Origin of the sequence: Bradyrhizobium sp. INPA03-11B (assembly GCF_040446015.1) — a bacterium.
GTDB classification, from domain to species: Bacteria; Pseudomonadota; Alphaproteobacteria; order Rhizobiales; family Xanthobacteraceae; genus Bradyrhizobium; species Bradyrhizobium macuxiense_A.
Map to the genome: position 1 here is coordinate 1 of NZ_JASGSR010000022.1, position 56,301 is coordinate 56,301.

At 64.5% G+C, this 56,301-nt stretch carries 52 protein-coding genes and 1 pseudogene (1 of these 53 only partly in view); 38 read left to right on the plus strand and 15 right to left on the minus strand.

The genetic code is table 11. The features are described from left to right. From QMZ05_RS11530 to QMZ05_RS11550, 5 genes and pseudogenes are all read right to left on the minus strand, one after another. A pseudogene (locus QMZ05_RS11530) lies at positions 1-616 on the minus strand (hypothetical protein); the annotation flags it as partial. Between the two features lie 170 nt (positions 617-786). Further along, complete coding sequence (locus tag QMZ05_RS11535; RefSeq protein ID WP_050425266.1) at positions 787-978, minus strand: hypothetical protein; 192 nt, start codon at positions 976-978, stop codon at positions 787-789. Between the two features lie 14 nt (positions 979-992). After that, the gene (locus QMZ05_RS11540) at positions 993-1,193 is read right to left on the minus strand and encodes a hypothetical protein (RefSeq protein WP_353700863.1); all 201 of its coding nucleotides are present in this window, start codon (positions 1,191-1,193) and stop codon (positions 993-995) included. An 87-nt stretch (positions 1,194-1,280) separates the two neighbouring features. Beyond that, positions 1,281-1,934: a haloacid dehalogenase-like hydrolase gene (locus tag QMZ05_RS11545; protein WP_353700864.1), complete on the minus strand. Its 654-nt coding sequence runs from the start codon at positions 1,932-1,934 to the stop codon at positions 1,281-1,283. Positions 1,935-2,122: 188 nt separating this feature from the next. Then, entirely contained in the window at positions 2,123-2,326 is a 204-nt protein-coding gene (locus QMZ05_RS11550) for a hypothetical protein (protein WP_021079164.1), read from the minus strand. A gap of 190 nt (positions 2,327-2,516) precedes the next feature. Here QMZ05_RS11550 and QMZ05_RS11555 point away from each other — a divergent pair, with 190 nt between their 5' ends. From QMZ05_RS11555 to QMZ05_RS11565, 3 genes are all read left to right on the plus strand, one after another. Continuing rightward, positions 2,517-3,539 (plus strand): TRAP transporter substrate-binding protein, encoded by a 1,023-nt coding sequence (locus QMZ05_RS11555; RefSeq protein WP_353700865.1) that lies wholly within the window; start codon positions 2,517-2,519, stop codon positions 3,537-3,539. A gap of 349 nt (positions 3,540-3,888) precedes the next feature. After that, positions 3,889-8,211, plus strand: a complete 4,323-nt coding sequence (locus tag QMZ05_RS11560) for an autotransporter domain-containing protein (RefSeq protein ID WP_353700866.1) — start codon at positions 3,889-3,891, stop codon at positions 8,209-8,211. Between the two features lie 134 nt (positions 8,212-8,345). After that, positions 8,346-9,164 carry an alpha/beta hydrolase gene (locus QMZ05_RS11565; RefSeq protein ID WP_353700867.1) on the plus strand — a complete coding sequence of 273 codons (819 nt, stop codon included), beginning with the start codon at positions 8,346-8,348 and terminating at the stop codon, positions 9,162-9,164. Here the strand turns inward: QMZ05_RS11565 and QMZ05_RS11570 are convergent. Together QMZ05_RS11570 and QMZ05_RS11575 are read right to left on the minus strand one after the other, a co-directional pair. Next, positions 9,161-10,444 (minus strand): MFS transporter, encoded by a 1,284-nt coding sequence (locus tag QMZ05_RS11570; RefSeq protein ID WP_353700868.1) that lies wholly within the window; start codon positions 10,442-10,444, stop codon positions 9,161-9,163. The genes QMZ05_RS11565 and QMZ05_RS11570 overlap by 4 nt on opposite strands. A 41-nt stretch (positions 10,445-10,485) precedes the next feature. Continuing rightward, positions 10,486-11,676, minus strand: coding sequence for an aromatic ring-hydroxylating dioxygenase subunit alpha (locus tag QMZ05_RS11575; RefSeq protein ID WP_353700869.1), 1,191 nt, complete (start codon positions 11,674-11,676; stop codon positions 10,486-10,488). Between the two features lie 132 nt (positions 11,677-11,808). Between QMZ05_RS11575 and QMZ05_RS11580 the strand changes: the two genes are divergently transcribed. From QMZ05_RS11580 to QMZ05_RS11675, 20 genes are all read left to right on the plus strand, one after another. After that, complete coding sequence (locus tag QMZ05_RS11580; protein ID WP_353700870.1) at positions 11,809-12,324, plus strand: MarR family transcriptional regulator; 516 nt, start codon at positions 11,809-11,811, stop codon at positions 12,322-12,324. A gap of 214 nt (positions 12,325-12,538) precedes the next feature. After that, a complete protein-coding gene (locus QMZ05_RS11585) occupies positions 12,539-12,904 on the plus strand; it encodes an NADH-quinone oxidoreductase subunit A (RefSeq protein WP_018271860.1) in 366 nt (121 codons plus the stop codon). Next, positions 12,901-13,485, plus strand: coding sequence for an NADH-quinone oxidoreductase subunit B (locus tag QMZ05_RS11590; protein WP_279706670.1), 585 nt, complete (start codon positions 12,901-12,903; stop codon positions 13,483-13,485). Before QMZ05_RS11585 ends, QMZ05_RS11590 begins: the two co-directional genes overlap by 4 nt. 10 nt (positions 13,486-13,495) lie before the next feature. Continuing rightward, positions 13,496-14,113: an NADH-quinone oxidoreductase subunit C gene (locus QMZ05_RS11595; RefSeq protein ID WP_279706306.1), complete on the plus strand. Its 618-nt coding sequence runs from the start codon at positions 13,496-13,498 to the stop codon at positions 14,111-14,113. Continuing rightward, the gene (locus QMZ05_RS11600; protein WP_353700871.1) at positions 14,110-15,306 is read left to right on the plus strand and encodes an NADH-quinone oxidoreductase subunit D; all 1,197 of its coding nucleotides are present in this window, start codon (positions 14,110-14,112) and stop codon (positions 15,304-15,306) included. The genes QMZ05_RS11595 and QMZ05_RS11600 overlap by 4 nt, the downstream gene beginning before the upstream one ends. A 43-nt stretch (positions 15,307-15,349) precedes the next feature. Then, positions 15,350-15,961, plus strand: a complete 612-nt coding sequence (gene nuoE / locus QMZ05_RS11605) for an NADH-quinone oxidoreductase subunit NuoE (RefSeq protein WP_016847752.1) — start codon at positions 15,350-15,352, stop codon at positions 15,959-15,961. Beyond that, the gene (locus QMZ05_RS11610; RefSeq protein ID WP_353700872.1) at positions 15,961-16,173 is read left to right on the plus strand and encodes a hypothetical protein; all 213 of its coding nucleotides are present in this window, start codon (positions 15,961-15,963) and stop codon (positions 16,171-16,173) included. Before nuoE ends, QMZ05_RS11610 begins: the two co-directional genes overlap by 1 nt. 19 nt (positions 16,174-16,192) lie before the next feature. Then, on the plus strand, positions 16,193-17,518 hold the full coding sequence (gene nuoF, locus QMZ05_RS11615) for an NADH-quinone oxidoreductase subunit NuoF (protein WP_353700873.1): 1,326 nt from the start codon (positions 16,193-16,195) through the stop codon (positions 17,516-17,518). Positions 17,519-17,527: 9 nt separating this feature from the next. After that, positions 17,528-19,603, plus strand: coding sequence for an NADH-quinone oxidoreductase subunit NuoG (gene nuoG, locus QMZ05_RS11620; protein ID WP_353700874.1), 2,076 nt, complete (start codon positions 17,528-17,530; stop codon positions 19,601-19,603). A 10-nt stretch (positions 19,604-19,613) separates the two neighbouring features. Then, a complete protein-coding gene (nuoH, locus tag QMZ05_RS11625; protein WP_050423875.1) occupies positions 19,614-20,684 on the plus strand; it encodes an NADH-quinone oxidoreductase subunit NuoH in 1,071 nt (356 codons plus the stop codon). Positions 20,685-20,691: 7 nt separating this feature from the next. Next, the gene (gene nuoI / locus QMZ05_RS11630) at positions 20,692-21,186 is read left to right on the plus strand and encodes an NADH-quinone oxidoreductase subunit NuoI (RefSeq protein ID WP_018271854.1); all 495 of its coding nucleotides are present in this window, start codon (positions 20,692-20,694) and stop codon (positions 21,184-21,186) included. Positions 21,187-21,195: 9 nt separating this feature from the next. Next, positions 21,196-21,834 carry an NADH-quinone oxidoreductase subunit J gene (locus tag QMZ05_RS11635; protein WP_050423874.1) on the plus strand — a complete coding sequence of 213 codons (639 nt, stop codon included), beginning with the start codon at positions 21,196-21,198 and terminating at the stop codon, positions 21,832-21,834. Further along, positions 21,831-22,139 carry an NADH-quinone oxidoreductase subunit NuoK gene (nuoK, locus tag QMZ05_RS11640; protein WP_016841823.1) on the plus strand — a complete coding sequence of 103 codons (309 nt, stop codon included), beginning with the start codon at positions 21,831-21,833 and terminating at the stop codon, positions 22,137-22,139. Before QMZ05_RS11635 ends, nuoK begins: the two co-directional genes overlap by 4 nt. A gap of 8 nt (positions 22,140-22,147) precedes the next feature. Further along, positions 22,148-24,220 carry an NADH-quinone oxidoreductase subunit L gene (nuoL, locus tag QMZ05_RS11645; RefSeq protein WP_074127751.1) on the plus strand — a complete coding sequence of 691 codons (2,073 nt, stop codon included), beginning with the start codon at positions 22,148-22,150 and terminating at the stop codon, positions 24,218-24,220. After that, positions 24,221-25,735: an NADH-quinone oxidoreductase subunit M gene (locus QMZ05_RS11650; protein ID WP_050423872.1), complete on the plus strand. Its 1,515-nt coding sequence runs from the start codon at positions 24,221-24,223 to the stop codon at positions 25,733-25,735. A gap of 11 nt (positions 25,736-25,746) precedes the next feature. Next, positions 25,747-27,183 (plus strand): NADH-quinone oxidoreductase subunit NuoN, encoded by a 1,437-nt coding sequence (gene nuoN / locus QMZ05_RS11655; protein ID WP_353700875.1) that lies wholly within the window; start codon positions 25,747-25,749, stop codon positions 27,181-27,183. Positions 27,184-27,243: 60 nt separating this feature from the next. Further along, positions 27,244-28,050: a biotin--[acetyl-CoA-carboxylase] ligase gene (locus QMZ05_RS11660; RefSeq protein ID WP_353700876.1), complete on the plus strand. Its 807-nt coding sequence runs from the start codon at positions 27,244-27,246 to the stop codon at positions 28,048-28,050. Further along, positions 28,050-29,720: a ribonuclease J gene (locus QMZ05_RS11665; protein ID WP_353700877.1), complete on the plus strand. Its 1,671-nt coding sequence runs from the start codon at positions 28,050-28,052 to the stop codon at positions 29,718-29,720. The genes QMZ05_RS11660 and QMZ05_RS11665 overlap by 1 nt, the downstream gene beginning before the upstream one ends. A 43-nt stretch (positions 29,721-29,763) precedes the next feature. Then, on the plus strand, positions 29,764-30,168 hold the full coding sequence (gene mce / locus QMZ05_RS11670) for a methylmalonyl-CoA epimerase (RefSeq protein WP_353700878.1): 405 nt from the start codon (positions 29,764-29,766) through the stop codon (positions 30,166-30,168). Positions 30,169-30,174: 6 nt separating this feature from the next. Beyond that, the gene (locus tag QMZ05_RS11675) at positions 30,175-30,459 is read left to right on the plus strand and encodes a DUF1467 family protein (RefSeq protein WP_353700879.1); all 285 of its coding nucleotides are present in this window, start codon (positions 30,175-30,177) and stop codon (positions 30,457-30,459) included. 55 nt (positions 30,460-30,514) lie between these two features. Here the strand turns inward: QMZ05_RS11675 and QMZ05_RS11680 are convergent, their stop codons facing one another. Both QMZ05_RS11680 and QMZ05_RS11685 read right to left on the minus strand, forming a co-directional pair. Beyond that, positions 30,515-31,798 carry a hypothetical protein gene (locus QMZ05_RS11680; RefSeq protein WP_353700880.1) on the minus strand — a complete coding sequence of 428 codons (1,284 nt, stop codon included), beginning with the start codon at positions 31,796-31,798 and terminating at the stop codon, positions 30,515-30,517. A 79-nt stretch (positions 31,799-31,877) separates the two neighbouring features. Beyond that, positions 31,878-32,117, minus strand: a complete 240-nt coding sequence (locus QMZ05_RS11685) for a PilZ domain-containing protein (protein WP_074127764.1) — start codon at positions 32,115-32,117, stop codon at positions 31,878-31,880. A 426-nt stretch (positions 32,118-32,543) separates the two neighbouring features. On the opposite strand from QMZ05_RS11685, the gene QMZ05_RS11690 reads away from it, so the two are divergent. The 3 genes from QMZ05_RS11690 to QMZ05_RS11700 all read left to right on the plus strand — a co-directional run bounded on the left by QMZ05_RS11690 (position 32,544) and on the right by QMZ05_RS11700 (position 34,344). Then, entirely contained in the window at positions 32,544-32,750 is a 207-nt protein-coding gene (locus QMZ05_RS11690; RefSeq protein ID WP_353700881.1) for a hypothetical protein, read from the plus strand. Positions 32,751-32,829: 79 nt separating this feature from the next. Further along, complete coding sequence (gene mtnK / locus QMZ05_RS11695; protein ID WP_353700882.1) at positions 32,830-34,137, plus strand: S-methyl-5-thioribose kinase; 1,308 nt, start codon at positions 32,830-32,832, stop codon at positions 34,135-34,137. A 72-nt stretch (positions 34,138-34,209) separates the two neighbouring features. Beyond that, positions 34,210-34,344 carry a hypothetical protein gene (locus QMZ05_RS11700; protein WP_279706289.1) on the plus strand — a complete coding sequence of 45 codons (135 nt, stop codon included), beginning with the start codon at positions 34,210-34,212 and terminating at the stop codon, positions 34,342-34,344. Positions 34,345-34,902: 558 nt separating this feature from the next. Here QMZ05_RS11700 and QMZ05_RS11705 read toward each other — a convergent pair. The 4 genes from QMZ05_RS11705 to QMZ05_RS11720 form a co-directional block, all read right to left on the minus strand. Beyond that, on the minus strand, positions 34,903-35,937 hold the full coding sequence (locus QMZ05_RS11705; RefSeq protein WP_074127762.1) for an ABC transporter permease: 1,035 nt from the start codon (positions 35,935-35,937) through the stop codon (positions 34,903-34,905). A gap of 12 nt (positions 35,938-35,949) precedes the next feature. Then, the gene (locus tag QMZ05_RS11710; protein ID WP_353700883.1) at positions 35,950-37,452 is read right to left on the minus strand and encodes a sugar ABC transporter ATP-binding protein; all 1,503 of its coding nucleotides are present in this window, start codon (positions 37,450-37,452) and stop codon (positions 35,950-35,952) included. A gap of 9 nt (positions 37,453-37,461) precedes the next feature. Continuing rightward, entirely contained in the window at positions 37,462-38,493 is a 1,032-nt protein-coding gene (locus QMZ05_RS11715) for a sugar ABC transporter substrate-binding protein (protein ID WP_353700884.1), read from the minus strand. Between the two features lie 88 nt (positions 38,494-38,581). Further along, positions 38,582-39,007 (minus strand): globin, encoded by a 426-nt coding sequence (locus tag QMZ05_RS11720; protein WP_353700885.1) that lies wholly within the window; start codon positions 39,005-39,007, stop codon positions 38,582-38,584. A 296-nt stretch (positions 39,008-39,303) separates the two neighbouring features. Between QMZ05_RS11720 and QMZ05_RS11725 the strand changes: the two genes are divergently transcribed. The 10 genes from QMZ05_RS11725 (at position 39,304) to QMZ05_RS11770 (ending at position 50,261) form a co-directional block, all read left to right on the plus strand. After that, positions 39,304-39,837 (plus strand): DUF2946 domain-containing protein, encoded by a 534-nt coding sequence (locus tag QMZ05_RS11725; protein WP_353700886.1) that lies wholly within the window; start codon positions 39,304-39,306, stop codon positions 39,835-39,837. Between the two features lie 123 nt (positions 39,838-39,960). Beyond that, on the plus strand, positions 39,961-42,321 hold the full coding sequence (locus QMZ05_RS11730) for a TonB-dependent receptor (protein WP_353700923.1): 2,361 nt from the start codon (positions 39,961-39,963) through the stop codon (positions 42,319-42,321). A gap of 11 nt (positions 42,322-42,332) precedes the next feature. Continuing rightward, positions 42,333-43,559 (plus strand): sialidase family protein, encoded by a 1,227-nt coding sequence (locus QMZ05_RS11735; RefSeq protein WP_353700887.1) that lies wholly within the window; start codon positions 42,333-42,335, stop codon positions 43,557-43,559. After that, positions 43,556-44,053 carry a TlpA disulfide reductase family protein gene (locus tag QMZ05_RS11740; RefSeq protein ID WP_353700888.1) on the plus strand — a complete coding sequence of 166 codons (498 nt, stop codon included), beginning with the start codon at positions 43,556-43,558 and terminating at the stop codon, positions 44,051-44,053. Before QMZ05_RS11735 ends, QMZ05_RS11740 begins: the two co-directional genes overlap by 4 nt. 34 nt (positions 44,054-44,087) lie before the next feature. After that, a complete protein-coding gene (locus QMZ05_RS11745) occupies positions 44,088-44,615 on the plus strand; it encodes a copper chaperone PCu(A)C (RefSeq protein WP_146985716.1) in 528 nt (175 codons plus the stop codon). A gap of 7 nt (positions 44,616-44,622) precedes the next feature. After that, positions 44,623-45,150, plus strand: a complete 528-nt coding sequence (locus tag QMZ05_RS11750) for a YcnI family protein (protein WP_353700889.1) — start codon at positions 44,623-44,625, stop codon at positions 45,148-45,150. A 4-nt stretch (positions 45,151-45,154) separates the two neighbouring features. After that, positions 45,155-46,717, plus strand: a complete 1,563-nt coding sequence (locus tag QMZ05_RS11755) for a CopD family protein (RefSeq protein WP_353700890.1) — start codon at positions 45,155-45,157, stop codon at positions 46,715-46,717. 164 nt (positions 46,718-46,881) lie between these two features. Next, positions 46,882-48,201 carry a proline--tRNA ligase gene (gene proS, locus QMZ05_RS11760; RefSeq protein WP_353700891.1) on the plus strand — a complete coding sequence of 440 codons (1,320 nt, stop codon included), beginning with the start codon at positions 46,882-46,884 and terminating at the stop codon, positions 48,199-48,201. 71 nt (positions 48,202-48,272) lie between these two features. Then, positions 48,273-49,553, plus strand: coding sequence for a lipoprotein-releasing ABC transporter permease subunit (locus QMZ05_RS11765; RefSeq protein WP_092114619.1), 1,281 nt, complete (start codon positions 48,273-48,275; stop codon positions 49,551-49,553). A gap of 9 nt (positions 49,554-49,562) precedes the next feature. Then, positions 49,563-50,261, plus strand: a complete 699-nt coding sequence (locus QMZ05_RS11770; RefSeq protein ID WP_050423854.1) for an ABC transporter ATP-binding protein — start codon at positions 49,563-49,565, stop codon at positions 50,259-50,261. Positions 50,262-50,369: 108 nt separating this feature from the next. Here the strand turns inward: QMZ05_RS11770 and QMZ05_RS11775 are convergent, their stop codons facing one another. Continuing rightward, complete coding sequence (locus QMZ05_RS11775) at positions 50,370-50,651, minus strand: DUF3551 domain-containing protein (RefSeq protein ID WP_353700892.1); 282 nt, start codon at positions 50,649-50,651, stop codon at positions 50,370-50,372. A 109-nt stretch (positions 50,652-50,760) separates the two neighbouring features. Next, positions 50,761-51,063, minus strand: coding sequence for a DUF3551 domain-containing protein (locus QMZ05_RS11780; protein WP_353700893.1), 303 nt, complete (start codon positions 51,061-51,063; stop codon positions 50,761-50,763). A gap of 294 nt (positions 51,064-51,357) precedes the next feature. Here QMZ05_RS11780 and QMZ05_RS11785 point away from each other — a divergent pair, with 294 nt between their 5' ends. Then, a complete protein-coding gene (locus tag QMZ05_RS11785) occupies positions 51,358-52,092 on the plus strand; it encodes an outer membrane beta-barrel protein (protein ID WP_353700894.1) in 735 nt (244 codons plus the stop codon). A 1,284-nt stretch (positions 52,093-53,376) separates the two neighbouring features. Then, positions 53,377-56,301: the 5' portion of a DNA polymerase III subunit alpha gene (gene dnaE, locus QMZ05_RS11790; RefSeq protein ID WP_353700895.1), read on the plus strand. The gene runs 600 nt beyond the window's last position; 2,925 of the gene's 3,525 nt are visible here — the first part of the coding sequence; the start codon lies at positions 53,377-53,379; the stop codon falls past the right edge of the window.

Here is a 56,301-nt window from a genome sequence, read left to right on the forward strand (position 1 = left end):
GCGCGAACAGCAATACGCAGGCGGCCTGCAACCATTGCCTCCGCGATGCGAAATGCGCAAACAGATAGGGCAGCACCGCTCCTATCATGATCCCGGTGAGATAATTCAACAGAGCCGGCCGCGCGATGGCGTTGCGGGCTGTGCCATAGGGATTGCCGAGGTTGACCCCGTAGCAGATGTCGGAGATCAGCACGGCGAAGGACGACGCCAGCAGCAGCAGCGCCACGCGTTTGATGGCCGCTTCCGACAGGTCGGGCCGCCAGACCGGCATGTCCTGGAACATCAGCGGGATCATCGCGGCGGCCAGCGCGGCGATCATGGCCCAGCGGGCGATCGCGTGCGGGTAGTCGAACGCGCTGAAGAAGCTGAGCCAGACGAAGCCGAACACGGCGGACAGCAGCGAGAAGCTCACCAGATAACCGAAGCTGAATCGTCCCGCGGCGAACGCCGGGATGAAGATGACCATGATCGCGGTGCCGAGGATGGCCTCGGCGGTGATGCCGGATCGCCAGACATGCATCGCCGGGAACGCGTGCCCGCAGGCGATCAGCGAGGCGGTGCTGACGGCGAAGAACCCGAGGATCGTGCCCCCGACAACCAGGTCATCGCGCGTCATTGCATCGGCCCGTTCGATTCGAGAGCTGTGCGACAGCTAGCCAGCCAGCCTCGGTCGAATCAAGTCAAGCAACGTTGAGCGACGTTGCAGTCTGTATTGTAATATTTCCGTTGTGCGATCGGTCACCGCGGCGCCGCATTGAACGCGCAATCGGCAACAGGCTGCCCTGATCAGGCAAAGAATGCGGCAACCGCGTTCAGGTCGGATTGTCCAGGCGTGTCGCCACGCAAATTCGCGTCGATGATGCGGCGGCAGGCGTCGACCGTGTGGGTATCGCCCAATTCGTTGGCGGCCTCGAGGATCGACCAGACCGTATCCAGGGGAATGTCGCTCTGCATGGTCGCGCTCGGATCTGACAGCATCGGCAGGGCCGGGGTTAGAATTCGAACAGGTCGCGGCCGCGCCGCGCCAGGGTGTGAAGGTCCGCCACCGTGCCGCGTACGGCGTTGCAGCGGCGGCATTCGATGATGGTGTCGCCGGAAGCGTGCGCCGGATCGGCCACCTTGATCGCCAGGCTGCCGCAATCGGTGCAGGTGATCTTGAAGCCGGTGGAAATTACTTGCTGCTGCAAATTCATGGTGGGCCCGCGCCTCTGTTGACGAGCACCTTACGGAACAGTTTTTAAGACTGGGGTCGCGGAGCGGATCGCAATCGAACGACCGTGTTAGGACGCGGTTAAGATTTCGCCGCGGCCGCGATCCGGCAGATGCAGCGTCGGCCTGCCGAGCGCGGATACCGCGGCACGCAGCGCCTCGCGCGCATTGACGGTGATGATTCCGGCGGCGTGGGCCCAGACCGCGAGGTCGGATGCGCTGTCGCCGGCATAGATGAAGCCCCCGGGAAAGCGCTTCAGCAGCAGGCCGGCCTTGTTGGGGCCCTTGAGATTGTGCGCGCCGTCGGAGGCGAGCACGTCGTCGAGCCAGGGCAGTCGCGATGCAAGTTGGTTCGCGAGCAGCGCGTCGGCCGCGGTCGCCAGCACGACGCGGCGGCCGGCGGCCTTCTCGCGCTCGGCCAGTGCGACGACGTCCTGCTGCAGTTCGATCCGGCTCCAGTCGATGCACTGGCGCCGTGCAAGCTGGTGCTTCAACGCCGCGCGTCCGCGCGTCAGCCAGGCGGCGCATGCAACGACGATCAGCGGATTGCGCCGCAGGATCGAGAAGAAGCTGAGATAGAGCAGGTCGCCCCTGATCAGGGTGCCGTCGAGGTCGAGCACCAATGGCAGCGAAGTCGGCAGCCCGAGCAGGGTGGACGTTCCACCGGTGCGGGGATTGTCCTGCGGTTCTGCAAATATGTCGCCTGCGATGCGAGGCTCAGTCATTCGCGACGCCCGGCCGGTTTGCGACCCTGCGCACGTCGATCGCGCGCCCCGGTCTCGGTGGTCCAGCAATCGCGGTAGCCGAACTGGGCGGCAAAGGCCACAGCGTCGTGACCGGAGCTCGAGACGATCACGCCCAACAAAATGGCCGCCCGAGGGCGGCCGTTTTGTCTGCCGAAGCCTGAAAAATCCTAGCGGACCGTCGAGGTGCCCGAGGAGGTGATCGCCACCGGCTTGCCGGCCTTGATGACCTGGTTGGTCTGGGCGGTCTGGGTGAAATCCGCATTGTTCCGCGCCGAAATGCCGAACGCCGCAACCCCGATGGCCGCAACGAGGGCAACCACCACGATCTTGAGGTGGGTCGCGCGATCAGCTGAATGGATCGAGTGGTTCATGGTCGCCTCCGGGCGTCTATGCGCCGTCTATGGCAGCTACTGGTAAGCCCGATCTGTTTCCGGATCGTTTCGTGAGTTCCTTGAAATGGTTTCGTGCCACGGGCCGATTGGTTTCACCGTGCCTTGCGTCACACAGGCGGAGAGCCGAAACTGACCCCAGGCGCGGGATGCGCTCGGGAGAAAAACAATAATGAAAACAACGAATGTGACCCGCCGTCGGGTGCTTGGTACCGGCACGGTGGCGGTGGCCGCCACGATGTTTGGTGAGCCGGTCCTTGCCGCGGCCGAGTTCGACTTCAAGCTCGGCGTCAACACTCCGGAAACCCATCCGCTAACAATCCGTCTGGCCGAGGCGGCCAAGCTGGTCGGCACGCAATCGTCCGGCCGGCTCAACATCACCGTGTTCGCCAACAGCCAGCTCGGCGGCGATCCGGAGATGCTGTCGCAGGTCCGGGCCGGCGGTATCGAGTTATTGGCTGCACCCAGTATGACGCTGTCGACGCTGGTGCCGCTGTCCGGTCTGCCCAGCATCGGCTTCGCCTTCCAGTCCTACGACCAGGTCTGGGCGGCGATGGACGGCGGCGTCGGCGACCTCGTCCGCGAGGCGATCACCAAGACCGGCGTCGTGCCGCTGAAGAAGGTCTGGGACAACGGCTTCCGCCAGATCACCTCGTCGTCGAGCCGGCAGCTCAACAGCGTCGACGATCTCAAGGGCTTCAAGATCCGCGTACCGGTGACGGCATTGCTGACCTCGCTGTTCTCGGGGCTCGGCGCGCTGCCGTCGAGCATCTCCTACAGCGAGCTCTATTCGGCATTGCAGACCCACATCGTCGAAGGGCAGGAGAATCCGCTGGCGCAGGTCTCGACTGGAAAGCTCTACGAGGTGCAGAAATACTGCGCGCTGTCGAACCATTGCTGGAGCGGCTACTGGATCCTCGGCAACCGCCGCGCGATGGCGGGCCTGCCGCCTGATCTGCTCGAGATCATCAATGCCGCATTCGACGCGGCGGCGGTGAAGGAGCGGTCAGACCTTGTCGAGATGGACCGCTCGTTGCAGGCCGAGCTGACCGAAAAGGGCATGACGTTCAACAAGCCCGATCCCGTGCAGTTCAGGGCCGCGCTGGTCAAAGCCGGCTTCTACACACAATGGCAGAAGACCTATGGCGCGGACGCCTGGGCGGCGCTGGAGAAATATACCGGCAAGCTGACGTAACGGCGCAATTCGCCAGCAGCAATGCAACGGCCGATCGCGCGAGCAATGCGATGTGCGATCGGCATAGTCCGCTTGGCAAAGCCTGCGAGAAAACGTTCGGACATCCCTTGTGGCGCAGAAGGCACACCGGCGCGCTTTCGGTTCCATTTTTGCTTTTTGTCATGCGGCAGGATGTCTCAGGGGATACAACCTCACGCTGAGATTTTCAGTGGCCGCGCCGGCGCGCGGCCCGAGTTGGAATGCCATGCGCGTGCATGTTGTGGAACGCTTCCGTTTTCCCCGTCTACAACGGGTCGCGGTAACCCTTGCTCTGCTCGTCGGGTGCGGGACCGCCGCACACGCCCAAACGGTGCTGAATGCCAGCGATGGTGCGAGCCTCGTCACGGCGTTGACGACGATCGATAACAATCCGGGCACCAGCTTCACGCTCAACATCACGCAGAACATCACGCTGACCAGCGGGACGACGCTGCCCATCATCAATTCGAGCAGCACCGTCACGATCAACGGCGGCAACTTCACGCTCGACGGCGGCGGCGTGCAGCGCGGGCTGTTCGTCTACTCGGGCACCGTTGCGGTCAACAATCTGACGATTCAGAACGCCGTAGCCAAGGGCGGCAATGGCGGTAGCGGGCTCGATGGCGGCGGCGGCGGCGGCATGGGCGCTGGTGGCGCGCTGTTCGTTGCCAGCGGGGCCAACGTCACGGTGAGCAATGTTTCGCTCGCCAGCAACCGCGCCATTGGCGGTAACGGCGGCAACTACGGCGCGGGCGGTGGCGGCGGCGGTGGTGGCGGCCTCGGCGGCAATGGTGGCAATGGCGGCAATAATGGTGCTGGCGGCGGCGGCGGAATTGGCGTGGGCGCCGATGGCGGCGCCGGCGCGGCTAGCACCGCGGGTGGCAATGGCGCTGCCGGCATCGCCGTCGGCGCTGCTGGCGGCGGCGCCGGTATCACCGACTCTTTTAGCGGCGCCACGGCGGGCACGGGGGGCGCCAGCGGAGGCGGTGGCGGCGGCGGCGCCTTGGGCGCGGGCTCAAACTCCTCAGGCGGCGGCGGTGGAATCGGTGGCGGCGCTGCAACCCCTACCTCAGGCCTGAGCGGCGGCGGCGGTGTTGGCGGCTTCGGTGGTGGTGGCGGCGGCAGCCTCAACACCTCAGGCGGCGATGGCGGGTTCGGCGGCGGCGGCGGGAGTGTGCGCTGCTATCTCAGTGCGGGGAAGGGCGGCTTCGGTGGCGGTGGCGGCGGCTCCAGCGGCAATGACGGCGGCTCTTGCGGGAATATCGGCGGCTTCGGCGCCGGCAATGGCGGCAACGATTCCCAAGGCGGCGCCGGCGGCGGGCTCGGCGCGGGCGGCGCGGTCTTCGTCCAGGGCGGCGGAACGCTCACTGTCGCCGGAGCCTTCACCGTCAACGGCAGCAGCGTCAGCGGCGGGACTGGCGGCGTCGGTGCTGGCAATGGCTCAGCCTTCGGCGCGGGTATGTTCCTGCAGGGTAACGGGACGCTGACCTTCAATCCGGCGGCTGGGCAGAACCAGACCGTCTCCGATGTCATCGCCGACCAGACCGGCAGCGGCGGCACCGGTGCCACTGCCGGCAGTTGGGGCCTCGCCAAGACCGGCGCCGGCACGCTGACGCTGACGGCTGCGAATACTTACTCGGGCGGTACGACCGTGAGCGGCGGCCTGATGAACTTCAACGCCGCGAGCAATTTCGGCTCGGGCAACATCACGCTCAACGGCGGCGGCCTGCAATGGGCGAGCGGCAATACAGCCGACATCTCGGGCAAGCTGAATGCGATCGGCTCTGGCGGTACGACGTTCGACTATAACGGCAATGCCGTGACGCTCGCCACGGCGCTTGCCGGCACGGGCGGCGTGACGGTCGCGAACTCCGGGAGCGGCGGTGCGCTGACGCTGACGACGGCCGAGAATTATTCCGGCGCAACGACGATCAATTCCGGCGCAACGCTCGCGCTGTCGACGTTCGGCAGCATCTCGAATTCGAGCGTCGTGACGGTCAATGGCACATTCGATATTTCGGCGTCGTTGCCCTTGCCCAACAGGATCACGACGCTCGCGGGCGATGGATCGGTCGTCCTCGGCAGCAACATATTGGTGATCACCGCCGGTTCGACGGAATTTTCCGGCACGATCAACGGCTCGGTCCCCACGGACGGCCTCGAGATCGCGGGAGGAAAGCAGACCCTGTCCGGTGTCAATGGCTACCTCGGCATTACCCAGATCGATTCCGGCGCGACGCTGGCGCTCAAGGGAAACGGCTCGATCGTCAATTCGTTCGCTGTTGCATTCGCTCCGGGCGCGGGGATCGGCACGTTCGATATTTCGCAGACCAACAACGGTGCCAGCGTCAGAGGCCTGTCTGACCCGACCGGCCACAGCGTCGTGTCCCTCGGCGCCAAGACGCTGACCATCACCAGCGTTGTGGGCCGCTACAACGGCGTCATCCAGGATGGGGGCATTGGTGGCGGCACCGGCGGCAATGTGGCGGTCGCATATGGCGCCCTGGCGATCTTCGGCGGCGTCAACACCTATACGGGACTGACCACGATCAACGGCGGCGGCGAGCTCGACCTGATCAGCGGCGGCAGCATCGCGTCTTCGAAGGCCGTGATCAACGACGGCATGTTCGATATATCGCGCGCGGGTGGCGACGTCTCGATCAACAGTCTTTCCGGGACCAGCATCTTCGGCGCCGTGAACCTCGGTGCCAATACGCTGACCTTCACCAATGCCAACGGAACCTTTGCGGGCACCATCAGGGACGGCGGCGCGGGCGGCGGTGTGGCGATCACCGGCGGCAAGGAGATACTGACCGGCATCAACACCTACACCGGCGCCACCACCGTCACTGGCGGCACGCTGGAAGTGGACGGCTCGATCGCCAGCTCGTCGAAAGTGACGGTCAATTCCGGCGGCACCTTGAGCGGCACCGGCACCGTCGGTTCTGGACTCGTCTTCACTGGCGGTTTTCACGGCACGTCAGACGGCAACCTCGGAGGGGTGCTCATCAGCGGTGGCTCGAATTTTGTGGCGTTGCGCCCGATCGTCGGTGCGTCGGCTCCCACGAGGGGGTTCGTCATTCCGGCACCCACCACCATCATGAGCGGCGGCACGCTCGCGCCCGGCAGTGCTGCAGACCCGACCGGCACACTGACGATCGGCGGCAGTCTCGCCTTCCAATCCGGCGCGATCTATCAGGTGCACGTGACGCCGACCGCTGCGTCATCGACCAGTATCAATGCGAACGCAACGCTTGGCGGCGCGACCGTCAATGCAGTGTTCGCCAACGGCAGCTACATCTCCAGGCAGTATACGATCCTGACTGCGGCGGGCGGCATATCCGGCACCTTCGCATCCAACATCGCCAATACGAACCTGCCACAAAACTTCAGCGACACGCTGAGCTACGACGCCACCCACGCCTATCTCAATCTGACGCTGGGCTTCGCGCCACCGCCCAATTTCGGCGCTGGCCTGTCCATCAACCAGCAAAACGTCGCCAACACGCTGGTCAACTACTTCAACACGACCGGCGGGATTCAGACGGCGTTCGGCACGCTCGCTCCGGCGGACCTGACGCAGGCCTCCGGCGAACTCGCGACCGGCTCGCAGCAAACGACGTTCGATGCCATGAACCTGTTCATGGGACTGCTCACCGATCCCTTCATGAATCGCGGGGGCGGGGCGGGTCCGATGCCGGGTGCACCGGGCTATGCGGAGGAGGGCGAGGCGAGCGCCTATGCCGCAACGAAAAAGACCGATGCGTTCGCGATGTTCACCAAGGCGCCGCCGGTTCCGTTCGTGCAGCGCTGGAACGTCTGGGCGGCGGGCTTCGGCGGTTCGCAATCGACCAGCGGCAACGCCATTGTCGGATCGAACAACACGACCAGCAGCGTCTATGGCACCGCGGTCGGCGCCGACTACCTGTTCTCACCGAACACCATTGCTGGCTTTGCCATCGCCGGCGGTGGCACGAATTTCTCCGTCTTGGGCAGTGGCAGCGGCCGATCCGATCTGTTCCAGGCCGGCGGCTATCTCCGCCACAGCGAAGGTCCAGCCTATCTCTCGGCCGCGCTCGCCTATGGCTGGCAGGACATCACCACCAATCGCACGGTCAGCGCCGCCGGCATTGATCAGCTCCGCGCCGAGTTCAATGCCAACGCCTGGTCGGGGCGGCTCGAGGGCGGCTACCGTTTCGTTGCGCCGTGGATCGGCGGCGTCGGCATCACGCTATATGCCGCGGGCCAGTTCACGAGCTTCGAACTGCCGGCCTATGCCGAGCGGGTGATCTCGGGTCTGCCAAACTTCGCACTGAGCTATGCCGGCCGGAGCGTGACCGACCCGCGCAGCGAACTCGGCCTCCGCACCGACAAGTCCTTCCCTGTGCAGGACGGCATCCTGACGCTGCGCACGCGGTTTGCCTGGGCGCACGACTACAATCCCAACCGGTTGGCTGCAGCGACCTTCCAGGCGCTGCCCGGCACCAGCTTCGTCGTCAACGGCGCGGCGCAGGCCAGCGATTCCGCGCTGACCACGGCCTCGCTCGAGATGAACTGGCGAAACGGCTGGTCGGCTTCGGCGACGTTCGAAGGCGAGTTCTCCAACGTCACCTCGAGCTACGCCGGCAAGGGCGTGGTGCGGTATCAGTGGTGAGATCGTTTCCGCTTCGGACAGCCTGACATCACGCGCGGGATTACCTGAGGCGTAATCGCGCGCGCGATCTCCCTTTGCGATGGTCAGTGCATCGGCGGCGATGGCGCCGATCGATCCGCACAGGGAGATAGATCATGGCTAGCCAACTGCTTCATGCGACCGCCAAGGATGGCACGAAACTGTTCGTGCAGGATTGGGGCACGGGCAAGCCGGTGTTGTTCCTCGCGGCCTGGACGTTCAATTCCAGCGTCTGGGGCAGCCAGATCGTGGCGCTGAATGCCAGGGGTTATCGCTGCGTCGCGCCGGACCGGCGCGGCCATGGCCGCTCCGATATGCCGATGACGGGATACGATCTCGACACGCTGACCGACGATGTCGCTGCCGTGATCGAGCAGCACGATCTCCGTGACGTCACGATCGTCGCGCATTCGATGGGATCGATCGAGGCGGTGAACTATCTGGCGCGTCACGGCGCCGAGCGCATCGCGCGGCTGGTGCTGGTGGCGCCGACCACGCCGTATCTGGTCCAGACCGAGGACAATCCGGACGCGGTGCCGCGGGCGATGGTCGATGCGCAGAATGCCGCGATTGCGCAGGACTTCCCGAAATGGATGAGCGAGAACGAGGCGCCGTTCTTCGTGCCCGACACATCAGAGATCACGCGGGCCTGGATCAGGGAGATGATGCTGAGCGTGCCGCTGCCGGTGACGTTGGCCTGCCGCAAGACCATCTCCTTTGCCGATCTGCGCGCCGCGGCCAAAGGGATCGATCGCCCGACGTTGATCGTGCATGGCGACAAGGATGCCAGCGCGCCACTGGAACTGACCGGAGCCAAGACAGCCAGGCTGATCAAGGGCAGCAGGCTCGCCGTCTATGAAGGCGCGCCGCACGCTCTGCCGCTGACGCACAGCGCGCGCCTGATGGCCGATCTGTTCGCCTTCATGGGTGCTTAACTGGCGCGGGCAATATCCGATCGTATCCAGCGTGCCGCCCAGACGAACAGCACCGCGCCGAGCGTCGTCGTCACGGCCGCCGACAGCAGCGAGTAGCGAACCGCATCAACGCCGTAGGCGCCCTTGAGGGCGTCGTTGATCATGCCGACGGCGAGGGGAGCGACGCCCTGGCCGAAGCAGGTGGCGGTGAGCAGCACGATCGCCGACGCCAGCGCGCGCATGCTGGGCTTTGCGACCGTCTGCGCGATCGCGAAGATCGGGCCGAGATGGAAGCCGACCATGAACGAGGTCAGCGCCAGCGTCGCGACCATCAGCGTGAAGCTTGGCGTCAGCATGCAGAGCGCGAAGACGGGGCCGGCGAGCCCGGACATGATCGCAGGTGCCCACAGTTTCCAGCGGTCGTCGCGGCGGCCGATCTGCGCCACCACGAGGCCGCCGATCAGCGTGCCCGCCATGCCGGCAAGACCCTTGAAGGTGCCGGCATAGGTGCCGATCTCGGCGCTGCTGAGATGATGGATGCGCGCCAGGAACGGCGGGATCCACACCGCGGTGGCGTAGTTGGTGTAGGTCGTCAGACAAAACCCGATCAGCACGATGACGAAGCTCGGCTGCGATATCAGGAAGCTGAGCGTCGGCCCGATCGGCTCGGCCTTGAAGGTCTCGGCCATCGCGCCGCGTTTGGGTTCGGAGATCGTCAGCCACAACGCAGCGGCGAGCGCGATGCCGGGCAGGCCGGCGGTGAAGAACGCCATCCGCCAGCCATAGTGCTGGTTGACATAGCCGCCGATGAAATAGCCGAGGAAGACGCCGAGATAGGTGCCGATCGCGTAGATGCCGAGTGCGCGCGGACGCTCGTTCTTGTCGAAGAGATCGGCGATCATCGATTGCGAGGCCGGCGTGCCCGCGGACTCCCCGATACCGACGCCGACCCGCGCCAGTGCCAGCGTCGTGACGCTGGAGGCCATACCGCAGAGATACGTCATCGCGCTCCAGAACGCAAAGGCGATCGCGACGATGTTGCGGCGGTTCAGGCGATCGGCCATCCGCGCGATGGGAATGCCGAGCAGCGAGTAGAACAGCACGAAGCCGAACCCGGCCAAAAGGCCCATCGTGGTGTCGCTGAGCGCGAACTCCTTCTTGATGGGCTCGATCAGCACGTTGAAGATCGTGCGGTCGAGGAAGTTGAGGGCGTAGATGATGGTGAGCAGCGCGAGCACGTAGTAGCGGCGCGCGGCTGCGACCTGCGCTGGCGCGGCCGCCTGCGGTGCGACATCGACCATGACTTCCTCCCCCGATTTCCTTTTGTTTTTCTGCGCGGGCCTCAGGCCTCGCGGATATAGTTCCCCGCTTCGAATTCGATCGGCTTGGCGTCAGCGTCGAACGACACGCCGATCGGGTCGCCGCCGGCGGCCATGGCCTCGAGCTGGTCAGAGAGCATCCGGCGCACCATCAGGATGCCGCGGTCGCTCTGGCCGAAATGCTCTTCGGAATGGATGGTCACCGGACCCTGGCCGACCTGCGCCTCGTAGTCGCCGGGGAATTGCTGGTGCTCGTGCTCGGTCATGTCCCACCAGAACTTGCCGTTGAACTTCGAGCGCATGCGGCCGATGTCGCCTGCGTTCTTGACCCGGCCGGCGACATAGATCCGGAACGAGGTGTCGTCGATCGGCAAGGTCCAGCCGATCGATTCGACACGGGCGAATTGCGCAACACGTGGATTGGGCACCACGCGGAGCGTGGGGAGGGCGGCCTCGGTGACGCGATAGAACACCTTGCCGTCGTCCTGCCTGCGGATCGAGCGCACCGCGACGCCGCGCGGCGACATCTCGAACTTCACCTCGGGCATCGAGGCCATCATGGTGGTGAATTGCGGCCCCGAGAACGAGCCGTGCAGCACCGGCACGTGGTAGGGATCGGCAACGTTCTCGAAATGCTGCAGCCAGTTGCAGGGGATCACGGCCGGGCCGCCGCCGCCGATCGAGGAATCGTCGGCCTCGACGAACTCGCCGTCGTCCATATTCTCCAGGCACTCGTAGCGCGGCAGCACAGGCTTCTTATCGGCCGGGCCCATATAGGCGAAGATCAGGCCGTAGCGCTCCTGCACCGGATACCAGGGCTGGCGCACCTTGTCCTTGAACAGGCCGCCTTCGGGCTCGCAGGGTTGTTCGAGGCAACGGCCCTCGGTGTCGAACTTCCAGCCGTGATAGCAGCAGCGGATGCCGTCGTCCTCGACCTTGCCATAATAGAGCGTGGTGCCGCGATGGCAGCAGCGCGCATGCAGCAGGCCGACCCGGCCATGTTTGTCGCGGAAGAGGATCAGGTCCTCACCGAGCGCACGGACTTTCCTGGGGATATCGGTGGCGTCATTGGTGAGGCCGACCGGGTGCCAATAGCGGCGCAGCAGCTCGCCCATCGGCGTGCCGCGCACGACCAAGGTGAGCTCGGTCCGGGTGGTGGACGGCTTCATCGCATAGGCCGTGCCGAGATCGCGGTCCCGCTGGGTGATCGTCATCTATGTCTCCTCCCGCCGCCGGTCAGTCGCCTGCGGTTGCGTTGTCGTTGATGAAGTCAACGATAGATCGATGACATTGTCAACGATATCGTCTAGCTTGGCAGCGACCGGCTTTGTTGGCAGAGGTTGGCGATGACGGAGAAGCTCAGGACTGTGAAGGCCTTGCCGCCGGAGGCGGTTGTCGATGCGGAACTCGCGCCGATCACCGCGATGATGTCGTCGCGGCTGATGGTGCTGGCGAACCTGCTCAGGCGCGGGGCGCTGCTGCGCTACAAGCGCCTCACCGGTCTGTCCTCGGTCGAGTTCGGCCTGGTCGCCTCGCTCGGCCGGCGGCCGCCGATGAGCGTGGTGCGGCTGGCCGAAGGCGTCGGCATGGACAAGGGGCAGATCAGTCGGGCGCTTGCCGAACTCGTCGCGCGCAAGCTGGTGGCCAAGGCCGCCAACCCGCGTGACAACCGGGAAACCCTGGTCTCCCTCACCAGGGCCGGGCTCGCCGCCCATGACGCTATTGTGGCCGGCGCGCAGGAGCGAAACCGGCGTCTGCTGGAACAGCTTGATCCACGGGAACTTGAGCTGCTGCTTGGACATATTGACCGGCTCACCAGAACCGCCGCCGAGATGCTCGCCGCCGAGCGGGAGCTGGGCTGATATGGGATGCGCGCAGGGCACCGAATGGCCGCCGTGGCGTTGCCAATTGAGGCAAGCGCATCCGCCCGATGCGGCAAAGAGCCCACGGGATCGACGGTAAAAGCGTCAAAATAGCTTGTCTTGCGCCCCCTGTTGCGCTGCGCTAAAGCCTCAAGAACAATTCCAATCAACGAATCTGCGGCACGTCCGAAACCGCAGCAAGAAGGCCTCGCCGATGACCGGCATCCTGCAGAATTATCTCCCACTTGTGGTCTTTATCGGAGTCGCGAGCCTGATCGGTCTGGCGCTCCTGATCGCGCCGTTCCTGGTCGCGTTCCAGTCGCCGGACCCGGAAAAGCTCTCCGCCTATGAATGCGGATTCAACGCTTTTGACGACGCCCGCATGAAGTTCGACGTCCGCTTCTACCTGGTGGCGATCCTCTTCATCATCTTCGATCTCGAAGTGGCGTTCCTGTTCCCCTGGGCGGTGGCGTTCGGAAAGCTCGGTGCCACCGGCTTCTGGTCGATGATGGTGTTCCTGGCCGTGCTGACGGTCGGGTTCGCGTATGAATGGAAGAAAGGCGCGCTCGAATGGGATTGAGCCCCACCGCCGCAAACTCGCAGCCGGCGATAGCGCAGGCTCCGAAGGGCATTCTCGATCCGTCGACCGGCAAGCCGGTTGGCGCCAATGATCCGTTTTTCCTCGAGGTCAATCACGAGCTGTCCGACAAGGGCTTCTTCGTCGCCGCGGCCGATGACCTGATCACCTGGGCGCGCACCGGCTCGCTGATGTGGATGACTTTCGGTCTCGCCTGCTGCGCGGTCGAGATGATGCAGGTCTCGATGCCGCGCTACGACGTCGAGCGCTTCGGCTTCGCGCCGCGCGCGTCGCCGCGGCAGTCCGACGTGATGATCGTCGCGGGCACGCTGACCAACAAGATGGCGCCCGCGCTGCGCAAGGTCTACGACCAGATGCCGGAGCCGCGCTACGTCATCTCGATGGGCTCCTGCGCCAATGGTGGCGGCTACTACCACTACTCCTACTCGGTGGTGCGTGGCTGCGACCGCATCGTGCCGATCGACATCTACGTGCCGGGCTGCCCGCCCACGGCGGAAGCGCTGCTTTACGGCGTGCTGCTGCTGCAGAAGAAGATTCGCCGTATCGGCACCATCGAACGCTAAGGTTTCAGGCATGGACGACGGCAAGCTCGACGCCCTTGGGCAGACGATCGTGAGCGCGCTTCCGGGCGCCGCCACGGCGCACTCGGTCGCGTTCGATCAACTCACTATCGACGTCGAGATTGGCAGAATCGTGGACGTCGTCACTTTTCTGCGTGACGATCCGAACTGCCGTTTCGTCAACATCACCGACGTGACTGCGGTCGACTATCCGAGCCGCGAGAAGCGCTTCGACGTGGTCTACCATCTGCTGTCGCCAACGCTGAACACGCGCATTCGTGTGCGCGGGCAGGCCGACGAGACCACGCAGGTGCCGTCGATCATCGGCATCTTCCCGGGCGCCGACTGGTTCGAGCGCGAGACCTACGACCTATATGGCGTGATCTTCACCGGCCATCCCGACATGCGCCGCCTGCTGACGGATTACGGTTTCGACGGCCATCCGCTGCGCAAGGATTTCCCGCTCACCGGCTTCGTCGAGGTTCGCTACGACGACCAGGAGAAGCGGGTGCTGTACGAGCCGGTCCGGCTCAACCAGGAATTCCGCAAGTTCGATTTCCTTTCGCCCTGGGAAGGCGCGGACTATCCGCTGCCCGGTGACGAGAAGGCCAAGGCGGAGCCGAAGCCATGAACGAGCAACCGCAAAATCTGCGTAACTTCACCATCAATTTCGGTCCGCAGCATCCGGCAGCGCACGGCGTGCTTCGCCTCGTGCTCGAGCTCGACGGCGAAGTCGTCGAGCGCGTCGATCCGCATATCGGCCTGCTTCACCGCGGCACCGAGAAGCTGATCGAGCACAAGACCTATCTGCAGGCGATCCCGTATTTCGACCGGCTCGATTACGTCGCGCCGATGAACCAGGAGCACGCGTTCTGCCTCGCGGCGGAAAAGCTGCTCGGCATCACCGTGCCGCGTCGCGGCCAGCTGATCCGCGTGCTGTATTGCGAGATCGGCCGCATCCTGTCGCATCTGCTCAACGTCACCACGCAGGCGATGGACGTCGGCGCGCTGACCCCGCCGCTGTGGGGCTTCGAAGAGCGCGAGAAGCTGATGGTGTTCTACGAGCGCGCCTCGGGCTCGCGCATGCACGCGGCGTTCTTCCGCGTCGGCGGCGTACACCAGGACCTGCCGCCGAAGCTGATCGACGACATCGAAGTGTGGTGCGATCCGTTCCTCAAGGTGGTCGACGACCTCGATCGGCTGCTGACCGGCAACCGCATCTTCAAGCAGCGCAACGTCGACATCGGCGTGGTGCCGCTGAAGGAAGCCTGGGAGTGGGGCTTCTCCGGCGTGATGGTGCGCGGCTCGGGCGCGGCCTGGGACCTGCGCAAGTCGCAGCCCTACGAGTGCTACGCCGAGATGGATTTCGACATTCCGATCGGCAAGAACGGCGACTGCTACGACCGCTATCTGATCCGCATGGAAGAGATGCGCCAGTCGGTGCGCATCATGAAGCAGTGCGTGCAGAAGCTCAAAGCAGCCGACGGGCAGGGCCCGGTCGTGGTCGAGGACAACAAGATCGCGCCGCCGCGGCGCGGTGAGATGAAGCGCTCGATGGAAGCGCTGATCCATCATTTCAAGCTTTACACCGAAGGCGTCCATGTGCCGGCCGGCGAAGTCTATGCCGCGGTCGAGGCGCCGAAGGGCGAGTTCGGCGTCTATCTCGTCGCCGACGGCACCAACAAACCCTACAAGTGCAAGATCCGCGCGCCGGGCTTCGCCCATCTGCAGGCGATGGATCACATCTGTAAGGGCCATTTGCTGGCCGACGTTTCCGCCATCCTTGGCTCGCTGGACATCGTGTTCGGCGAGGTCGACCGGTGATGATGTCCGCATCCGCACCGCGCGCTAATTGAGAGTTTGATCGATGTCCGTCCGCCGCCTTGCCCCGAAGGAATTGCAGCCCGCGAGCTTCACGTTCACGGACGAGAATCTGGCCTGGGCCAAGAAGCAGATCGAGAAATATCCGCCGGGCCGCCAGGCTTCGGCCGCGATCGCGATCCTGTGGCGCGTGCAGGAGCAGCATGACGGCTGGGTCTCGGAAGCGGCGATCCGCGCCGTTGCCGATCTGCTCGAGATGCCGCATATCCGCATGCTGGAGATCGCGACCTTCTACACCATGTTCCAGCTCTCGCCGGTCGGCAAGAAAGCTCATGTGCAGGTCTGCGGTACCACGCCATGCCGGCTGCGCGGCGCCGCCGACCTGATCGAGGTCTGCCAGCATCGCATCCATCACGATCCCTTCCAACTGTCGAAGGACGGCAACTTCTCCTGGGAAGAAGTCGAGTGCCTCGGCGCCTGCGTGAACGCGCCGATGGTGCTGATCTGGAAGGACACCTATGAGGACCTGACCAAGGAAAGCTTCGGCAAGGTGCTCGACGGCTTTGCCGCCGGTAATCCGCCGAAGCCGGGCCCGCAGATCGACCGTCAGTTCTCGGCGCCCGCAGGCGGGCCGACGACGCTGAAGGAAACCACCTGATGCGGGGCTATCGGGTGCAGGCAGAGGGGACGGGGAGGGGCGCTGCGATGAAGGCCTGGCGCACGATTGCGCTGCATACCGCCGTCGCGGCCGGCTTCATGTTCCTGCTGCAACGTTACGGCCTCAGCGCAACGCTGGAATCCAGCCTGTTGTGGGCCATCGTGTTCGGCGGCTGCGCCGCCGGGCTCGCTTATTCGCAAGCCAATCGGTGATGTTCGGAAAGTTTTGAGCATGCTCGACGACAAGGACCGCATCTTCAAGAACCTCTACGGCCTCCATGATTGGGGCCTCGAGGGCGCGCGCCGCCGAGGCGCCTGGGATGGCACCAAGGGGATCATCGACAAGGGCCGCGACTGGATCATCAACGAGATGAAGGCCTCGGGCCTGCGCGGCCGCGGCGGTGCGGGTTTCCCGACCGGCATGAAGTGGTCCTTCATGCCGAAGGAGTCCAAGGACGGCCGTCCGAGCTATCTCGTCGTCAATGCGGACGAGTCCGAGCCCGGCACCTGCAAGGACCGCGAGATCATGCGGCACGATCCGCATCTTTTGGTCGAGGGCTGCCTGCTCGCGAGCTTCGCGATGGGCGCGCATGCCTGTTACGTTTATATCCGCGGCGAGTTCATCCGCGAGCGCGAACGCCTGCAGGCCGCGATCGACCAGGCCTATGAGGCCAAGCTGGTCGGCAAGGACAACATCAACGGCTGGCCGTTCGACATCTATGTCGCGCACGGCGCCGGCGCCTATATCTGCGGCGAGGAAACCGCGCTGCTCGAGAGCCTCGAAGGCAAGAAGGGCCAGCCGCGGCTGAAGCCGCCGTTCCCCGCCAATGTCGGCCTCTATGGCTGCCCGACCACCGTCAACAACGTCGAGTCGATCGCGGTCGCGCCCGACATCCTGCGCCGCGGCGCCGCCTGGTTCGCCGCCATCGGCCGGCCGAACAATGTCGGCACAAAACTGTTCTGCATCTCCGGTCACGTCGAGCGGCCCTGCAACGTCGAAGAGGCGATGGGGATTCCGTTCCGCGAGCTGATCGAGAAGCATTGCGGCGGCATTCGCGGCGGCTGGGGCAATCTGAAGGCCGTGATCCCCGGCGGCTCGTCGGTGCGCATGGTGCCGGCCGAGCAGATCATCGACACGCCGATGGATTTCGACAGCTTGAGCAAGCTGCGCTCGGGCCTCGGCACCGCGGCCGTGATCGTGATGGACAAGTCGACCGATTTGATCCGGGCGATCGCGCGCATTTCCTATTTCTACAAGCACGAGAGTTGCGGCCAGTGCACGCCGTGCCGCGAGGGCACGGGGTGGATGTGGCGCGTGCTGACCCGCATGGCCGACGGCCGCGCCCACAAGCGCGAGATCGACATGCTGCTCGAGGTCACCAAGCAGGTCGAGGGTCACACGATCTGCGCGCTCGGCGACGCCGCGGCGTGGCCGATCCAGGGTCTGATTGCGCACTTCCGTCACGAGATCGAAGAGCGCATCGATCAGTATTCGCACAAGGCCGATCTCGACGATCAGGGCGTTCGTGATCCCGTCCAAATGGTCGCGGCGGAGTAGAGAAGAGACATGAGCAAGATCATCGTCGATGGCAAAGAGATCGATGTGCCGCCGGAGTACACGCTGCTGCAGGCGTGCGAGGCGGCCGGCGCCGAGATTCCGCGCTTCTGCTATCACGAGCGGCTGTCGATCGCCGGCAACTGCCGGATGTGCCTGGTCGAGGTGAAGGGCGGCCCGAAGCCGGTCGCGAGCTGCGCCTGGGCCGTGCGCGACTGCCGTCCGGGCCCGAAGGGCGAGCCGCCGGAGATCTCGACCCGTTCGCCGATGGTCAAGAAGGCGCGCGAAGGCGTGATGGAGTTCCTGCTGATCAACCATCCGCTGGACTGCCCGATCTGCGATCAGGGCGGCGAGTGCGACCTGCAGGACCAGGCGATGGGTTACGGCGTCGACACCAGCCGTTTCGCCGAGAACAAGCGTGCGGTCGAGGACAAGTATCTCGGCGCGCTGGTCAAGACCTCGATGAACCGCTGCATCCAGTGCACGCGCTGCGTCCGCTTCTCCGCCGAAGTCTGCGGCGCCCCGGAAATGGGCGCGACCGGCCGCGGCGAGGACATGGAGATCACCACCTATCTGGAGCATGCGCTGAGCTCGGAGCTGCAGGGCAACCTCGTCGACATCTGCCCGGTCGGCGCGCTGACCTCGAAGCCTTATGCGTTTGCGGCGCGGCCCTGGGAGCTCGGCAAGACGCAGTCGGTCGACGTCATGGACGGCGTCGGCTCGGCGATCCGCGTCGACACCCGCGGCCGCGAGGTGATGCGCATCCTGCCGCGCATCAACGAGGCTGTTAACGAGGAGTGGATCTCCGACAAGACCCGCCACGTCGTCGACGGCCTGCGCACGCAGCGCCTCGACCGTCCCTATGTGCGCGAGAACGGCCAGCTTAAGCCTGCGACCTGGCAGGAAGCCTTTGCCGCCATCGCCGCCAAGGCCGGCCGCAGCGACGGCAAGCGGATCGGTGCGATCGCGGGCGATCTCGCCGCGGTCGATGAAATGTATGCGCTGAAGGAGCTGCTGGCGAAGTTCGGCTCGGTCAATCTGGCGGTGCAGGGCGGCGACGCGTTCGACGCCAAGGCCGGCCGCGGCTCCTACATCTTCAACCCGACCATTGCCGGCATCGACCAGGCCGACGCGATCCTGATCATCGGCTCGCATCCGCGCAAGGAAGCCGCCGTGCTGAACGCGCGGATCCGCAAGCGCTGGCGTACCGGCGGCCTCAAGGTCGGCATGATCGGCGCCAAGTCCGATTTCACCTACGACCACGAATATCTCGGCGCGGGCACCGATACCCTCGCCGATCTCGCCGCCGGCAAGCACTCCTTTGCCGACGTGCTCAAGAACGCGCAGCACCCGATCATCCTGGTCGGCCCAGGCGCCTACACCAGGCATGACGGCGCCGCGGTGCTGGCGCAGGCCGCCAAGCTCGCCGTCGACGTCGGCGCGCTGAAGGACGGCTGGAACGGCTTTGCCGTGTTGCAGGATACGGCCTCGCGCGCCGGCGCGCTCGATATCGGCTTCTCGCCTTCGGCCGGCGGCCTGACCGCGGCGCAGATGACGACCTTCGGCACGCTCGACGTGCTGTTCCTGCTCGGCGCCGACGAGATCAAGGTGCCGGACGGCACCTTCGTGGTCTATATCGGCACCCATGGCGACCAGGGCGCGCATCGCGCCGACGTCATCCTGCCGGGCGCGGCCTACACCGAGAAGTCCGGCATTTACGTCAACACCGAGGGCCGGGCGCAGATCGCCAACCGCGCCGCGTTCCCGCCGGGCGAAGCCCGCGAGGACTGGGCGATCATCCGCGCGCTGTCCGACGTGCTCGGCAAGAAGCTGCCGTTCGACTCGCTGCAGGCGCTGCGCCAGGCGATGTTCAAGACCTCGCCGCATCTGATGCGGCTCGACCAGATCGAGGCTGGCAAGGCCGAAGACGTCAAGGCGCTGGCGGGCAAGGGCGGTGCCGTCGACAAGGCGGCCTTCAAGCCGACCGTCGAGGACTTCTATCTGACCAACCCGATCGCGCGGGCCTCTGCCGTGATGGCGGAATGCTCGCGGCTGGCGTCGGGCCGAATGCTGACGGCAGCGGAGTGAGCGTGACCTGATGGCTGAATTCTTCGCAAGCTCGTTCTGGACCGGCTTCCTCTGGCCGCTGATCATCATGGTCGCGGAAAGCCTGTTGCTGCTCGTCGTGCTGTTGATCGCGATCGCCTACATCCTGCTCGCCGACCGCAAGATCTGGGCGGCGGTGCAGATCCGCCGCGGTCCCAACGTGGTCGGCCCGTTCGGACTGCTGCAATCCTTCGCCGACTTGCTGAAGTTCGTGCTGAAGGAGCCGGTGATTCCGTCCGGCTCCAACAAGGGCGTGTTCCTGCTGGCGCCGCTGGTGTCGTGCATCCTGGCGCTGGCCGCCTGGGCCGTGATCCCGTTCGATCTCGGTTGGGTGATCTCCGACATCAATGTCGGCATTCTCTACATCTTCGCGATCTCGTCGCTGTCGATCTACGGCATCATCATGGCCGGCTGGTCGTCGAATTCGAAGTATCCGTTCCTGGCCGCACTGCGCTCGGCGGCGCAGATGGTGTCCTACGAGGTCTCGATCGGCTTCGTCATCATCACCGTGCTGCTCTGCGTCGGCTCGCTGAACCTCTCGGCGGTGGTCGAGGCGCAGAACACGAGGGGGCTCGCGCACCTGATCGGCCTGCCGCAACTCACCATCCTGAACTGGTATGTGTGGCCACTGTTCCCGATGTTCGTCGTGTTCTACGTCTCGGCGCTGGCGGAAACCAACCGTCCGCCGTTCGACCTGGTCGAAGCGGAATCCGAACTGGTCGCCGGCTTCATGACCGAATACGGCTCGACCCCGTATCTGCTGTTCATGCTCGGCGAGTATGTCGCGATCACCACGATGTGCGCGCTGGCGTCGATCCTGTTCCTGGGCGGCTGGCTGCCGCCGGTCAATCTGCCGCCGTTCACCTGGATCCCGGGCATCGTCTGGTTCGCCCTCAAGGTGTTCTTCATGTTCTTCATGTTCGCGATGGCGAAGGCGATCGTGCCGCGCTACCGCTACGATCAACTGATGCGGCTCGGCTGGAAGGTGTTCCTGCCGCTGTCGCTGGCGATGGTGGTGATCGTGGCCGGCGTGCTGCAGTTCGCCGGCATCGCGCCGAAGTGAGGCCGTCATGAGTGTCAATGTCAACGCAACAGCCCGCTCGCTTCTGCTCTCGGAATTCGTCTCGGCGTTCTTCCTGGCGATGCGCTATTTCTTCCAGCCGAAACCGACGCTGAATTATCCGTTCGAGAAGGGGCCAATCTCGCCGCGCTTCCGCGGCGAGCACGCGCTGCGCCGCTATCCGAACGGCGAAGAGCGCTGCATCGCCTGCAAGCTGTGCGAGGCGATCTGCCCGGCGCAGGCGATCACGATCGAGGCCGGTCCGCGCCGCAACGACGGCACCCGCCGCACGGTGCGTTACGACATCGACATGGTGAAGTGCATCTATTGCGGCCTGTGCCAGGAGGCATGCCCGGTCGACGCCATCGTCGAGGGCCCGAATTTCGAATTCGCGACCGAGACCCGCGAGGAACTCTACTATGACAAGGCGAAGCTGCTCGCCAATGGCGACCGCTGGGAGCGCGAGATTGCGAAGTCGATCGCGCTCGACGCGCCGTACCGGTGAGGTGAGGGCATGATCCTTCCGGCGCTGTTCTTCTACCTGTTTGCCGCGGTCTGCGTGGCCTCGGCGGTCATGGTGATTGTCTCGCGCAATCCCGTGCACTCCGTGCTGTTCCTGATCCTGGCCTTCGTCAATGCGGCCGGGCTGTTCATCCTCATGGGCGCCGAGTTCCTCGGGATGATGCTGATCGTCGTCTATGTCGGCGCGGTCGCGGTGCTGTTCCTGTTCGTGATCATGATGCTCGACGTCGACTTCGTCGAGCTGCGCGAAGGCTTCATCCAGTACCTCCCGATCGGCATCGTGATCGGCGGCATCTTCCTGTTCGAGCTGCTGCTCGTGGTCGGCGCCTGGGTGATCAACCCGCAGGTGACCAAGACGATCACCGCGGCTATTCCGACCAATGTCACCAACACCGAGGCGCTCGGCCTCGTGCTCTATACGAAGTACATCCATTACTTCCAGCTTGCCGGCATGGTGCTCTTGGTCGCGATGATCGGCGCCATCGTGCTGACGCTGCGCCACAAGGCCAACGTCAAGCGGCAGAACATCAACGTGCAGAACGCGCGCACGCCCGAAATGGCGATGGCGATGCGCAAGGTGGCGTCGGGGCAGGGCCTGCAGGATGCCGATGCGGCGGAGTGGGTGAAATGACGATCGGGCTGGGGCACTATCTCGCGGTCGCCGCGATCCTGTTCACGCTCGGGATCCTCGGCATCTTCCTCAACCGCAAGAACATCATCGTCATCCTGATGTCGATCGAGCTGATCCTGCTGTCGGTCAACATCAATCTGGTGGCGTTCTCGACCTTCCTCGGCGACATCGTCGGCCAGGTGTTCGCGCTGCTGGTGCTGACGGTGGCGGCGGCCGAGGCCGCGATCGGCCTCGCTGTGCTGGTGGTGTATTTCCGCAACCGCGGTTCGATCGCGGTTGAAGACGTCAATCTGATGAAGGGCTAGGCGCGGTCATGGTTCAGGCTATCGTTTTCCTGCCGCTGCTCGGCGCCATCCTTGCGGGAATTATCTCGCTGGTTGGCGCGCATGCGCGCTGCCCGAGCGGCGACACCGTCGACCATCACGACGACGCGCATGGCGACGCCCATGCCTCTGCGGCTCACGACGACCACGGCCATGACGATCATGGCCATGATGACCACCACGTTTCCGAGCCGGCGGCCGCAGGCTCCCGGCTGGCCGAGCTGATCACCACCGGCCTCTTGTTCGTCTCGGCGGCGCTGTCCTGGTTCACGCTGGTCGATGTCGGCTTCATGCACCATGACGCCCGCGTCGTGCTGCTGCCCTGGATCACCTCGGGCGACCTGCAGGTGGCCTGGGCGCTGCGGGTCGACACCCTGACCGCCGTGATGCTGGTCGTGGTCAACACCGTGTCCGCGCTCGTCCACCTCTATTCCATCGGCTACATGGACGAGGATCCGAACCGGCCGCGCTTCTTCGGCTATCTCTCGCTGTTCACCTTCGCGATGCTGATGCTGGTGACCTCCGACAACCTCGTGCAGCTGTTCTTCGGCTGGGAGGGCGTCGGTCTCGCCAGCTACCTCCTGATCGGGTTCTGGTACCAGAAGCCGTCGGCCAATGCGGCGGCGATCAAGGCCTTCGTGGTCAACCGCGTCGGCGACTTCGGCTTTGCGCTCGGCATCTTCGCGATCTTCGCGCTGGTCGGCTCGACCGATTTCGAGACCATCTTCCACGCCGCGCCGGGGCTGACCGGCAAGACCACCGACTTCTTCGGCTGGCAGGTGAATGCGCTGACGCTGACCTGCCTGCTGCTGTTCATGGGCGCGATGGGCAAGTCGGCCCAGTTCCTGCTGCACACCTGGTTGCCGGACGCCATGGAAGGCCCGACCCCGGTGTCGGCGCTGATCCACGCTGCGACCATGGTCACGGCCGGCGTCTTCATGGTGGCGCGGCTGTCGCCGCTGTTCGAACTGTCGCCGACCGCGCAAGCGGTGGTGATGTTCTTCGGCGCGACCACGGCGTTCTTCGCCGCCACGATCGGCCTGGTGCAGAACGACATCAAGCGCATCGTCGCGTACTCGACCTGTTCGCAGCTCGGCTACATGTTCGTGGCGATGGGAGCAGGGGCCTATTCGGTCGGTATGTTCCATCTGTTCACGCACGCCTTCTTCAAGGCATTGCTGTTCCTGGGCTCCGGCTCGGTGATCTATGCGATGCACCACGAGCAGGACATCCGCAACATGGGCGGCCTGTGGCGCAAGATCCCGTACACCTTTGCGGTGATGTGCATCGGCACCCTGGCGCTGACCGGCTTCCCGCTGTTCGCCGGCTACTTCTCCAAGGACGCGATCATCGAGTCGGCCTATGCCGCGCACAATCCGTTCGCGACCTATGCCTATCTGCTGACGATCGTGGCCGCCGGCCTGACCTCGTTCTACTCCTGGCGTCTGATCTTCAAGACATTCTTCGGCGAGCCACACGACCAGAAGCATTACGAGGCCGCGCATGAGAGCCCGGTCTGGATGCTGGTGCCGATCGGCGTGCTTGCCGCCGGCTCGATCCTGGCCGGCCTGCCGTTCAAGGAAGTGTTCGCCAGCCCGCATGGCGTCGAGGAGTTCTTCCGCGAATCCGTGAAGATGAACCCGCACATCCTCGAGGACATGGAACACATGCCGAGCTGGCTCGCGCCGCTGCCCACCGTGATGATGGCGCTCGGCCTGTTCGTCTCGTATCTGTTCTACATCCGCAGGCCGTATCTGCCGGTCGAGCTCGCGAACCAGCAGCCGATGCTGTACCAGTTCCTGCTCAACAAATGGTACTTCGACGAGCTGTACGACTGGATCTTCGTCCGTCCGGCGAAGTGGCTCGGCTACACGCTCTGGAAGAAGGGCGACGGCTTCATCATCGACGGCTTCGGTCCCGATGGCGTCTCGGCCCGCGTGCTCGACGTCACCCGCAATGTCGTGAAATTGCAGACCGGCTACCTCTATCACTACGCGTTCGCGATGCTGATCGGGGCCGCCGGATTGATCACCTGGTTCATGTTCGGCTTGGGAGGCCAGTAAATGACAACCTGGCCCATCCTTTCGGTCACGACCTTCCTGCCGGCGGTCGGCGCGATCCTGGTCTACCTGCTGGCGCGGGGCGGCGACGAGAGTGCCAACCGCACGGCGCGCTGGATCGCGCTGTGGACCACGCTGATCACCTTCGCGGTGTCGCTGATCCTGGTGGCGCGCTTCGACCCGGCCTCGACCGACTTCCAGTTCGTCGAAAAGGCGTCCTGGCTCGCCACCGGCATCACCTACCACATGGGCGTCGACGGCATCTCGCTGCCGCTGCTCATCCTGACCACCGCGATCATGCCGCTCTGCATCATCGCGAGCTGGAGGTCGGTGACGCAGCGCGTCGGCGAATACATGATGGCGTTCCTGATCCTGGAAACGCTGATGATCGGCACCTTCTCGGCGCTCGACCTCGTGCTGTTCTACCTGTTCTTCGAGGGCGGCCTGATCCCGATGTTCCTGATCATCGGCGTCTGGGGCGGTCCGCGCCGGGTCTACGCGTCGTTCAAGTTCTTCCTCTATACGTTCCTCGGCTCGGTGCTGATGCTGCTCGCCATCATGGCGCTGTACTGGAACGCCGGCACCACCGACATCCCGACCCTGATGCATACCGCGGTGCCGCGCGGCATGCAGACTTGGGCGTGGATCGCCTTCTTCGCCTCGTTCGCGGTGAAGATGCCGATGTGGCCGGTGCACACCTGGCTGCCTGACGCGCATGTCGAGGCGCCGACGGCGGGCTCGGTGATCCTGGCTGCGATCCTCTTGAAGATGGGCGGCTACGGCTTCCTGCGCTTCTCGCTGCCGATGTTCCCGCTGGCCTCGCACGACTTTGCGCCGTTCGTGTTCACGCTGTCCGTCATCGCCATCATCTACACCTCGCTGGTGGCGATGATGCAGGAGGACATGAAGAAGCTGATCGCGTACTCCTCGGTCGCGCATATGGGCTTCGTCACCATGGGCATCTTCGCGGTGACCACCCAGGGCGTCGCCGGTGGCATGTTCCAGATGGTCTCGCACGGCATCGTCTCCGGCGCGCTGTTCCTCTGCGTCGGCATCGTCTACGACCGCATGCACACCCGCGAGATCGCGGCCTATGGCGGCCTCGTCAACCGGATGCCGCTCTACGCGATGACCTTCATGGTCTTCACCATGGCCAATGTCGGTCTGCCAGGCACGAGCGGATTCGTCGGCGAGTTCATGACGCTGCTCGGTACCTTCAAGATCTCGCTGCCGACGGCGTTCTTCGCCACCACGGGCGTGATCCTGTCGGCCTGTTATGCGCTCTGGCTCTACCGCAAGGTGGTGTTCGGCGCGCTGGTCAAGCCGTCCTTGATGTCGATCAAGGATCTCACCTTCCGCGAATGCGTGACGCTGTTCCCGCTGATCGCGCTGACCATCCTGTTCGGCGTCTATCCGAAGCCGGTGCTCGACATGTCGGCCGCCTCGGTGCAGCAGCTCGTGAACAACTACCAAACCGCCGTGACTGCCGTGAAGGCAGCCGCGCTGACCGTCCAGTAAGGCCTTAGCCCATGAGCTTTTCCAGTGCAGGTTATCAGTTGCAGCCGGTGCTGCCGGAGCTGGTGCTCGCGGTCGGCGCCATGGTGCTGTTGATGATCGGAGCCTATCGCGGGCAGGGGACGACGCGCCTCGTCACCACGCTCGCGGTGCTGCTGCTGGTCGTAACGGGCGCGCTGGAGCTTTGGCTGCCGGCCGGCAAGCTCGTGACCTTCGGCGGCAGCTTCATCGTCGACGACTTCGCTCGCTTCCTGAAGGTCCTCGCCCTGATCGCCTCGGCGGCGACGCTGATCCTGTCGACCGAATATTTGTCCCAGCCGTCGAGCCGCACCTTCGAGTTCTCAATCCTGGTGCTGTTGTCGACGCTCGGCATGATGGTCCTGATCTCGGCCGGCGACCTGATTTCGCTCTATCTCGGCCTCGAGCTGATGAGCCTTGCGCTCTATGTCGTCGCCGCCAGCCAGCGCGACAATGCCAAGTCGAGCGAAGCTGGCCTGAAGTACTTCGTGCTCGGCGCGCTGTCGTCGGGCATGCTGCTCTACGGCGCCTCGCTGATCTACGGCTTCACCGGCACGGTCAGCTTCGCCGGCATCGCGGCGGCCGCCACCACCGGCAGCATCGGCATCGTTTTCGGTCTGGTGTTTCTGCTCGCCGGCCTCTGCTTCAAGGTCTCGGCGGTGCCGTTCCACATGTGGACGCCCGACGTCTATGAAGGTGCGCCGACGCCGGTGACGGCGTTCTTCGCGTCCGCCCCGAAGGTCGCTGCGCTCGCCGTGTTCACCCGTGCGACGCTGACCGCGTTCCCGGGCATCGTTTCCCAGTGGCAGCAGATCCTGGTGTTCGTCGCAATCGCCTCGATGGCGCTGGGCTCGTTCGCGGCGATCGGCCAGACCAACATCAAGCGCCTGATGGCCTATTCCTCGATCGGCCATATGGGCTTTGCCCTGGTCGGCCTCGCCTCCGGCACGGTCGAGGGCGCGCAGGGCGTGCTCATTTACATCGCGATCTATGTCGCGATGACGCTCGGCTCCTTCAGCATCATCCTGGCGATGAAGCGCAACGGCCAGCCGCTGGAGCAGATCAGCGATTTCGCCGGCCTGTCCCGCACAAACCCGCTGATCGCCTTCATCTTCGCGATGCTGCTGTTCTCGCTGGCCGGCGTCCCGCCGCTCGCCGGCTTCTTCGGCAAATGGTACGTGTTCGTCGCAGCGATCAAGGCCAATCTGTTCACGCTCGCGGTGATCGGCGTGCTAACCAGCGTGGTGGGCGCGTTCTACTATCTGTCGATCGTCAAGGTGATGTATTTCGACCAGCCGCTCGGCAAGCTCGATCCGGTCCGCGTCGAGCTGCGCACCGTGCTGGCGGTTGCAGGCATCTTCAACATCTTCTTCTTCGCCTATCCGGGCCCGCTGGTGAGCGTGGCGACGGCGGCGGCGAAATCGCTATTTTAACGCGCTCGGTTCCGGAACAGGACGCTGGCTTTCGGAACGGATCATGCGCATAGATTCGATATGACCTTCACGCTCGGACCCCGGGCCATCGCGGCGGGCACCAAGCTCGCCGCCTTCGACCAGATCGGCTCGACCAATGCCGAGGCGATGCTGCGCGCCCGCGACGGCGAGCAGGGGCCGATGTGGTTCGTGACGCCGGAGCAGACCGCGGGCCGCGGCCGCCGCCAACGGGTCTGGGTCGCGCCGCGTGGCAACCTCGCCAGCAGCATCCTCGAAGTGACCGACGTCCAGCCGGCGGCCGCCGCGACGCTCGGCTTTGCCGCCGGGCTGTCGCTCGAAGCCGCGCTGCAGAAAGTCGGTATCGAGGCGGCGCTGCGGCTTGGGCCTGACAGCCCGAAGTTCACCCTGAAATGGCCGAACGACGTGCTCGCCAACGGCAAGAAGCTGTCGGGCATCCTGCTCGAGGCCGAGGCCATCGGAAACCGGCTGGCGGTCGTCGTCGGCATCGGCACCAACGTCATCGCCGCGCCCGAGGGAACGTCGACACCGGCGGTCTCGCTCGCCGCGCTCGGTATCCAGATCGGCGCGGAAGAGCTGTTCACCGCGTTGTCCGACGCCTGGGTCGAGTTTCGCGGCATCTGGGACGATGGCCGCGGCTTTCCTGAGATCCGCAGGCTGTGGCTGGAGCGTGCTGCCGGGCTCGGCGACAAGGTCGCGGTCCAGACCGGCTCGGCGACCCTCGAAGGCATCTTTGATACGATCGATGATACCGGCTGCCTGATCGTCCGCACTGCCGATGGACAGCGCATGCCCGTGACGGCCGGCGAGGTCTATTTCGGCACCGCAGCCTCGGTGAGGGCGAACTGATGGCGCGACCCGACGAGCTCACCTTTGCACCGCTCGGCGGCGTCGGCGAGATCGGCATGAATTTGTCGATCTACGGCCTCGGCAACCGCCACCAGCGCTCCTTCCTCGCGGTCGATCTCGGCGTCTCCTTCGGCGACGAGGAGCATCTGCCGGGTATCGATCTGATCATGCCGGATGTCCGCTTCCTGGAGAAGGAGCGCAACAACCTGATGGGTCTCGTGCTGACGCACGCCCATGAGGACCATTTCGGCGCGATCATCGACCTCTGGCCGAAGCTCGGCTGCAAGATCTACGCGACGCAGTTCTCTGCGGCGCTGTTCGAGGCCAAGTGCGCCGCCGAGCGCAATCCGCCGAAGATCCCGGTCACCGTGATCCCGTCGGGCGGGCGGGTCGATATCGGCCCGTTCAATGTCGAGTTCATCCCGGTCGCGCATTCGATTCCGGAATCGCACGCGCTGGCGATCAAGACCGATATCGGCACCGTGCTGCACACCGGCGACTGGAAGATCGATCCGACCCCGGTGATCGGCCAGCCGACCGACGAGCGGCGACTGCGCGAGCTCGGCGACGAAGGCGTGCTGGCGCTGGTCGGCGATTCCACCAACGCGGTGCGCGACGGGCGTTCGCCCTCGGAGACCGAGGTTGCCGCCACGATCAAGAAGCTGGTCAAGGCGGCCAAGGGCCGGGTCGCCGTCACCACCTTCGCCTCCAACGTCGCCCGTGTGAGGGCGGTGGTGGACGCCGCCATCGCCGCTGATCGCGAGGTCGTGGTGGTCGGCCGCGCCATGGAGCGGGTGGTGCAGGTGGCGCGCGAATGCGGCTATCTCGACGGCTCGCACAAGTTCCGCAGCGCCGATTATTACGGCCATTTCCCGGCCGACAAGGTGCTGGCGCTGTGCACCGGCAGCCAGGGCGAACCGCGCGCCGCGCTGGCCCGGATCGCCAACAACGACCATCCGCAGGTGACCCTGAACAAGGGCGACACCGTGATCTTCTCCTCCCGCACCATTCCCGGCAACGAGAAGGCGGTCGGCGGCATCATCAACGGGCTGGTGACGCAGGGCATCGAGATCATCACCGACCGCGAGCACCTGGTGCATGTTTCCGGCCATCCGCGCCGCGACGAGCTGCGCGACATGATCTCCTGGGTGCGGCCGCAGCTCCTGATCCCGGTGCACGGCGAGGCGCTGCATCTTGCCGAGCACGCCAAGCTGGCGCGCGCCGCCGGGGTCCCCAAGGTTCTGACCTGCCGCAATGGCGACCTCGTCAAGCTCGGGCCCGGTGAGCCCGGCATCATCGGCGAAGTGCCGGCGGGCCGGCTCTACAAGGACGGCACCATCCTGGAGGATTCCAAGTCGCGCGCGGTGGTGGAGCGGCGGCGGATGGGCTTTGCCGGCTGCGCCTTCGTCGCCATCGCGATGACCCAGCAGGGCGAAATGGTTGACGATCCCGAGGTTGATCTCGTCGGCATGCCGGAGAACAATGCGGCCGGCGAATTGCTCGACGACATCGTGTTCGATGTGGTGGTGTCGACGATCGAGGGCCTGCCGAAGCCGCGGCGGCGCGATCCGGACGCGCTGGGCGAATCGGTGCGCCGGGCGGTGCGAGCCGCATTGAACGAGCAATGGGGCAAGAAGCCGATCTGCGTCGTGCACGTACTGACGGTTTGACGCGCGGTTTCGAAACGCGCGCAACGACACAAGGGAGAATGAGATGCTGGGCCGGCTCAATCACGTCGCCATCGCGGTCAAGGACGCCAAGCAGGCCGCGAAGATCTACGGCATCGCCTTCAACGCCGAGATTTCCGATGCTGTGCCGTTGCCGGAGCATGGCGTTATTACCGTGTTCGTGACGCTGCCGAATACCAAGATCGAGTTCATCGAGCCGCTCGGTGAGGCCTCGCCGATCGCAAAATTCGTCGAGCGCAACGCCGACGGCGGCATCCACCATGTCTGCTACGACGTGCCCGACATCGTTGCGGCGCGCGATCGCATGATCGCCGAGGGCGCGCGGGTGCTGGGCGACGGCCAGCCGAAGATCGGCGCGCACGGCAAGCCGGTGCTGTTCTTCCACCCCAAGGACTTTTCCGGCGCCTTGGTCGAGATCGAACAGGCCTGAGGCCATATGGCGTACCAAATCTCCACCGGGCTTGCGATCTACTTCGTCCTTTGGTGGCTCGTGCTGTTCCTGACGCTGCCGTTCGGCGTACGTAGCCAGCACGAGGACGGCGTCGGCGCGCCCGGCACCGACCCCGGCGCGCCGATCCTGGCACGGATGGGCCGCAAGCTGTTCTGGACCACGGTGATCTCGGCGGTGATCTTCGCGATCGCGATGTGGGCGTATTATTCCGGCTATCTCTCGATCGAGCGGCTGTCGAAGCTGATGGGGATGCCGGAGTTTCATAACTGAGGCAGCCAAGTCGCCCGCATGAGCGGCGTGTCGTGCTGACGGGTGAGCGCCGAACTCAGGTTTGCTCGGGCCGGAACCACTCGGGTGAGGGGCCGGAGATCGCCTCGATCTCAGGCACGAAGCTGCGATTAAGCGTTGCCAGGTTGTCAGTTATTTGCCGCCATCGCTCGGCGCCGCCGATCGGGAATTGGCTCGGCAACTCGACCCCTCTCACGTCGCCGCGGACCGCGCCGCGCGAGGCATGGAGCGGCAGCGTCGCCTTGAAGGCATGTCCGTTCACCATGCCGATCACCTGCATGAAGGCGGTGACCGAACTGCCCCAGCTGCCGACATCGACCTGAAGCCTGACGGTGAGATTGCCCGGCGTGCGCCGCTGCAGCCGGAACGATCCGCTCTCGCCGCGGCAATCGTAGCCGAGCGGCGCAAAGGCACGAACTAGATCGGGCTTCTTGGGGCCTGTGCCCGGGCTCTCGCCGGAGGCCGTCGCAGCCACGCTCTCGACCTGATAGGGCAGATCGTGCGGAAGGGTCGCGAGCAGCTCGCTCATCCCCGCCCGATGCTCACGCACGACCGCGCGGATGGCGTCGTCCAGCGGCTGAGGCAAGCCGCCGGGATGCGGGGCGGCAGCCGGCGCCGCAGCGGCGGGCGCCGCGACCATCGGGACTTGGACCGTCTTTCGTACCTTGCCGCAGGCCGCAAGCAGGGCTGCGACATCGGCCGGCGGCTCCGGCAATTTCTTGGCCTGCGGGTCGGCTTCGACGACGCGCAGTGCGGCGAGCGACCGCTGCCGCCCGTCCACCCACCACTTGTCGTGCACGCTGATGCCGGGCGAGGTCGGATGTCCGGCGCCGATGTCGACGCCGGCGCGCATCAGGCCGCGAAGAGTCTGAAGGTCGGGCGCAGCGGGCAGCGGCGGGCCATCCGAAAAGGCGGGCACCGAGAAGTGCAGGTCGATGGCGTGGCATGGAAATGACTTCGGGACGCCTGCTGCGATCTCCCTGAGGATCGCGAAGTCGACCGCCTCGACGGTGCCGGCTTCGGTCACGTTCGACATCGCGCGGACTTCGGCTCTGCCGGGACCAACCGAGCCGGTTGTGCGCGCGAAGTGCTCCAATTCGGGCCAGCGCTTCAGCACCCTGGCGATGCTTGAGACGCGCTTCGTCCCCGCAATGGTTTGCACGGCCGCGATCTCGGCGCTGAGTGGGGGATCGGACAGTCTGAACCGCACCGTCGGCTCACCCAAACCGGTGGCAAAGAAGCCGGCGTGCACGCGCTCGACCATGTCGACAAGCGGGTCCTTGCGACTGGCGGCGAAGATCGAGAACACGGCGACGAACATGGATGAACCTGCAGGCCGAGTTGCGCAGTAGCCTACATGAGTGAAGCGGCGTGCGGGAACAGTTTCCCCGGCCTGAGGTTTACGTGAACCTGACCCCGATCCGGCGCTCCCTGCGCCAGGCGACACGGCATGGACGTGTGGTGTGATCGCCGGGGAGCACCAGGTTGAAGGTCTCGGGGATGCCGACCGGGCTCGTGACTTCGAGCGCGGCGCCGGTCTCCGAGATGTTTCGGATCACGCAGTCGATGGCGCCGCCGTTGAATTCGATGGTGCCGGGCTTGAGCACGCGATGCCGGAGCGCCCCGCGGCTGTTTTGCATGACCTGAACCACGTCCGGTTTGGCCGCCACGGCTTGCCCGGCCGTTTGCTTCTGCAGTCCTTCCGCGTGGCGTGTCGCGACGGCGATCTCCTCGTCGGTCAGGGTCGGCCTGAGCCGCGCCCAGGCAAGCTTGAAGCGGACCTGACCGTCCTTGAAATCAATCGCAGGACCTCTGTCACCGTTTGTCGGCGGCCGGCCATAGACGTTGCAGCCCCACCACCATTGCCGGCTGTCATGCTGCCGCATGATCCTCCCCACCGGGAGGCCGCGCCAGATCACTTCATAGTCGTCGTCCTGCTGGACGCCGTCGACCATGGTGTGACGCAGCGAAATGGTCTCGGTGTCGTCCGTCATCGTGCGACCTGCTCGCGGTCGATGCCTGTGCCGCGGATCGACACGTTTCGACACCGGCAGGTTACATCCAGCTTGACGGGACGCAAATCCCATCCCGTGCGGACTGCAGGAAACATTGACATCAAGTTTCAGAAATTAGTGGTGGCTATTTGGGATGAAATGGTCGGCGGCACCGCGATGATCGGCTTGATCCCGCTCAGACCCGACGGCGGCGCGGTCATCGCGCGCTATGCGCTGGCCGCCGCCCGCATTTGCTGCAACTATGATCCAGCCAGGTGAAAGGCCGCCATCGCTGCGAACATCCTGGAACGGGAGCGAGGATCAACCTCGCCCGGAGGCAATCGAAGGAGGGGCCACCATGAACCTGCAGGCGCAACCAGGCTCCGCCGGAGCCAGTCAGTATCGAATCCTGCGCGAGGCCGATCTACGGGACTATCTAGCCGGGCTTCCGGCCATGGTGACCCAACTCGGCGGCGCGCCGGCCGACTGGTCGATCAGCGAGGTCGGCGACGGCAATCTCAACCTCGTCTTCATCGTCAAGGGCAGGGGCGTCGGTATCGCCGTCAAGCAGGCACTGCCTTATGTCCGGCTGGTCGGCGAGAGCTGGCCGCTGCCGCTGTCGCGGGCGCACTACGAACATCTGGCGCTCGTGCATCAGGCGCGGCTGGCGCCAAAGCTCGTGCCGGCGGTGCTGCATCACGACGCGCCGCTTGCGCTCACCGCGATGGAGCTGCTCGAGCCGCACATCATCATGCGCAAGGGGTTGATCGGAGCCACGCGCTATCCGCGCTTTGTCGAGGATATCTCGACCTTCCTGGCGCGGACGCTGTTCTTCTCGTCCGATCTCGCGCTGTCGGCGGCGGAGAAGAAGGAAGGGATCGCGGCGTTTGCCGGCAACCATGCGCTCTGCAAGATCACCGAGGACCTGATCTTCACCGATCCATACCGGATCGCCGAGCAGAACCGCTGGACCGCGCCGTATCTCGACGCGACCGCGGCGGCGTTCCGCGAGGACCTCGACCTCCATGTCGCGATCTCCAGGCTCAAGCTGAAATTCATGGCGAGCCCGGAGGCACTGCTGCACGGCGACCTGCATACCGGCTCGATCATGGTCACAGAAACCGAGACCAGGGTGATCGATCCCGAATTCGCCTTCTACGGTCCGATGGGCTTCGATATCGGCGCCGTCATCGGCAACCTGCTAATGGCCTATCTGGCCTCCGCCGGCCACGAGCGCACACAAGGTGAGCGCGCCTCATTCGAGGCGTGGTTGCTGGAGACCATCGAGGGCGTCTGGAGCGGATTTTCTCGAAAGTTCCTCGAGCTGTGGCGCAACGAGGCGAGCGGCGACGGTTATCCGGTGTCGCTGTTCGACAGCGCGGCGGGCGCGGCACGGCTGGAGGCGGAACGGCAGGCCTACATGGCGCGGCTGTTCCAGGACACAATCGGCTTCGCAGCGGCCAAGACCATCCGGCGCATTCTCGGCCTCGCGCACAATATCGATTTCGAATGGATCGCCGACGAGAAGCAGCGCGCGATCTGCGAGGCGCGCAGCCTCAAGCTCGCGCGCAACATGATGCTGGAGGCGCCGTCCTACACAACGATCGGCGCGGTCACGTACGCCGCGCGCGAGTTGCGCCACTGGCAGCCGGATTTTGCCAGGTGAACTGGAAGTACCGAAAGTCGTGTCAGCCGCAGCGGCATGGACTAGCTTTCGGCCGGACGCACGAAACAGAGAATGCCGGCCTCTGGCGTGAAACAGACCACGGCGCGGTTCGTCGGGTTGTCGGTTCTGTTGATGATCCTGTTCGGCGGGACCCGCAGCCAGAATGGAGACGACAGCTTCCAGCGACTATCGATCAACACCTCGTAGCCGTCCCGGTCCTGTCGGAACTCGACTGTTCGGCAATCCGCAATCGAGCAGCACGACGCACCGGTGCCCGGTTGCTTCAGGCTCTCAAACCATGGGGCAAGCGCCGGATTCGGGTTATCGGGCGGTGCTGCCGCCGCGGCCTGGCTGAGAGCAACACCGACTGCAACGGCGATCGTCCTTCCGAACCTCCCGCATATCTTCCGATGTGCCGTTGACGCTGACAAAGGCGTAACCCTCCGCTGCCCACCCGAGATTAGCGCCGGCGCGGCCGGGCCTGTTCGGAAATTTTGGATGCAATTGCTGCAGGGCATCCGTCAGCTGTCGGGTGATGACACCGACTAGTGTCGCGAGCACGCCACATATTCCGCGGTCGTCCCGGCCTAGTGCGCAATTGCGCACGGGGGCCGGGACCCATAACCACAGGCAGTCATTATTGAGCGACGCCGGAACGACGAGTCCCCTTCACAACATCCGCCGCGGAGTATGGGTCCCGGCCTTCGCCGGGACGACGCCGTGATTGGGGCCGCGTGCGAACAATCTACCAGAATTTCAACGTGCCTAATCCGCCGCTTGCTCCCGCAGCCGCTGTGCGTAGACGTTGATGATCAGCGCCGCGAGCAGGATCAGGCCGCGGATCAGGATCTTCAGGAAGCTGTCGATGTTGACGTGGTCGAGGCCGTTGTTGAGCACGCCGAGCACGAACAGGCCGACGATGGTGTTGCCGATGCCGCCGCGGCCGCCGAACAGGCTGGTGCCGCCGACCACCACGGCCGCGATCGAATCCAGCAAATAGGTGTCGAACTCGTTCTGCTGCGCGCTGCCGAAATGCGCGACGCCGAGCATCCCGCCGATCCCCGAGCAGACCGCCGAGATCACCATCACGCTGCCGAGGATGAGCTTGACGTTGAGGCCGGCGAATTCCGCGGCCTCGCGGTTGCCGCCGACCATGTAGACGTAGCGGCCGAACCGCGTGTAGGTGAGCACCAGATGGCCGCCGAGCAGCATCACCGCCGCGACGATCACGATCCAGGGGATGCCGCCGATCGAGCCCGAGCCGAGCGTCGTGATCAGGTCCGGCACCTTGTAGGCGATCTGGCCGCGTACCAGCAGCGCGGAGACGCCGGCCGCGATCTGCATCATGGCGAGCGTCATGATGAAGGAGGGGATGCCGATCATGGTCAGCCCCAGCGCGTTGACGAGGCCGAGCAGCGCGCACAGCGCCAGCGCCAGCAGGATCGCGACGATGCCCGGCATCGGGACATTGGCGATGTTGACGTAGGATTCCTGCAGCGTGAAGTACGCGACCGCAATGCCGGTGACGTTGGCGATGCTGGCGATCGACAGGTCGATCTCGGCGCACAGGATCACGAAGGTGAGGCCGACCGCGATGATGCCGGTGACCGACACCTGCGTCAGGATGTTGCCGACATTGTCAATGGTCGCGAACGACGGGCTCGCGATCGCGAAGAAGGCGCTGAGGAAGATCAGCGTCAGGAACGGCGCGATGTTGCGCATCTGCGAGCGCAGGAACGGCGCCAGCCCGCGCGGCCGCTTGTGATCCGCTGGCGCTGTCGCGCTATCGCTACTTGCCATCACGTCTCTCCATCACGCGGCCTCCAGCAGCCGATCCTTGCTGACTGCCTCACCCGCGAATTCACGCACCACCGCGCCGCGCTTCAGCACCAAAATGCGGTCGGCCAGCGACAGCACCGTCTCGGGCTCGGTCGACAGCACGATGATCGCCAGTCCCTTGGCGCGGAGGTCCCGCACGATGTTGATCACGTCGTTCTTGGCACCGACATCCATGCCGCGGGTCGGCTCGCACAGCACCAAGAGGCGCGGCGGGTAGGCGAGCCATTTCGCCAGTGCCACCTTCTGCTGGTTGCCGCCGGAGAGCATGCCGAGATCGAGGCCGACCACCGGCGGCCTGATCTGCAACTGCTCGACCTGGCGCTGGGCGATGGCGCGCTCGCGCACCGGCTTGAGCAGCAGTGCCGAGATCCGCTCGAGGATGCTGATCGAGATGTTCTTGTAGACCGGTTCCTGGTGGAACAGCATGGCGCGCCGACTCTCCGGCACCAGCGCGACGCCGGCCCGCCGCGCAGCCGCGGTGCTGCGGAAGGTCTTCGCGGCGCCGTCGACCGCGAGCGTGCCGCCATCGGGGCGGAGCTTTCCGAACAGGATGCGCGACAGCTCCAGTTGCCCGCAGCCCATGAAGCCGTAGATGCCGAGCACTTCGCCGGAGCGGGCCTCGAACGAGACGTCCTGCAGGGTGCGGCCGAGCGAAAGCTGATCGACCTTCAGGACAGCCGCGCCGGCGCCCGATTGCGGGAGCATCAAGTCGTCGGTGTAGCTGTGCTCCAGCGCTTCGCCGCCGCGGCCGATCATGGCCTCGATCAGCGCGCCCTTGGTGGTGTCAGCGGAGGCGGTCTCGGCGATCTTGCGGCCGTTGCGGAACACGGTCACGAGGTCGGAGACCCGCAGGATGTCCTCGATGAAATGCGAGATGAAGACGATGCTGGTGCCTTCGTCGCGCAGTCTGTGCAGCGTCGCGAACAGACGTTCGACCTCGGGCGGGGAGAGGGCGGAGGTCGGCTCGTCCAGGATGATGATGCGCGCGCCCGAGAACAGCACGCGGGCGATCTCGATCAACTGCTGCAGGCCGATCGGCAGGTCGCCGAGCCGCGTCATCGGATCGACGTCGATGCCGAAGCGGGACAGCTGCTCGCCGGCCTCGCGCGCCATCCGCCGCCATTGCACGAAGCCGAGGCGGTTGGTCGGCTGGTTGCCGAGGAAGACGTTCTCGGCGACGGTGAGATCAGGTGCGACGCTGAGCTCCTGATGCACCATGCCGATGCCGGCGGCATGCGCGTCGCGGGTGGAGCGGAACCGGGTCTCCTTGCCGTCCAGCATGAAGCGGCCGGAGAATTCCGGGTGCACGCCGGCGATGATCTTCATCAGCGTGCTTTTCCCGGCGCCGTTCTCGCCGACGAGACCATGGATCTCGCCGGCGTGCAGTGCAAAGTCGACCCCACGAAGGGCTTCGACACCGCCGAAGGCCTTCGTGATCTGGTTCAACTCGAGGATCGGGGAGCGTCCCTGCGACATGAGGCCCGCTCAGATCAGGAAGTGATCCTCCATCCATTGCATGCCGGCGGCGTTGGCCTTGGTCACGACGGGACCGTCGGTCACGACGTTCTTCGGAATGCCCTGGCCGCTCTTCTCGCCGCCGACCACGGCGGCAACGCCCGCGACGATCGCGCCGCCATGGATGCGGCAGGATGGGTTGCGGACGGTCGCGAACATGCGGCCTTCGCTGACGGCCTGGATCGCCGGCGGCATGGCGTCGACTCCGCCGATCAGGATGTTGGTGCGGTTGTGTGCCTTCATGATGTTGTAGGCCGCAAGCGCCATATCGTCATTGTGGAAGAACGCCGCGTCGATCTGCGGATATTTCGTCAGATAGGTTTCCCAGAGCCGGGCGGTCTTGGAGACGTCCCAGTCGGCGGGCTGGGTGTCCAGCACCTCGATGTTCGGGAACTGCTTCACGACGGAGTTGAAGCCCTTGGCGCGGCCCTGCGCGCCGGTGTGGCCGAGCGCGCCCTGGGTCATGATCATCTTGCCCTTGCCGCCGATCGCGTTGCACAGCGCCTGCGTCACCGAGGCGCCCATGAACTCGTTGTCGGGGGCGAGGAACGAGTGGACGTTGATCTGGTCGAGCGGCGCAATCAGCGTGTCCATGTCGATCACGGGCGTGCCGGCGTCGATCATCTTCTGCACCGGCTGCGTCAGCGTGCCGATGCCGAAGGCCTGGATCGCGACGAAGTCCCATTTCTGCGACGCCATGTTGTCGATCGCGGCGCGCTGCTTGACGGCATCGAGCTGGCCGTCGAACCAGGTGACCTCGACATTGAACAGCTTGCCCCAGAACTCGGCGGCCTTCTTGCCCTGCGCGCACCACGTCGCCTGCAGTCCGGCGTTGGAGAATGCGGCCTTCAGCGGCTTTTCCGAACGTCCCATCTCGGCGGCGAGTGCGGACGTTGTCACGCCCATTCCGCCGAGCAGGCCGGCTCCACCTGCCGCCGCCATTTGCAGAAGGTCGCGCCGCGTCGTCGACGCCTTATCCATCCCCTTGTCGGTGCCTGGCATTGTTTGCTCCCTCTTCGTTTTTCTGACCGTCGGCGTCAGTTGCACGCGCCGCGGATAAAGGGAGTGTGTCACAATCGGAACGGTGACGCTACGCCCTCGCGTCCACGAGATGTTTCTGCTGCAGGACGATGGCCTCGATGTCGCGCAGCAGCTTGTGCCACGCAGCATCGATGTCCGCGGACCATTGCTCGCCGAGAATGTCACGCAGGCAGTCCCTAATCACCGCAAAGAAAGCGACGAACAGTTCGCGCGGCGTCCCGTAGGCGTCGTGCGAGAACACCTCCGATTCGATCAGACGAAAATGTCCGCGGCGTTCGCCGGCGAAATCGAGGATGGCCTCGATGGTCAACGCCAGCATCGAGCCTTTCACCGGCTCGCTGCCTTCGGTGCGAAACATCGGCTGCGCCTCGGGATGCTCGCGAAACAACCGTTGGTACACGTGCGGCGTCAGATCATCGCAAGCCGCTGCCGCGAGTTCAAAACTGCGTTCGATTGGATTCGATGATGAGGTCATTGCTCGATGCGATCATCACATAAAAAAAGAGCAGGGCTCCAAGCCCTGCTCCAAAAATTGTGTCGACCCTATTTGCCCCAAAAATTCGATTTGATCTTGATTGATGGGGTGACGCTGCTTGTGCGCGTCGGGCTCCTCCCGAGACTTGGACCACCAGGACACACCTCGCGGCTGACCTGCGCCCGAATTGGTAGACTATCTTTCCAGCCTTGTCATCATTTTCGGCAACGATTGTTCAAATTTCGAGCAGTTTGCGAAATGATTGGGATGGAGCCGCTCCCGGTTATGACATTCGTGTGAAAACCCGTGATGGGGTAAGGAGATACGACCACTTGCGAGGCAGCCGCGACGCCAACGTCACGTTCGGCAAATTCCGCCGGCTGGAAGAAGCCGGGCGTTTGCACGATCTCGACTTTCGACGCCCTTGGTGGTTAGTTCCGTCCCGGATGGGTTTTGCGATGCGCCGGCGGCTGAAGAATTTTCTGCCCATAGTCCTGGTTGCCCTGCTGGTGCAGATTTTTGCACCGATCGGGGCCTGCTGGGCGGCGAGCCTTGCCGCGTCGGATCCGCTCGCGGCGGCCACCATCTGCCACGGCGATGCCGGCTCAGGCGGCGGGCAGGGTGACCAGACCGGTCATGACGCCCATGACGGCTGCTGCTCGGCGTGCAGCGTGCTGCAGACCGGTGCGCCCGTTGATAACCCGCAAGTCGCAGCGCAGGCCGCCCCGCGCGTGCCAAGCCGGATCGTCTGGCTGGATTTCGCCAGCGAATTCGATGGTTCGCGGGCGCATCTTGCCGCGCAGGCCCGCGCGCCGCCGCTGTTGTCCTGACCAGATTGTCGCTGCCGGTGCGCGTGCCGCGCCGGCGAGTGCCCTTGAACAAGCCGGCCGGAGAGCCGGTGTCAGGATTCATCCATGTTTCGGTTTCAACCGCGGGGCAGGGCAAGTGCGCTGATGCTCGGTGCGGCCCTTTCGACGATCAATTGTTGGGCGAAGGCCCAGACGACACTGCCCTCCGTCACGGTCGAGGCGCCCCGGACGGCGGCGCGAACCAAGCCGGTCGCGCAGATGCCCCGCGTTCGTGCGGCATCCGTCCGGCGACCGCCCAAACCGCGCGCGGCGCCGACGGTGGCCGCAGATACGGCACGCGCCGCGAGGCCGGGAGAGACCGCTGCAGCGGCCCGGAACGGTCTGAACCAGGCGCCGGCCGGCCAGACGCAGACCACCATCGACCGCAGCCAGTTCGACAACCGGCCATCGTTCTCCGTCGCTGATGTGCTGCGGGACAGTCCGGGTATCTCGATCAAGCAGGGCAACGGCCCGCGTGACTTCGGGATCTCGATCCGCGGCTCGAATGCCCGTAACGGCTTCGGCATCCGCAATCTCGTCATCTTCGACGACGGGTTCCCGGTCACACAGCCGGACGGTCTGTCGCGCAGCGATCTGATCGATCCACATGCCTATGGCGCGATCGACGTGGTCCGCGGCCCATCATCGGCGCTGTACGGCAATTACGCGACCGGCGGTGCGCTGAATTTCCGGACCCGGCCGGGCGGCACGATCGACGGCGTCGAATATGGCGTCGATGGCGGCAGCTTCGGCTATCTCAACAACTATCTGGCCGCGGGCAAGAAGGTCGGCAATTTCGAAGGCTCGCTGTTCGCGAGCGACACCCGCGGCGACGGCTATCTCGGCAACAGCTGGTTCAACACCCAGACCGTCAACTTCCTCGGCACGCTACAGGTGACGCCGGATGACCGTTTCACGTTCAAGTTGATCAACAACGACCTGGCGACACGCCTGCCGATCCGCTCCTCGCTCAACCAGTTCAACCAGAACCCATTCCAGCAGGGCTGCGCGACCGGAGCCACGGCCGCGCCGGGATGCGGAACCGTGACCTTGTTCAACAACGGTTTCAATTCGGCGGCGGGCACCGACAAGGAGACCGCTGTTCAAGCCGGTCTCGGGCGCGACGATCGCCGCACCATCGTCGGCGGCCGTTGGGAGCACGATTTCGACAACCAGACCACCTGGCGCAACCAGTTCGTGTTCGACGACCGCAACATCAGCCAGCCGACGGGATCGACGAGCGCGATCGGCGACTTCCCGTCCTACAATTACATGAGCGACATCGTCAGGCGCGGCGATATCTTCGGGATGGATTCGACGGCCTATTTCGGGGGCTTCTACAACACGCTCACGGCTTCGAGCGACACCCGCAATGTGATGCCGGGCGGCAATGCGACGCTGGGAAGCCTGTCCAGCAATTTGTTCAGCACGACGACGAATTACGGCCTTCGCGCGCGCGAGGAACTGAAGCTCACGCCCGCCTTGACGGCGGTCGCCGGCATTGGTTGGGAGACCACCAATCTCACGGGGCGAAACACCGGCTATATCTATACCGGCGCGGCCGGGACGACGACCACGGCCGTCACGACGGCGGACCGGCAGTTCCAGAACACTGCGCCCGAGCTCGCGCTGCTCTACCGCCTGAACAGCGAGTGGCAACTCCGCGGCCGCGTGGCAACGGGATATGGCACGCCGCAGGTCAGCAACCTGTTCATCCTGCCGGACGGCTCGTCGGGCAATAACACCCAGCTGCGGACGCAAAAGAATCTCGGCTACGACCTCGGCGCCGACTGGACGCCGAACAACGCGGTCAAGGTCAGCGCCACCGGGTTCTACGAGTTCTTCAAGGACGAGCTGGTTTCGCAGGCAACGCCGCGGGCGGGGATCACCTACACGTTCAATGCGCCGCGGTCGGAACATCGCGGTGTCGAGCTGGCCGCCGACTGGAAGTTCCTGCCGGGTTGGCGGTTCTCGGCGGCCTATACCTATCTCGACGAGGTCTACACGGAATATGTCGAGAACATCACCAATGGCGCGGTGTTCAGCTTCAATCGCGCTGGCAACAAGATTCCGGGGATTTCGCCGAACGAGCTGACGACACGGCTTGGCTACGACCAGTTGTCGGGTCCGTTCCGGGGGCTCGGCGGCTTCGTCGAGGTCCAGTGGAAGGATGGCTTCTACATGGACAACGCCAATCTGCTGCGGGCGCCGGGTTACGAGCTGGTCAATCTCAATGTTCACTACACGACGGATCTGATCTCCGACTATTTCAAGTCGCTGAATCTGTATCTCGAGGTGCGGAACGTGTTCGATCGAACCTACATCGCCTCCGCGAACAATATCGCCAACTCGGTCACCACGGCAGGCGTTCAAAATCCTGCGAGCATACTGGCGAACAACCCCAACTCGATTTATGCCGGTTCGCCGCGGACGTTCGTGGCGGGCATGAAGATCGCGTTCAAATGAGGAGCGCATCGATGATTTCTCGCAAATCTGTGGCTCGGACGGTGCTCGCGGCAGCTATGCTCGGAGCCTTGCCGCACCTCGCCGACGCGCAGATGAGCCACCAGCACGCCTCGGAAGCGGCGTGCGAGGAAACCGTTCTGCGTTGCGCGAGCAAGGTCACTCCTGCCTTCGCGCCGGACGGGACGCTGTGGCTGGCGTGGATGGCCGGAGGCCAGATCTCCGTCGCGAGCTCGAAGGATCAGGGCAAGAGCTTTTCCGCGCCGGTGCAGGTGACGCGGGATCGGCTCAACCTGGATTGGGGGCCGGACGCGCGGCCGAAGCTCGCGATCGATGCCAAGGGAGACATTGCGCTGGCGTTCTCGATCTTTCGCGATCAGGCCTTCAATGGCCAGGTGCTGACCACGCGCTCCACCGATGGCGGGCACAGCTTTGATCCCCCGAAGCCAATCACCGCGAACAACGAGAGCCAACGGTTTGAGGCGATCGGCTTCGATCCTGCCGGCGCCGTGTTCGCGGTCTGGCTCGACAAGCGCAACCGTGTGCCGGCGCAGCAGCGCGGCGAGAAATATGATGGCGCCGGATTGTTCTTCGCGTCATCGAAGGACAATGGCGCGACCTATTCCGATGCGCGGATGGCGGCTGACAACAGCTGCGAGTGTTGTCGTCTCGCTTTGGCATTCGATGGCGCAGGTCATCCGGTGGTGGTGTTTCGCAACATCTTCGAAGGCGGTGTACGCGACCATGCGATCGTGACGTTCACCGATCTGGCCACATCAGGCGAGTTGCATCGGGTGAGCCGCGACGACTGGCAGATCGCGGCATGTCCGCATCATGGTCCCAGCCTGACCATTTCGTCCGCGGGAACCTATCACGTGACCTGGTACACGAACGGCAAGGCACGCAAGGGGCTGTTCTACGCACGGTCGCGCGATGGCGGCAAAACCTTCTCCGAACCACTTCCTATCGGTCAGCTCAACCACAGCCCGTCACGGCCGCAGGTGATCGCGGGCCCGCAGGGGCTTGTGATGGCCTGGAAGGAATTCGACGGGCAAAAGACGTCGATCAATCTGATGACATCGCGCGACGACGGAGCAACCTGGTCGAAGCCGACTGTTGTCGCGGACACCACCGACAGCTCCGACCATCCGCTGCTCGTGACCGACCGCCGGCAAACCTACCTGTCGTGGATGACGAAGGCCGACGGCTATCATTTTCAGGCGATCGAGGGCGAACCATGAAACGCCGTTTCCTCGCCATTCTGATCCTGCTGGCAACGCTGCCGTCAGCGCTGGCGGCGGAGGCGGGCGTACCCAGGCCGTTCGAACGCGGCAGCTGGCAAAAGTTGCTGCATGCGCATGCCGGCCATCCGACCCTGGTGCATTTCTGGGGCGTGACCTGCGGACCATGCAAGGTCGAGCTGCCGCAGCTTGGCCAGTTCATGAAGGATCATCCCGGTATCGACGTCGTGACGATCAGCGCGGATCTGGTTCCAAACCTGCCGCAGGCAACGCGGTCGATGCTGGATAGCGCGGGGCTCCAATCGGCCGAGAACTGGATTTTCGGCGATGGTTTCGCCGAACGATTGAGATTTGAGATCGATCCGGCCTGGCAGGGCGATATCCCGCGAACCATGCTGATCGCCAGAGACGGGACCATCACGACGATCGAAGGATCGGCCGAAATCGCCGATTTGAACAAATGGTCTGACGCCCAGGCCGCAGCAACCCGATAACACGACGACTTCAACCTGAAAGGAATCTGTCGCCATGAAGACGCTCTCTCGTATCCTCGCTCTCGCGGCGCTGACTGCTGCTGTTGTGTCGACGTCCGCGCGCGCCGAGGACGTCAAGGCCGGCGACCTCGTGATCACGCAGGCGTGGACGCGCGCGACGCCGAACGGTGCCAAGATCGGCGGCGGCTACCTGACGATCGAAAACAAGGGGACGACGCCTGATCGTCTGGTGTCCGGCTCGGCTGATGTCGCCGGCAAGGTCGAAGTCCACGAGATGTCGATGGACAATGGCGTGATGAAGATGCGCGCGCTCGACAAGGGATTGGCCATCGAGCCGGGCAAGACCGTGAAGCTTGCGCCCGGCGGCTTCCATCTGATGATGTTCGACCTGAAGAGCCCGCTGAAGCAGGGCGACAAGGTGCCCGTCACGCTCGAATTCGAGAAGGCCGGCAAGGTCGCGGTCTCGCTCGACGTGCAGGCGGTCGGCGCGCAGGCGCCGGGTGGCGGCGATCACTCCGGCCATGGCGACCATTCCGGTCACATGGACATGAAGAAGATGTGAGGGCGCCATGCGATCACCCACGCTCCTCATCGCAACAGCGGCGCTGCTCGCAGCGTCGCCGGCGATCGCCCATATCACGCTTGAAGGAAAGCAGGCGCCGGTTGGTTCGTACTACAAGGCGGTGTTCGCCGTGCCGCACGGTTGCGCAGGATCGGCGACGATCAAGATCCGCGTGCAGATTCCGGAAGGCGTGATCGGGGTGAAGCCGATGCCGAAGCCCGGCTGGACTCTCGATACGGTCACCGGAAAATACGCCGCCGAATACGACTATCACGGCGCCAAGCTTTCCGAGGGCGTCAAGGAAGTCGCCTGGAGCGGTGGCAAGCTTACGGACAAGAACTACGACGAGTTCGTGATGCAGACGTTCCTCACCGATACGCTGAAGCCGAACACCGTGCTCTATTTCCCGGTCGTGCAGGAATGTGAGCAGGGCGTGAGCCGCTGGATCGATATCCCGGCCGAGGGGCAGGGCGGCGGGCACGACCATGGCAGCAAGACGCCGGCGCCCGCCGTCAAGCTGCTGCCGAAGTCTTAAAGCCGTGCGGCTGGTTGCAACGCTAGCTGCGCTCGTCGTAGCGCTGTGTGTTGCGACTGCGGCCCATGCGCATGCCGTCCTGATCGGCGCCGAGCCGGCGGACGGCAGCGTGGTGGCGGAAGCGCCGAAGACGGTGGTGCTCCGCTTCAATGAAGCTGTAGCGCCGACCGCGATCAGCCTGCTTGATGCAGCAGGCAAGCCGCGCGACGTCGCGTTCCGCGCCGTCGATCAATCGGTGATGGTGACGCTGCCGGCGGGCCTGCCGCAGGGCACGCAGGTGATCAGCTATCGCGTGGTGTCGCAGGACGGCCATCCGGTTGCGGGTTCATTGCTGTTCTCGATCGGCGTCGTCACCGGCTCGGCGGCGCCGTCAGGCGACGGTGTGCTTCATGCGCTGATCTGGCTGGCGCGGCTCGGGCTCTATCTGGGGCTGTTTGCCGGCGTTGGCGGCGTGTTCTTTGCCGCCTGGATCGGGCAGGGCCCGGCCGGCGAGCGGCTGATCATGTTCTCGCTCAAGATCGGCCTCATCGGCGCGATCGCCTCGCTTGGCCTGCAGGGCGTCGAGCTGCTGAACCTGCCGATCACGGGCGTCCTGACTTGGGCGGCGTGGGCCAGTGCCGCCGGCACCAGCCTGTTTCCCGCCCTGCTGCTCGCGATCGCCGCGATGCTGATCGCGGCGATTGCGTGGCGCAGCCCGTCATTCAGCGCAGCCTTTATCCGCACTGCGGTCGCAATGATCTGTGTCGGACTGTCGTTTGCCGTCAGCGGCCATGCCGCCACCGCCTCACCGCAATGGCTGACGCGGACCGCGCTGTTCATCCATGGCGTCGGCCTCGCCTTCTGGATCGGGGCACTCGCGCCGCTGGCCGTGCTTGCCTGGCAGCGCAAGGACTCGCTGCTGCGGGTGCTGCGGCGGTTTTCGATGCTCGCGGTGCCGGTCGTCGCGTTGATTGTCCTGTCGGGCCTGGCACTCGCGATCGTCCAGCTCGAAAGCTTTGGCGCATTGATCGACACCGAGTATGGCAACATCCTGGTGGCGAAGCTTGTGCTTGTCGCGGTCCTGCTCGGGCTCGCTGCGTTGAACCGGCTGGTGTTCACGCCGGCCATCGTGCGCGAATTTCACCGGACGCGGCCGCTGCAACGCTCGATCGCGCTCGAATTCGTGCTCATGATCGCGATCCTCGGTCTCGTCGCATTGTGGCGCTTCACGCCGCCGCCGCGCGTGCTGGCAATGTCGGACGACGTTCCGCTCGCGGTCCATATCCACACCGATGCCGCGATGTTCCAGGTGCTGATCGCGCCGGGCAAGGTCGGACAGAACGATTTCGTGCTGCAGCTGATGAACGGCGATGCCAGCCCGTTTGCGGCCAAGGAGGCAACGCTGACGCTGAGCTTGCCGGATCGCGGCATCGAGCCGTTGGAACGCAGCGCCGCGCTCGGATCTGACGGTTATTGGCACGTGAAGAAGGTGCCGTTGCCGGTCCCGGGCCGCTGGCACATGCAGATCGACGCTCTGGTGTCCGATTTCAAGAAAGTGACACTGGAAGACGATTTCGAGGTCAGGTAAGCGCACGATCAGCGCGCCGGGCACTTCGGCGGCGCGCAATTCGTTCAAATGGCCGAAAATCGCCTGATTTGAAGGGTTTTTCTTATTTGGCGGCCTTGTGTTTTCACAGCCGATCCGGTTTCACTGCAGCTCTTCCCATGCTTTCCTGATTCCCGAGTAACGCCATGCGATTGTCGCGGTTTTTTCTGCCCATCCTGAAAGAAAATCCGAAAGAGGCGGAGATCGTCTCGCATCGGCTGATGCTGCGTGCGGGCATGATGCGGCAGGAGGCCGCCGGCATCTATGCCTGGCTGCCGCTCGGCTTCCGGGTGCTGAAGAAGATCGAGCAGATCGTTCGCGAGGAGCAGGATCGCGCCGGCGCGCTCGAACTCTTGATGCCGACGTTGCAGCTCGCCGATCTCTGGCGTGAAAGCGGCCGCTACGACGCCTATGGCCCGGAGATGCTGCGCATCCTCGATCGTCACAAGCGTGAACTGCTGTACGGGCCGACCAACGAGGAAATGATCACGGAGATCTTCCGCTCCTACGTCAAATCCTACAAGAACCTGCCGCTCAACCTCTACCACATCCAGTGGAAGTTCCGCGACGAGCAGCGTCCGCGCTTCGGCGTGATGCGTGGCCGCGAATTCCTGATGAAGGACGCCTATTCGTTCGACCTCGACGAAGCCGGCGCGCGGCGCTCGTACAACAAGATGTTCGTTGCGTATCTGCGCACCTTCGCGCGGATGGGGCTGAAGGCGATCCCGATGCGGGCCGAGACCGGCCCGATCGGCGGCGACCTCAGCCACGAGTTCATCGTGCTCGCGGACACCGGCGAGTCCGGCGTCTACATCAATCGCGATGTGCTGGATCTGCCGGTGCCGGGCGAGGACGTCGATTACGACGGCGATCTCACGCCGATCATCAAGCAGTGGACCTCGGTCTATGCTGCGACCGAGGACGTTCACGAGGCGGCGCGGTTCGAGCAGGAAGTGCCCGAGGCAAAGCGGCTCAACACGCGCGGCATCGAGGTCGGCCAGATCTTCTATTTCGGCACCAAATATTCCGACACCATGAAGGCGATGGTGGCCGGGCCCGATGGCGTCGACGTGCCGATCCATGGCGGCTCCTACGGTGTCGGCGTGTCGCGTCTGGTCGGCGCGATCATCGAGGCCTGCCACGATGACGCCGGCATCAAGTGGCCCGAAGCGGTTGCGCCGTTCCGCGCCGCGATTCTCAACCTCAAGCAGGGCGATGCCGCGGTCGACGGCTCCTGTGAGCAGCTCTACCGCGAGCTCTCGGCGAAGGGCGTCGATGTGCTCTACGACGACACCGATCAGCGTGCCGGAGCCAAGTTCGCCGCGGCCGATTTGATCGGCATTCCCTGGCAGATCCTCGTCGGGCCGAAGGGGCTTGCCGAGGGCAAGGTCGAGGTGAAGCGCCGCAGCGACGGTTCGCGCGACAATATGAGCCCGGCTGACGTCGTCGCGAAGCTCGCGGGTTAAAGTTTATTCACGCCGCGGGTACGGCGGGGTAATCCGGCCACATTTGGCCCGAATCATGGGATTATCGAGAGATGGATGAGACCATGAACGAGCCAGTCCGTACCCCGCCTTTTGCGCCATTCGAATGGCTGCTGTCCGGACGCTATCTGCGCGCGCGCCGCAAGGAAGGCTTCATTTCGGTCATCGCCGGCTTTTCGTTCCTCGGCATCATGCTCGGCGTTGCCACGCTGATCGTGGTGATGGCCGTCATGAACGGCTTCCGCAAGGAATTGCTCGACAAGATCCTTGGCCTCAACGGCCACCTTCTGGTGCAGCCGCTGGAATCGCCGCTGACCGACTGGAAGGACGTCGCCGACCGCATCAGCCAGGTGCAGGGCATTCGGCTCGCCGCGCCGGTGGTCGACGGGCAGGGGCTCGGATCGTCGCCGTTCAACGCGGCCGGCGTCTTCATCCGCGGCATCCGCGCCGACGATCTCAACAACCTCACCTCGATCGCCAAGAACATCAAGCAGGGCACGCTCGAGGGCTTTGACGAGGGGCAGGGGGTTGCGATCGGCCGCCGGCTTGCCGATCAGCTCTCGCTGCATGCCGGCGACATGATCACGCTGGTCTCGCCGAAGGGCGCGGTGACGCCGATGGGCACCACCCCGCGCATCAAGCCGTACAAGATCACCGCGGTGTTCGAGATCGGCATGTCGGAATATGACTCGACCTTCGTGTTCATGCCGCTCGCCGAAGCGCAGGCTTATTTCAACCGCAACAACGACGTGTCCTCGATCGAGGTGTTCACCACCAATCCGGACAAGATCGACACCTACCGCAAGCTGGTGACGGAGGCGGCCGGGCGGCCGGTGTTCCTGGTCGACTGGCGGCAGCGCAATTCGACGTTCTTCAACGCGTTGCAGGTCGAACGCAACGTGATGTTCCTGATCCTGACCATGATCGTGCTGGTCGCGGCGCTCAACATCGTCTCCGGATTGATCATGCTGGTGAAGGACAAGGGCCAGGACATCGCGATCCTGCGCACCATGGGTGCCTCGCAAGGCTCGATCATGCGGATATTCCTGATCACCGGTGCCTCGATCGGCGTGGTCGGAACGCTGACCGGCTTTGCGGTCGGCATGCTGATCTGCCTGAACATCGAATCGATCAGGCAGTTCCTGTCATGGCTCACCAACACCGAGCTGTTCTCGCCCGAATTGTATTTCCTCTCCAAGCTTCCGGCCGAGGTCGATTTCGGCGAGACGCTCGCCGTCGTGATCATGGCTCTGACGCTGTCCTTCCTTGCGACGCTCTACCCGTCGTGGCGCGCGGCGCGCCTCGACCCGGTCGAAGCGCTCCGGTACGAATAAGGAGCCCACATGGCGGAGGGGGCGGAAGACGTACCGGTCGTCTATCTTCATGACATCAAGCGGGAATATCGGCAGGGCGAGGCGACGCTGACGGTTCTGAACGGCGCCAAGCTCGCGCTGTGGCCCGGTCAATCGGTGGCGCTGGTGGCGCCCTCAGGTTCCGGCAAGTCGACGCTGCTGCATATCGCCGGCCTGCTCGAAAGCCCTGATGACGGCGAGGTCTATGTCGCGGGTACGCCGACCTCGCAGATGTCCGACGTCGACCGCACGCAGATTCGCCGCTCCGATATCGGTTTCGTCTATCAATCGCACCGGCTGCTGCCGGAGTTCTCGGCACTCGAGAACGTCATGCTGCCGCAGATGATTCGTGGCCTGAAGCGCTCCGAAACCGTGAAGCGGGCGACCGAGATCCTCGCCTATCTCGGGCTTGGCGACCGCATCACCCATCGTCCGGCCGAACTGTCGGGCGGCGAACAGCAACGCGTGGCGATCGCGCGCGCGGTTGCCAACGCACCGCGGGTGCTGTTTGCGGACGAGCCGACCGGAAATCTGGATCCGGCAACCGCCGATCACGTTTTCAACGCGCTGATGCAGCTGGTGAAGGCCACCCGGGTCGCGATGCTGATCGCGACCCACAACATGGAGCTCGCCGCGCGGATGGATCGCCGGGTGTCGCTGTCGAACGGGCAGGTCGTCGAGCTCGAATAAGCCGTCTCACGTGAAGTGGCTAACGGCTCGCGTGAAGAGCGTGCGTCAAGGTGATGAGCTCAAAGGCTTTTTCGTTCCCGTTTAATCGGAGCGGGAAGGCTCTCATCCTCAATATCCGGAGCGCCGCGCGCGGCCAGGCTCGCGCGAGCGGCCGCCACTCGGCGGGCCGGCATAATAGGGATTGTTGATGCACATCGCGGCAAGGCCGGACGCCGATGCCTGGCACTGCGCCAGCGACGTGTAGCCGCAGTCGGTATCCTCACCGCCCCATCGGTAGTTGGTTTTGCAGACCGGCGAGGTCGTGTCGTATTTCTGGGCGTTAGCTGGTGCGCTGGCGATGCTACCCAAAGCCAAAAGTGCCGGGAATAGCGCCGGAATCAGGCTGCGCATCGGAATCTCCAGTCAATCAGGCGTCAGCAACGCTCACGGCGCACATCCGCGAATAGGCACCGGCATGGGTGTTGCTTCAACTCACATTCCCGCGCTGATGTCGGCCGCATCAGCGGTCAGTGAAGAACAGATCGAAGAAATTGCCCTCGCGACGGTCCCGCGGGGAGACGTGCAGATAGGAGCGCGGGTCGTTATCGCCGGCATAATAGGGGTTGGCGATGCAGTTCTGCCCAATGCCCGAGGCCGTGGCCAGGCACGCCTCGTAGGACGGATAGGAGCAGTTGCTGAGGCCCGGATAACGGTCGCCCTGCATGCAGAACGGGTAGCGCACGCCGACCGCATGCGAGGGCGCCGTGCCAAGCGTAGCGAGCGCGACCGCAGACGCCGCAGCAGCAAGAATCATCGTCCGCATGTGCATTCCTTATCGCTGCGAAGATTCGATCTCGGGCAGCGATCCAAATCGGACAAGCCGGTTCCGGTCAACACGATCTTACGCGCGGCGCGCAGGCAGGTTTGAATTGTGAAAATTGTGCGGCAGCTATGTGGCAAAAGTTCCAAGAAGCCCCTGTAATACAGTATTAACTTCAAATTTGAGCGAAGTCGTTTGGGCCTGCCTGTTGCAGCGAAGTTACAGCAATTCCGCCGGGGGCTGCTATGACGGTGTCTCGCGGCCTTGGGGGCCTGTAGAAAAAGTTGGAACGGGAAAATGAAAAAGATTTTGCTTGTCACCGCCAGCATGATCGCGCTCAGCGCGACCGCTGCCTCTGCGGCTGACCTCGCGGCTCGCCCTTACACGAAGGCTCCGCCGCCCATGGTTGCCGCTGTGTATGATTGGACCGGCTTCTACATCGGTATCAACGGTGGTTGGGGCCAGAGCCACGACAACCGTACCGTCGACGGCATCGGCCAGGCCGGCAGCTACGACGCCAACGGCGGCACCATCGGTGGCCAGGTTGGCTACCGCTGGCAGACCGGCGGCTGGGTCTGGGGTCTGGAAGCTCAGGGCAACTGGGCTGACTTCAAGGGCAGCACCGGCAACCTGCTCGTCCCGGGCGGCGTCGTTCGCTCGAAGACGGATGCGTTCGGCCTGTTCACCGGTCAGATCGGCTACGCCTGGAACAACGTCCTGCTGTACGCCAAGGGCGGTGCTGCGGTCACCGATCGCAACTACCAGTTCCTGGCACCGGGCGGCGCCCTGGCGTCCTCGACCGGCTTCGACACCCGTTGGAGCCCGACGGTCGGTGTTGGCCTCGAATTCGCCTTCTCGCAGGGCTGGTCGCTCGGCGTGGAATACAACCACATCTTCGAAGACACCCACGGCGCGACCTTCGTCACCCCGGCTGGTGTTGCCGTTGCTGGCTTCCACACCGGTGGCGACACCGACATGGTCCTCGGCCGTCTGAACTACAAGTTCGGTGGCCCGATCATCGCGAAGTACTGATACTGATTGCTCGCTTGATCCAAGCGGCAGCGAAAACCCCGGGCTTCGGCCCGGGGTTTTTTGTTGGCCTGGCGGATCCTCCTAATCTTACTGAAGCGGGATGAGTTTGGGTTGAATCGGCTTGGCGCGGTCTTGGTTCACCTCTCCCCGTCGGGGAGAGGTCGGATTGCGAAGCAATCCGGGTGAGGGCTCTCGCTCTCTCGATAGATCGTGAACCCTCACCCGATTTGCTGCGCAAATCGACCTCTCCCAAGGGAGAGGTGAAGGTTCGACGCCGTTCCAGCTCAACCTAATCTCATCAGACTCTAGTTGAGAATGACCGGGCCTGGACCATCAATCGAAATCGGCGAAGTCGAGCCCGCTATTGGTCTTCGCCGGTGGACGCAATCCGAGTATGCGCGCCACCTTTCGACACTATCAGGATCACGGATAGAAGAACGCCCGGCATGGCAACTGTTCGGTGCGATGCCAGTTAGGACACCCGACGCGGCAAATCAGGACAAATGCAAAAAGCCTCACCCGTTGTTGCCAACGGATGAGGCTCCCAAGCAAGGGCATGCTTTTCGCTGAGCTGAGAACTCAGCGCGGCTCAACGCTTAGCTGCGCCGGCTTACGCGAGGCTGACGAGCGGAACTTTTGTTTCTGAATTTGTCGGACGCAAATGAACAACGCCCGGCAACCGCGAGGCTGCCGGGCGGTAACTGTTCTCTCCATGTTGCAGTGGACGTATCTAAGCATTTCCGGCTGACACCAGCCTTACGGCTGGTCCGGCATCGTGATGCCCCCGGAATCGGAGTGCGGCCTCGTCACGTCTCAGCGTGGTCTTTCCGCTTAATCAGCCGAATTAACCAAGCGAATTGTTTCGCGGGCAGTTTTCAAACTGCCCCACTACCCTTGCTTGACTCCCAGAACAAAAAAGGAACAATGTTCTGCATACGTTCCAGTTCAGGAGAGCGGCCATGTTGAAGATTTTCGTGCAGGAAGCTGCAGCGCTGGCATCGATCACGCTGTTCGTCGGGATGATTGCGGTTTGGGCTCAGCTGATCACCCAGTTCTGAAAATGTACTCGTGCGGGCAGGGGCATAGCTCGCCCTTGGTGACTCCTTCAATGTCCCCTTCAATGTCCCCTTGGGGAAAAGCGGGAGGACCCGACGCCACGCCGCGTTCGGCGTGGACTTGGCAGGGTGAAGGCCCCACGATGGGGATGCGAGTCGGGTCTGACGCTTCCGAGCTCCGGCTTCGGCACTCGCTCCATCCCTGACGCAAGAGATCCCGTACGCAGCCATGCCGAATGCCGGATTCGTTCATCTTCACGTACATTCCGCCTATTCGCTGCTGAAGGGCTCGATCAAGATCGCCAAGCTCGGCGAGCTCGCGAAGGCCGACCGCCAGCCGGCGCTGGCGCTCACCGATACCGACAACATGTTCGGGGCGCTCGAATTCTCCGACAAGATGGCCGGCTACGGCATCCAGCCGATCGTCGGCTGCGAGGTTGCGGTGGATTTCGGCGATGTCGAGCCCAACACGCGGAGCATCCTGGCGACGACGGGACCTACGCGAATCGTGCTGCTGGCGGCACGCGAGCGCGGGTACCAGAACCTGATGCGGTTGAACTCGCGGGCGTTCCTGGAGACGCCGGTCAACCAGACGCCGCACATCAAGCTCGACTGGCTCACCGACGCCGCCGAGGATCTGATCGCGCTCACCGGCGGTCCCGACGGGCCGATCGCGCTGGCGCTGCGCGCCGAGCAGGCGGCGCTGGCGGCCACGCGCTGCGAACGCCTGGCCGGCCTGTTCGGCGATCGCCTCTACATCGAATTGCAACGCCACGGCATCGACAAGGAGCGCCGCACCGAAGGCGGCCTGATCGATCTTGCCTATGCGAAGGGCCTGCCGCTGGTTGCGACCAACGAGCCGTATTTCGCCAGCAGCGACGACTACGAATCGCATGATGCGCTGCTGTGCATCGCCGGCGGCCACCTGATCGCCGAGACCAACCGCGAGCAGTTGACCCCGGATCATCGCTTCAAGACCCGCGCGGAAATGGCGGTGCTGTTCGCCGATATCCCGGAGGCGCTGGCCTCGACGGTCGAGATCGCCGAGCGCTGCTCGTTCCGGCCGAAGACCCGCAAGCCGATCCTGCCGTTCTTCACGGTCGGTGCCGCACAGAGTTCCGATGCCGCCGCCGACGAGGCCGCCGAGCTGAAGCGCCAGGCCGAGGAGGGGCTAGCCAACCGCTTGCGGGTGCACGGTCTCTCGCCGGGCATGACGGAGGAGGACTACAGCAAGCGGCTCGCCTTCGAGCTCGACGTCATCACCCGCATGAAATACGCGGGCTACTTCCTGATCGTGTCGGACTTCATCAAATGGGCGAAGGCGCAGGGCATTCCGGTCGGACCGGGCCGCGGCTCCGGCGCGGGCTCGCTGGTCGCGTGGGTGCTCACCATCACCGACCTCGATCCGATGCGGTTCGCGCTGCTGTTCGAGCGCTTCCTCAATCCGGAACGCGTCTCGATGCCGGACTTCGACATCGACTTCTGCCAGGACCGCCGCGGCGAGGTGATCCAGTACGTGCAGGAGCGCTACGGCCGCGACCAGGTGGCGCAGATCATCACCTTCGGTACGTTGCAGGCGCGCGGCGTGCTGCGCGACGTCGGGCGCGTGCTGCAGATGCCGTACGGGCAGGTCGACAAGCTGACCAAGCTGGTGCCGCAAAATCCCGCCGCGCCGGTGACGCTGGCGCAGGCGATCGAGGGCGAGCCGAAGCTGCAGGCGTTCCGCGACGAGGATCCGGTGGTGGCGCGTGCCTTCGACATCGCGCAGCGCCTCGAAGGTCTGACGCGCCACGCCTCGACCCACGCCGCAGGTATCGTGATCGGTGACCGGCCGCTGAGCGAGCTGGTGCCGATGTACCGCGATCCGAAATCCGACATGCCGGTCACCCAGTTCAACATGAAATGGGTCGAGCCGGCGGGCCTCGTGAAGTTCGACTTCCTCGGCCTCAAGACGCTGACGGTGCTCGACGTCGCGGTCAAGCTGCTCAAGCAGCGCGACGTCCATGTCGACCTCGCGACGCTGCCGATCGACGATGCGCCGAGCTACCAGATGCTGGCGCGGGGCGATGTGGTCGGCGTGTTCCAGGTGGAAAGCCAGGGCATGCGGCGCGCGCTGATCGACATGCGGCCGGACCGCTTCGAGGACATCATCGCGCTGGTGGCGTTGTATCGCCCGGGCCCGATGGCGAACATCCCGACCTATTGCGCGCGCAAGCACGGCGACGAGGAGTCGGAATATCTGCATCCGATCCTGGAGCCGATCCTGAAGGAGACCTTCGGCGTCATCATCTACCAGGAACAGGTGATGCAGATCGCGCAGCAGATGGCGGGCTACTCGCTCGGCCAGGCCGACCTGCTGCGCCGCGCGATGGGCAAGAAGATCCGCGCCGAGATGGACAAGCAGCGCGACATCTTCGTCGCCGGCGCGATGAAGAACGGCGTGGCGAAGGGGCAGGCGGAGACGATCTTCGAGCTGCTCGCCAAGTTCGCCGACTACGGCTTCAACAAGAGCCACGCGGCGGCCTATGCGCTGGTGTCGTACCACACCGCCTACATGAAGGCGCATTACCCGGTCGAGTTCCTCGCGGCGTCGATGACGCTGGAACTCAACAACACCGACAAGCTGTCCGAATTCCGCTCAGAGGCGCAACGGCTCGGCATCAAGGTCGAGGCGCCCAACATCAACCGCTCCGGCCCGACCTTCGAGGTCAGCGGCAACACGATCTATTACGCGCTCGCCGCGCTGAAGGGCGTCGGCATCCAAGCCGTCGAGCAGATCATCGAGGAGCGCAACAAGAAGGGCGCCTTCACCTCGCTCGCCGATTTCGCCGCGCGGGTGAGCCCGCGCGCCGTCAACAAGCGGATCATCGAAAGTCTTGCGGCGGCCGGCGCCTTCGATTCGCTGGACCCGAACCGGGCCCGCGTGTTCGCCGGCGCCGATGCGATCCTCGCGGCGTGCCAGCGCAGCCACGAGGCGGCAACCTCGGGCCAGAACGACATGTTCGGCAGCGCGCCGGATGCGCCCAGCATCACGCTGCCGCAGGTCGAGCCGTGGCTGCCGGCGGACCGGCTGCGGCGCGAATATGATGCGATCGGCTTCTTCCTGTCCGGCCATCCGCTCGACGACTACGCGACCGCGCTGAAGCGGCTCCGC

What these genes read in the sequence shown, in the direction of transcription:
- QMZ05_RS11785 (WP_353700894.1), top strand. Translation starts at nt 51,358, where the DNA reads ATGAAAAAGATTTTGCTTGTCACCGCCAGCATGATCGCGCTCAGCGCG.
- QMZ05_RS11715 (WP_353700884.1), bottom strand. Translation starts at nt 38,493, where the DNA reads ATGCCAGGCACCGACAAGGGGATGGATAAGGCGTCGACGACGCGGCGC.
- QMZ05_RS11595 (WP_279706306.1), top strand. Translation starts at nt 13,496, where the DNA reads ATGGACGACGGCAAGCTCGACGCCCTTGGGCAGACGATCGTGAGCGCG.
- QMZ05_RS11680 (WP_353700880.1), bottom strand. Translation starts at nt 31,798, where the DNA reads ATGTTCGTCGCCGTGTTCTCGATCTTCGCCGCCAGTCGCAAGGACCCG.
- QMZ05_RS11650 (WP_050423872.1), top strand. Translation starts at nt 24,221, where the DNA reads ATGACAACCTGGCCCATCCTTTCGGTCACGACCTTCCTGCCGGCGGTC.
- nuoI (WP_018271854.1), top strand. Translation starts at nt 20,692, where the DNA reads ATGAGTGTCAATGTCAACGCAACAGCCCGCTCGCTTCTGCTCTCGGAA.
- QMZ05_RS11565 (WP_353700867.1), top strand. Translation starts at nt 8,346, where the DNA reads ATGGCTAGCCAACTGCTTCATGCGACCGCCAAGGATGGCACGAAACTG.
- mce (WP_353700878.1), top strand. Translation starts at nt 29,764, where the DNA reads ATGCTGGGCCGGCTCAATCACGTCGCCATCGCGGTCAAGGACGCCAAG.
- QMZ05_RS11540 (WP_353700863.1), bottom strand. Translation starts at nt 1,193, where the DNA reads ATGAATTTGCAGCAGCAAGTAATTTCCACCGGCTTCAAGATCACCTGC.
- QMZ05_RS11750 (WP_353700889.1), top strand. Translation starts at nt 44,623, where the DNA reads ATGCGATCACCCACGCTCCTCATCGCAACAGCGGCGCTGCTCGCAGCG.
- QMZ05_RS11575 (WP_353700869.1), bottom strand. Translation starts at nt 11,676, where the DNA reads ATGACGATCACCCAGCGGGACCGCGATCTCGGCACGGCCTATGCGATG.
- QMZ05_RS11700 (WP_279706289.1), top strand. Translation starts at nt 34,210, where the DNA reads ATGCCGGCCTCTGGCGTGAAACAGACCACGGCGCGGTTCGTCGGGTTG.
- QMZ05_RS11580 (WP_353700870.1), top strand. Translation starts at nt 11,809, where the DNA reads ATGACGGAGAAGCTCAGGACTGTGAAGGCCTTGCCGCCGGAGGCGGTT.
- QMZ05_RS11720 (WP_353700885.1), bottom strand. Translation starts at nt 39,007, where the DNA reads ATGACCTCATCATCGAATCCAATCGAACGCAGTTTTGAACTCGCGGCA.
- QMZ05_RS11660 (WP_353700876.1), top strand. Translation starts at nt 27,244, where the DNA reads ATGACCTTCACGCTCGGACCCCGGGCCATCGCGGCGGGCACCAAGCTC.
- QMZ05_RS11745 (WP_146985716.1), top strand. Translation starts at nt 44,088, where the DNA reads ATGAAGACGCTCTCTCGTATCCTCGCTCTCGCGGCGCTGACTGCTGCT.
- QMZ05_RS11765 (WP_092114619.1), top strand. Translation starts at nt 48,273, where the DNA reads ATGGATGAGACCATGAACGAGCCAGTCCGTACCCCGCCTTTTGCGCCA.
- QMZ05_RS11570 (WP_353700868.1), bottom strand. Translation starts at nt 10,444, where the DNA reads ATGGTCGATGTCGCACCGCAGGCGGCCGCGCCAGCGCAGGTCGCAGCC.
- QMZ05_RS11550 (WP_021079164.1), bottom strand. Translation starts at nt 2,326, where the DNA reads ATGAACCACTCGATCCATTCAGCTGATCGCGCGACCCACCTCAAGATC.
- nuoE (WP_016847752.1), top strand. Translation starts at nt 15,350, where the DNA reads ATGTCCGTCCGCCGCCTTGCCCCGAAGGAATTGCAGCCCGCGAGCTTC.
- QMZ05_RS11685 (WP_074127764.1), bottom strand. Translation starts at nt 32,117, where the DNA reads ATGCAAAACAGCCGCGGGGCGCTCCGGCATCGCGTGCTCAAGCCCGGC.
- QMZ05_RS11740 (WP_353700888.1), top strand. Translation starts at nt 43,556, where the DNA reads ATGAAACGCCGTTTCCTCGCCATTCTGATCCTGCTGGCAACGCTGCCG.
- QMZ05_RS11585 (WP_018271860.1), top strand. Translation starts at nt 12,539, where the DNA reads ATGACCGGCATCCTGCAGAATTATCTCCCACTTGTGGTCTTTATCGGA.
- QMZ05_RS11635 (WP_050423874.1), top strand. Translation starts at nt 21,196, where the DNA reads ATGATCCTTCCGGCGCTGTTCTTCTACCTGTTTGCCGCGGTCTGCGTG.
- QMZ05_RS11780 (WP_353700893.1), bottom strand. Translation starts at nt 51,063, where the DNA reads ATGCGGACGATGATTCTTGCTGCTGCGGCGTCTGCGGTCGCGCTCGCT.
- nuoL (WP_074127751.1), top strand. Translation starts at nt 22,148, where the DNA reads ATGGTTCAGGCTATCGTTTTCCTGCCGCTGCTCGGCGCCATCCTTGCG.
- nuoG (WP_353700874.1), top strand. Translation starts at nt 17,528, where the DNA reads ATGAGCAAGATCATCGTCGATGGCAAAGAGATCGATGTGCCGCCGGAG.
- proS (WP_353700891.1), top strand. Translation starts at nt 46,882, where the DNA reads ATGCGATTGTCGCGGTTTTTTCTGCCCATCCTGAAAGAAAATCCGAAA.
- QMZ05_RS11710 (WP_353700883.1), bottom strand. Translation starts at nt 37,452, where the DNA reads ATGTCGCAGGGACGCTCCCCGATCCTCGAGTTGAACCAGATCACGAAG.
- QMZ05_RS11535 (WP_050425266.1), bottom strand. Translation starts at nt 978, where the DNA reads ATGCTGTCAGATCCGAGCGCGACCATGCAGAGCGACATTCCCCTGGAT.
- mtnK (WP_353700882.1), top strand. Translation starts at nt 32,830, where the DNA reads ATGAACCTGCAGGCGCAACCAGGCTCCGCCGGAGCCAGTCAGTATCGA.
- QMZ05_RS11675 (WP_353700879.1), top strand. Translation starts at nt 30,175, where the DNA reads ATGGCGTACCAAATCTCCACCGGGCTTGCGATCTACTTCGTCCTTTGG.
- QMZ05_RS11555 (WP_353700865.1), top strand. Translation starts at nt 2,517, where the DNA reads ATGAAAACAACGAATGTGACCCGCCGTCGGGTGCTTGGTACCGGCACG.
- QMZ05_RS11770 (WP_050423854.1), top strand. Translation starts at nt 49,563, where the DNA reads ATGGCGGAGGGGGCGGAAGACGTACCGGTCGTCTATCTTCATGACATC.
- QMZ05_RS11665 (WP_353700877.1), top strand. Translation starts at nt 28,050, where the DNA reads ATGGCGCGACCCGACGAGCTCACCTTTGCACCGCTCGGCGGCGTCGGC.
- QMZ05_RS11705 (WP_074127762.1), bottom strand. Translation starts at nt 35,937, where the DNA reads ATGGCAAGTAGCGATAGCGCGACAGCGCCAGCGGATCACAAGCGGCCG.
- QMZ05_RS11735 (WP_353700887.1), top strand. Translation starts at nt 42,333, where the DNA reads ATGATTTCTCGCAAATCTGTGGCTCGGACGGTGCTCGCGGCAGCTATG.
- nuoH (WP_050423875.1), top strand. Translation starts at nt 19,614, where the DNA reads ATGGCTGAATTCTTCGCAAGCTCGTTCTGGACCGGCTTCCTCTGGCCG.
- QMZ05_RS11730 (WP_353700923.1), top strand. Translation starts at nt 39,961, where the DNA reads ATGCTCGGTGCGGCCCTTTCGACGATCAATTGTTGGGCGAAGGCCCAG.
- QMZ05_RS11610 (WP_353700872.1), top strand. Translation starts at nt 15,961, where the DNA reads ATGCGGGGCTATCGGGTGCAGGCAGAGGGGACGGGGAGGGGCGCTGCG.
- nuoN (WP_353700875.1), top strand. Translation starts at nt 25,747, where the DNA reads ATGAGCTTTTCCAGTGCAGGTTATCAGTTGCAGCCGGTGCTGCCGGAG.
- QMZ05_RS11600 (WP_353700871.1), top strand. Translation starts at nt 14,110, where the DNA reads ATGAACGAGCAACCGCAAAATCTGCGTAACTTCACCATCAATTTCGGT.
- QMZ05_RS11775 (WP_353700892.1), bottom strand. Translation starts at nt 50,651, where the DNA reads ATGCGCAGCCTGATTCCGGCGCTATTCCCGGCACTTTTGGCTTTGGGT.
- nuoK (WP_016841823.1), top strand. Translation starts at nt 21,831, where the DNA reads ATGACGATCGGGCTGGGGCACTATCTCGCGGTCGCCGCGATCCTGTTC.
- nuoF (WP_353700873.1), top strand. Translation starts at nt 16,193, where the DNA reads ATGCTCGACGACAAGGACCGCATCTTCAAGAACCTCTACGGCCTCCAT.
- QMZ05_RS11545 (WP_353700864.1), bottom strand. Translation starts at nt 1,934, where the DNA reads ATGACTGAGCCTCGCATCGCAGGCGACATATTTGCAGAACCGCAGGAC.